The organism is Pedobacter foliorum, assembly GCF_013266735.1.
Classification (GTDB): Bacteria; Bacteroidota; Bacteroidia; order Sphingobacteriales; family Sphingobacteriaceae; genus Pedobacter; species Pedobacter foliorum.
Genome location: NZ_JABSNU010000015.1, coordinates 1 through 57,671, shown reverse-complemented (window position 1 = coordinate 57,671; position 57,671 = coordinate 1). Strand labels below are relative to the sequence as shown.

The window sequence follows — 57,671 nt, the reverse complement described above, 5'->3', positions numbered from 1 at the left end:
TTGATCTCGAATTTTAACAATTCGCCAACCATACTCTGAATCTGATGAATACGTGGGTCGCAGAATTCTACAACTTTACCGCAATCAATACAGATAATGTGATCATGTTGATGATAACCGTATGATTTTTCAAACTGAGCCATGTTTTTGCCAAACTGATGTTTGGTAACCAAATCACATGAAACCAATAACTCTAAAGTATTGTATACTGTAGCCCTACTAACACGGTATTTTTGGTTTTTCATATGGATATAGAGGGTCTCTACATCGAAATGATCATCTCTTGAATAAATTTCTTCTAAGATGGCAAAACGCTCCGGTGTTTTTCTCAGGCTTTTATTTTCGAGATAGGCTTCGAAAATCTTTCTTACCAACTCGCTGTTGTGGTTTGTAGACATAGTTTTTAAACTCCTTTCAAAGGTACCATTTTTTATATAAAACTCTATGATTTTTTAGCAATTTTAGGCATCAAAGCGTGTAACTCCCGTTACGCCTTTCACACGAAGCAGGTTTTCGATCAGGTTGTCTAAGTGCTCCTTATCATTTACAAAGATCATTATAGACCCGTCAAAAATACCATTATCGGTATCTACGGTGATAGAACGCATGTTTACCTTAAAATCATTAGAGATAACTTTTGTAATATTGTTAATTAACCCCACATCATCAATACCAATAATATGCAAACCGGTTAAGAATGTAAGCTCTTGTTGTTTATTCCATTTTGCTTTTACTACCCTGTATCCGTAGTTGGCCATTAATTGAGCTGCATTCGGACAATTTGTACGGTGTATTTTAATGCCTTCATTAACAGTTACAAAACCAAAAACATCGTCTCCAGGTATCGGATTGCAACAAGCAGCCAAAGTATAGTCTATTTTTTGCAAGTCTTCTCCAATCAACAAGGTGTCAGATCCAGGGCCTTTTATCTTGTTAAGTAGGGTCTCAATTTTTTGGTGATCATTTTTGTCAGCGCCTCTATTTTCAATCTCTTTCTCACTTGCCAGGTAATCTTTTAGGTCTTTTACCTCAATTTTACCATTTGCAACTGCTATAAAAAGCTCTTGAGTAGATTGTAGCTTAAAGAAATAGGTAAGCTTGTTTAGATTGTCGGTATTATAGGTGATTTTTAAAGATTTAAGCTTACGCTCTAAAGTTTCTTTACCTAAATCAGCTATTTTTCTTTTCTCTTCTTTTAGCGAAGATTTTATTTTAGACTTAGCCTTGGCTGTTACAACAATATTTAACCAATCTTCTTTCGGTGTTTGCTTGCTAGAGGTAATAATCTCTACCTGATCGCCATTTTGAAGCTTGTACGAAAGTGGTACAAGTTTATGATTCACCTTAGCACCAATACATTTGGCACCTACATCGGTGTGTATCTCAAAAGCAAAATCAAGTGCCGTTGCACCAAGTGGTAACTGTAACAAGGCACCTTTAGGAGTGAAAATAAAGATCTCATCAGAGAACAAATTCATCTTAAAATCGTCCAGAAAATCTAATGCATTCGCTTCAGGATTATTAAGCATCTCCCTAACCTTCATGATCCATTGATCCAGACCATTGTCGTTACTCGACTCTTTATATTTCCAGTGCGCAGCAAATCCTTTCTCTGCAATTTCATTCATTCGTTGAGTACGGATTTGCACTTCTACCCACTGACCTTTAGGTCCCATAACAGTAGTGTGTAATGATTCGTAACCATTTCCTTTTGGTGAAGAAACCCAGTCGCGCAACCTGTCAGGATTAGGGCGGTAAAGATCCGTTACAATAGAGTAGGCCTTCCAGCAATCTGCTTTCTCATGCTCTGGGGCACTGTCTAATATAATTCTGATGGCAAAAAGATCATAAACCTCCTCAAAAGGAATGTTTTTGCTCTTCATTTTATTCCAGATGGAATGGATAGATTTCGGTCTGCCGTAAATGTCTGCTGTTAAACCTTGTTCTGCCAAAATTTCATTAATCGGTTCAACAAACCTTTTTATGAATAAAGTTCGTTCAGCTTTTTTCTCATTTAACTGAGTTGCGATGTACTTATAAGTGTCCGGCTCAAGATATTTCATTGAAAGATCTTCCAACTCCGATTTAATGGCGTATAAACCCAATCTATGCGCAAGAGGAGCATAGAGGTAAATGGTTTCAGATGCGATTTTTAATTGCTTTTGCCTTGGCATAAAATCCATAGTCCGCATATTGTGCAGTCTATCAGCTAGTTTAATTAAAATTACCCTTACGTCATCGGCAAGCGTAAGCAGCATTTTTCTGAAATTCTCTGCCTGTAAAGAACTGTTGTAGTCAAATACGCCAGATATTTTAGTTAACCCATCAATAATTTTTGCTGTTTTCTTCCCAAACTCACGCTCAATATCTTCAAGAGTAATGTCTGTGTCTTCTACTACATCGTGAAGTAATGCACATACAATGGAGGTGGTTCCTAGTCCAATTTCTTCTGCTGCAATCTGAGCCACGGCAATAGGATGATAAATATATGGTTCTCCAGATTTTCTACGCATGTTTTTATGGCTTTCGAGGGCCATGTCAAATGCTTTTCTGATCTCCTTTTTATCTCCCCTTTGAAGTGTCGGCTTGCAGGCGCGTAACAGTGCCCTGTATCTTTTTAAGATCTCTTGCTTTTCTGCTTCTAAATCAATCACTAAAGCGTTTTTCATTCGTGTTTCTTTTTTCGGTGGTTATGAATTCTGCCAGCTACAGAGCTCATTTTTATTGCTTTTCTACTAGTTGTTGGTAATTAACGGCTGAGCTGGCTTGCTCAGTTGATTACGCTCCCTTTCATCAATATAAGTTTTTTATAAAGATGTAACTAATATGAGCAATAATTCTTCCAAATTTTAGTTTGTCATTATTTGGCAGGTATTGTATTATTTACGTAAAAAATATGGCTCTTTATCGTTAAAAGATTATATTAGAGTTGAAAATGAAAACTAAAATATAAATTAGCTTTACCTTTATAGGGGTATAAATTTATGAAATTTTATAGGTTATTTATTCTGTTAATTGTCATTATTAGCGCTGCCCAAGCCAAGGCGCAGGTTAATGGCGTTACTATAAAAATGCCTGTACTTGGAAAAAATGATACAATTCGTGTTGCGGGCACCAATGATAATGGTGAAATGATACCATGGATACCGCTTCAGGAGGTGGTTATTTATGGGGTAAGGATATTCAAAACCCCAGCCGAGCGTGCTGCCTATAGCAGATTAAGATATAATGTAATGAAGGTTATGCCTTATGCACTGTATGCTAAACAAAGATATGAGCAGTTGGAAAAGGATTTGGCCTTAACAACAGAGAAAAAAGAACAGAAAAAACTGGTTAAACAATGTGATAAAGAAATTAAAGACATGTTTAACAGAGAAATAAAAGAATTGACCATAACCCAGGGACAAATACTTACCAAACTGGTTGATCGCGAACTGGGCAGAACTACATACGATATTGTAAAAGAAACTAAAGGAGGATTTACTGCCTTTCTTTATCAATCTGTTGCAAGAGTAGTAGGACATAATTTAAAAAGTACATATAACCCACAGGAAGATAGAGATATCGAATCCATCATTGTTTCTTCCGGGTTTTATCAATAGAACCTATGGCTGATAATTCCAAAAGCATACACCAATTTAAAGCAAAACTGATTAATGGATCCGATAAAAATCTTTCCGATTATAAAGATAAAGTACTTCTGGTTGTAAATATTGCTTCAGGCTGTGGTTTTGCTCCTCAGTTGAAAGAATTACAGACACTAAGAGATGAGTATAAGGCTCAAGGTTTTGAGGTGCTCGCTTTTCCATCAAATGATTTTGGCAGACAAGAGCCCTTGGAAGGCAAAGAAATAGATACTTTTTGCGAGGTTAACCATGGTGTGCAGTTTCCTGTATTCGATAAAATCATGATTCGTGGAACCCATGCACATCCACTTTTTAAATTTCTGACTCAGAAATCGACCCCCAGATGGAATTTTCACAAGTATTTGATCAATAAAGACGGAGAGGTGGTAGATTATTTTTTTCCATTTACAACTCCGCTTTCATCTAAAATAAAAAAGAAAATACAGAAATTGCTTTAGGGCAATATTTTATAAACTAAATACATCATGAAGTTAGATATATTGGTGCTTGCCGTTCATCCCGACGACGCAGAATTAGGATGTTCAGGAACTATAGCCAAACACATCGCCCTAGGTAAAAAAGTAGGAATAGTTGATTTTACCAGAGGAGAATTAGGTACACGTGGTACAGCAGAAACACGGGATGAGGAAGCTGCCGATTCGGCAAAAATACTAGGTATACATGCCCGTGAGAATTTAAGATTTAAAGATGGATTCTTTAAAAATGATGAAGAGCATCAGATTGAAGTCATCAAAATGATCCGCAAGTATCAGCCTGAAATTATATTAACCAATGCTTTGCATGATAGGCATCCTGATCATGGCAGGGCTGGAGATTTGGCAAATGATGCTTGTTTCCTTTCAGGCCTACCAAAAATAAGTACCGAATTTGACGGAGTGCAGCAACAAGCCTGGCGCCCTAGATTGCAGCTTCAATACATTCAGGATCGCTATATCAAACCAGATGTTATTATAGATATTACCCCATTTATTGAAACTAAACTGGCCTCAATAAAAGCATTTAAAACTCAATTCTTTAATCCGGAATTGGATGGGCCTGATACTTATATTTCTTCTCCGGATTTCTTTGAAAGTGTAATTGGCAGATCGCGTGAGTTTGGTAAGTCTATAGGAACAACCTATGCCGAAGGTTTTACCTGTCGCAAACTTTTAGGAGTAAACAGCCTTTTTGATCTGATCTAATTAGTATATAATATTGGCCATACTCCAACAAAAGGAGTTAATTTCTGTTTTATCTGTAAACAGTTTAATATGGCCAATATATTTTCTTCCCTAAAGAACGCGTACACGCTTTTTAAAAGTGTCGATTTTAAGAAACTTGAAGAGCTTTCTAAGAAGGTAGATTTACCTAAGATTATGGATTCTGTATCTAATCTTGATGATACTCAATTACAGGGTCTCATGAAGATGATTGGAACACCTCATGAAAAAAGAGAATTGCCCCCTATTGAAGGCGATTTTTATCACTTAGGTGATGAAGCTTTAAAAGATGAGGACAGGGCGCTTCAGTTAAAAGTTAGGGCGTTTCTGGAACGGGAAGTAAAGCCTATCGTAAACAAATACTGGCTTAGAGCCGAATTTCCTTTTGAACTAATTCCTAAAATTGCCGAATTAAATATCTGTGGTTTAACCTATGAGGGATACGGATGCCCCAATAAATCTAACCTTATGGAAGGTATGCTTGCCATGGAAATGGCCAGGATAGACACTTCTATTTCTACATTTTTTGGAGTGCAGAGTGGTTTAGCTATGGGGTCAATATATCTGTTAGGTTCTGAGGCTCAAAAACAGGAATGGCTGCCAGATATGCAACAACTGAAATTAATTGGAGCATTTGGGTTAACTGAACCAGAAGTAGGCTCGGGTGTAGCAGGCGGACTTACCACTACGGCTAAGCGACAAGGAAGTAAATGGATCTTAAACGGACAAAAGAAATGGATTGGGAATTCAACTTTTTCAGATGTTACTATAATTTGGGCCAGAGATTTAGATGATAATGAAGTAAAAGGTTTTCTGGTTAGAAAAGGTACAAAGGGATTTTCCGTTGAGAAGATGCAGGATAAAATGGCGCTAAGGATTGTGCAAAACGGGTTGATAACGCTTACTAACTGCGAAGTTGATGAAGAAGATCGTTTACAAAATGCCAATTCATTTAAAGACACCGCAAAGGTACTGAAGATGACCAGGGCAGGAGTAGCATGGCAAGCTGTAGGTTGTGCCAGAGGTGCATACGAAAGTGCGCTTAGTTATACCAGAACCCGAAAACAATTTGGAAAGCCTATTGCATCCTATCAACTTATACAAAACCATTTGGTAGAAATGCTTTCTAATCTTACAGCAATGCAAACGCTTTGTTTCCGATTGTCTCAGTTACAAGATCAGAACTTGCTTACTGATGAGCATGCCTCATTAGCAAAAGTTTTCTGTTCAATGCGAACACGTGATGTTGTAAGTAGAGCTCGCGAGGTTATGGGTGGAAATGGCATCTTACTGGAGTACGATGTAGCTCGCTTTGTGGCCGATGCCGAAGCCATTTACTCTTACGAAGGTACTAAAGAGATTAATACCCTCATTGTTGGGCGTGCTATAACAGGTTTTTCTGCCTTTGTGTAATTATTTAAATGGAGCCTTTTGTAAACTTGGATAGCCCATTGCGGTCTTTTCGTAAAGCGCAATGCAGTATTTATTAAAACTGCTGTCAAAATTTACTTTACCGGCATACAATTTTTCCGGAATGGGTGTTCCTTCCAAAAAGTAATATACTTTGGTATTTCCTCCTTTATGATGGGGCTTAAAGTTGCCGTATGTAGTCATGTCGTTCCATAAGGTGTCTTTTACGGTAACAGAAAACACATATTGTATGGGGCCTGTATTGTTGTCGTTTCTATAATAACCGATTTCTTGAAACTCACCATCTATACCATCAAGCCCTGGCTGTGTAAACGTGTCTTTTAACATCGACCCAACTAAAACCAGGACAAGTACACCGAATAGGATCTTAAAATATTTTCTTTGCATTATAAAGCAGGTAAAATGGTTTCCATAATGCTTAAGCCCTCATCAATGTGTTTTTTCTCCATGCATAGTGCTGGTCTGAATCTTATGGTTTGATTTCCGCAACCTAAAAACATTACATTGTGCTCCATGCCTTTTTTGATAAATTCATCACGCATACTTTTGTTTGGGAAATCGAAAGCACAAAGTAAACCTTTGCCACGTACATTGCTGACTTTATCATGCTTTCCGGCAAGTGAATGGAGGCTTTCCTTTAAATATTGGCCAACAACTGCAGCGTTATCACACAGATTGTCTTCGGCAACGATTTGAAGGATTTGAGATGAACGTACCATATCTACTAAATTACCGCCCCATGTTGAGTTAATTCTTGAAGGAACTTTAAATACATTACTATCTATCTGATCTACCTTATTGCCTACTAAAATTCCACATACCTGCATCTTTTTGCCAAATGCAATAATATCTGGACGGGCTTTTTCACTGTAATTTTGGTGGCACCAGAATTTGCCGGTCAAACCAACTCCTGTTTGTACTTCATCGTAAATCAGAAAAGCATCATTTTCATCTGCCAGAGCTTTTAATTGTATTAAGAATTCTTCACGTAAATGATTGTCGCCACCTTCCGATTGAATTGGTTCAACTATGATTGCGCAGATATCATCTTTATGGTCAGCAAAAGCTTGTTTTATCTGAGCAATGGATGTTTCTTCAGTATCAATAGCCACTTTTAGGTTTTCGCCATCTAATGGGAATTTTACTACCGGAACTGAAACCCTTGGCCAGTCGAATTTAGCAAACCACTTGGTTTTATCTGGAAGCGTATTAGTTAAACTTAGTGTGTAGCCTGTTCTGCCATGGAAAGCTTTTTCGAAGTGAAGCACTTTAAAACCTCTTTCTTCTTTGTAACCTTTGGCAAAATTCTTTTGGACTTTCCAATCCATAGCCACTTTTATGGCGTTTTCAACCGCCAGTCCACCACCTGCTATAAAAAAAGCATGAGGTAAATAAGAAGGGATACCAATTTTAGAGAAAGTGTCAACAAATTGAGCATACTGCTGGGTATAAACATCAGAATTTGATGGGTTAGCTAATGCAGCCAGCAACAGATTTTTCTTGAAAGCCTCATCGTTTATCATTTTTGGATGATTGTATCCTAAAGGAACAGAAGCAAAGCAGGTGAAAAAATCAAGTAAAGAACGTTTGTATTTTGAGTCGTAAATATAAACACCCTCGCTTTTTTCCATATCATACGTTAGGTCGAACCCATCGGCTAAAATATGTTTACCTAAAGTTTCATTTACTTGCTCTGGAGCTACAGTTAGTTGATACATAATTTCTATGTTTTGGTATATATCAAATGTAATAAAAACCCCCAAATTAACAAATGCAGGCACTATTTGAACCCAATAAGGCAAAAACTAGGTTTAAACAGTTTAAACTTAGTTTTTGAACCAATTACCAAAATCGCTAAGTGTAAAAGGAGAATTGAAAAAAATAGAAAGGGAAAGAATTTAGGAGCTAATTGTAATTTTTAATTCTTTTGGATCGGAAATATTACACTAAGATTTGCCTTAATATCTTCATCTAAATTGGCTGAATTTCCATTATGTTCTAAAACACAATAAAGATTATTTATGTGATCGTGAATAACAAAGATCAGGGAGCTAAATTTTGAACAATATACCTGGTAGCCATTTATTACCTTATACTCTTCAAGGTGAGGTGGTTGTTTTGATCTACATTCGCCGTAAACCAATCGAAAGTTATTTACAAACATAAGCTACTTTTTAAATTTGAGAACTAGAGGTCGTAAAAAAAACAGTGATTGGAGTTAAGAACGCTACCAAATACGAGAGCCCCTTTTTCTTATAAACAATATACGTTTTTTATAGAACTCTTGGATTGTAAAAATGCAACTATATTATAAATTTTACATTCTAAACTATATCATTTAATCCCTTGCCGTCTAGAATTTGAGGTATACATTTTTCAACTCTCGACTCACGAGTTTTAACTTGCTTAGGTGCAGAAAAATGAAGAAGATATGCTCTTTGCCGTCCTGGGGTTAATGACTCAAATGCAACTTTCAAGGCAGGAATTTGATCTAGTTTATATTGAAATTCTTGAGCAACTGCAAATTCAGCAGGCTTTTTGAAATCTACTTTCAAACCCGCTTTTTCCACTTCTATAGCTTCATAAATATGGGCTTTCAAAATAGCTTGAAGTTCAATTATTTCTCGAATATTAGTAAAACGAATCTGGCGCGCTGATTGCACATTCTCTGATTGTTGGATTAAAATACCATCAGCATTGCTTAACAAGGCGCCTTTAAAAAACAAAAGTGCACAGTATTCATTAAACACATGTATTAAAACGATGTTACTTTTTTCAAACATATAACAAGGAGAGCCCCACTTCAGCTCTTCTGTAAGTCCGCAGTCAAGAACGATCAATCTCAAACGTTCTATTTCTTCTTGCCACTTTTTGGCTTTGCTAAAATAAAAGTCAACCTTAGGATTCATTTTATGCTTTAGTTATTTGTACAAATTTAAACCCTTAATGATCCACGGAACGCTCTTGCGGCATAGTAAGATTCTGCACCGTTGTGATACTTAAATACAGTACCATAGCGATAATCGCAAAAGATGGCGCCACCGAGTTTTCTAATGTCACCGGGTGTTTTTACCCAACTTGATGTCTTTGTATCAAATTTTCCAAATTGCTGTAACTCGCGATATTGTTCCTCAGTTAAAATTTCAATGCCCATGGCAGCAGCCACATCAAGAGCACTACTTTCTGGTTTATGTTCTTTTCTTGAATCCAGAGCCTGACGGTCGTAACATAGACTTCTGCGGCCTTTGGGGCTTTCTGCTGAGCAATCATAAAAAATATACTCGTTTGTTTGGCTATCATAGCCAACAACATCAGGCTCGCCTCCGGTTATTTCCATATCATCAAGCGACCAAAGTTTTTCAGGATTGGCTTCCAGTTTTGTTAGTACTTTAGCCCATTCAAGACCCTTATGACGAATCATGTTTTTCTCAAAACGGTTTTGTAAGGTTTTAAGTAGTTCTTCGCGTTGTTCTGCTGACAACTCTTTTTTATTTTTACTCATGTTGTCTTTATTTTAAAGGTTAGCTAAAGCGACTTTTCTATCTGCAGGTCTAAAATACCAAGATACAAAAGTCAGGACTAGTAATAATACCGGGCCAAAAAATTCTTTTGCGCCATCTCCAATGGCTACGTGAGAAAATACTGCTCCAGACATGGCAAAGAAAAATCCTGCATAAGCCCATTCTTTTAGTAGAGGGAATTTAGGAATAAGCACTGCTATAACTCCCAATATTTTCCAAATGCCCAATAAGGTTAGGAGATACGAAGGATAACCCAAATTGGTCATCATATCTGTTTCTTCTTTCATTTTCAATAATTGCACAATTCCGGTTGATAGCATTCCTAATGCAAGCCAGATGGTAGCAATCCAATAGATAATTTTATCTCTTTTTTTCATAATGAGTTATTTTAATTTGTTAACAATGTCTTGTAATCGGTTATGTGCCATATTGATGCCCTGTGCAAAGGGTAGTTTAAGTATTTGGTCTCTAAGCTCAACTGATTTGTACACCACATGCATAATGAGCTGACTAGTATCCTCAGTAAGCTTTTCGAATTGTAAGAACTCAAGCTGTACCGCAAATGGAGTATTCTCCATTTCAAATGTTCTGGTGATTTTCTGATTCGGAATAAACTCGTGGATTACCCCATTGGCCTTAAGCACCACATTTCCTTTAGAATCACTGGTCTCAAATTGATAGCCGCCATGCCTCTTGTTTTCAAGTTTAAGCACTTTTGTTCCCATCCATTGCTCTACTATTTCAGCTTCTTCGTAAGCTTTAAAAAGCAATTCCAAAGGCAAATCAAATGCTCTTGTTATTGTTATTTCTTGTTTGCCATCTTCGGCATGGATTTTTGTTTTCCGTTCCATTACATTCTATTTATTCGGTTTATAGTTTTTCATGATGTCTTCTAATTTATTAAATCGGTCATCCCACATTTCGCGGAACGGTTCAATGTAATCTGCTATTTCTTTCATCTTTTTAGGGTTTAGGTGATAGAAAATTTCTCTCCCATTTTGATCTTGTTTAAGCAATTCGCATTCGGTTAGTATTTGCAAATGCTTTGAAACTGTCGGTCTTGCTGTATCAAAATTTGCAGCTATGGCTCCTGCAGTCATTGCTTGCGAAGCAACCAATAGCAGTATAGCCCTTCTTGTCGGGTCTGCTATGGCTTGGAATACATCTCGTCTTAAATTCATTGTGTAGCTATTTGACTACTAATTTAAGTGTAGTTATTTAGCTACGCAAATGTTTCTGCACTTTTTTTAAAATAAAAAAGCGAAGCTTTAATTAATATGAAGAATTGTATCTTGGTCAATACATCAGAATAAGCAAGAATCAGTACATGAAAAAAGAGAATACTTCAAGAAGAAATTTTATTAAGAATGGTTTTGTTTTAGGAGGAGCAGCGGTATGTGTGCCAGAAGCTTTGTTTTCTGCCGATACTACAATGCAACAGGCACCTCTTGCTACAGAAAAGAATCTGGTATTTTTGTTTCAGGGAGATTCAATTACTGATGGAAACAGAGGCCGCAGTATGGATCCTAATCATATAATGGGGCATGGATATGCATTTTCAATTTCTAGCAGAATCGGAGCTGATTTCCCTGATCAGGGATTTACCTTTTATAACAGGGGGATAAGCGGAAACAAGGTTTCCGATCTTGCGGGTAGGTGGCAGGAAGATACATTGGCACTTAAACCTGATGTATTGAGCATTCTTGTAGGAATTAACGATGCCAGTGGAGCACTGAACAGCCCTGATAAAAACAGTAATCTACAACAGTTCGAAGAAACTTATAGGGAACTACTCAAAAAATCAAGGGCAATTAATCCGAAAATGATTCTAGTTTTGGGGATTCCGTTTGTATACCCTGTAGGTAATATTATAAACAAATGGGAGTTTTATAATTCGGATGTTGCTAAAAGAGGAGCTATCATTTCAAAACTTGCAAAAGAATTTGATGCTATTGTTGTAGACTATAAACCGGTCTTTGATCAAGCTATTAAAAAGATGCCTGCTGATTATTGGATTTGGGATGGTATCCATCCAACAGTATTTGGGCATGAACTAATGGCCAGACTTTGGATAACTAAAGTTAGCGAACGACTTAAATTTTTAAAATTCTATCCTAAAGGTCATTAATCACATTAGTAAACAAACTTGTCTTTCATCCCCCAGATTCCCAGTAAACCGCCGGTATGCAGGGCAATTATTTTGTCTTCTTTATTAAAGTAGTTGTTCACGTTCAAGTCATCAATTGCAAAGAACATTTTCGAAGTATATACCGGATCGATTAGCATACCCTCGGCAGCTACAAATTTTTTGATGTATTCAATTAAAGTAGGAGGGGTTTTGGCATATCCACCAAAATGATAATCCGTATGCATTACCAGTTGATCAACATTTCCGGTATGCTTATAAATTTCATCAGCAATGAAATCGCCACCTTTTAAAACAGGTACAACGTGGAGTTGAGTTTTTAGCTTACGCTGATGGATCCCTTTCAATAATCCGGCTGCGGTTGTTCCGGTTCCGGCTGCGCAAAACAAATGATCTATGTCCTGAGGTAGTTCGGCAATGATTTCTGCACAACCTCTTACGGCTTCGGCACCCGCGCCACCCTCATCAACAAAATAAGCTTGCGGATCAGATCCGAAATGGTTTTCAAATAGAAGTGTTTTGTTTTTGTAGTTTTCTCTGCTGGTAAAAATTAAATTCATCCCAAACAGTTTGCAAAGTAACAGCATTTCGTTGCTCACTTCTTCGCCTCGCACAAATGCGGTACTTTTTAGGCTTGCTCTGGCACAAGCAGATGCAGTTGCTACCAGGTGATTAGAAAATGCGCCACCAAAAGTAACAATGTGATTTTTATCTTTTTTCTGAACGTCCTTTAGTATGTATTTGAGTTTACGCCACTTATTTCCAGAAATATATGGGTCAATTAAATCATCTCTTTTTACCAATACATGGTTTCTGGTAGCGTGTTTTAATTGATGTATAGGACTATAAATATCTGTAAACATTGTACAAATATAAATACCCTTTATTTAAGCATTGCTAATTAATGCTTGAAATAGATCTTTTTAATTAAATAAGGAAAAAAGTTAAGAATTACTTTTAAATTTTGAGTAAAGTTTTTCATAAGCATCATTAATTTGGTACGGATCAAGCAGTGAACAAATAATAGGCCAATTTCTTTTCTAAATATATTGAAGCTAAAGATTAGTTTTGCAGAACGAAATCGCCGGAACCCTGAAACGTAATAATAACAGGATGCTGAATGTGCTTTTAATGATTAATTAACATAAATAAAACACAATTTTAATGGAAAACAACAATAGCGGGCAAGAATTAGAAGAGCAGGATCTGTACGAACATTTAAACATTGTTGTTGATAAAGGACAGTCTTTATTGCGCATTGATAAGTTTTTAATGCACAGGGTAGAAAACGCCTCCCGAAATCGCATCCAAAATGCAATAGACGCCGGAAACGTTTTAGTTAATCAAAAAACAATAAAACCAAGTTATAAGGTAAAGCCTGCCGATGAAATATCGGTTGTGTTTCCTCATCCACCTAGAGATACTGAAGTTTATCCTGAAGATATTCCTTTAGATATTGTTTATGAGGACAACGATCTTTTAGTGGTAAACAAGCCGGCAGGTATGGTAGTACATCCCGGATATAACAATTATACAGGTACGCTGGTAAACGCCCTTGCTTTCCATTTTGAGCAATTGCCACAATTGCCGGGTAATGAAGGTAGACCGGGTTTGGTACACCGTATTGATAAAGATACATCCGGTTTGCTACTGATTAGCAAGAACGAGATAACGATGACCAAGCTTGCCAAACAATTTTTTGATCACAGCATTACCCGTAAATATGTGGCTTTGGCCTGGGGCGATATAGAGCAGGATGGCACAGTTACGGGCTATATTGGTCGCAGTGCTAAAAACAGGATTGTGATGGATGTTTACGACGATGAAGAAAAAGGCAAGTGGTCTGTAACACATTATAGCGTTTTAGAGCGTTTAGGATATGTAACACTAATCAGTTGTCAGCTTGAAACCGGAAGAACACATCAAATCAGGGCACATATGCAACATATAGGGCATGCATTATTTAATGATGCAAACTATGGTGGCGATAAAATATTGAAAGGAACTACTTTTAATAAATACAAGCAGTTTGTACAAAACTGTTTCAATATTTTACCTCGTCAGGCATTACACGCACAAACTTTAGGTTTTATTCATCCAACTACTAAAAAGTATATGGAATTTGAAGCACCTTTGCCAACCGATTTCGATACAGCCCTAAATAAATGGAGAAACTATATCGTACAGCCTCAATAAATGCAGCAAGAATACATTTTACATAACGACGAATTTATATTAAAAAATCATCCAATTTTAAGTGCCGATAATCGCGGTTTTAGATATGGAGACGGCCTGTTTGAATCTATGCGAATGAACAGCGGCAAACTTAAATTTGCCGAATTGCATGCAGATAGGTTAAGCGCCGGAATGAAAGCTCTTAAAATTGAGGGAGGCAATTTGCTTGACGAATATTTTCTGAAACAAAAAACGGCTGAACTTTGTAAAAAGAATAAGCTTAAAGATAACGTTAGGTTCAGGTTGTCGGTTTATCGCGCAGGCGATGGGTTGTACACCCCAAACAGTAACAAATCCGGATATGTATTAGAAGCATCGCCATTAACTGAAAGCACTTATGAACTGAATAAAAAGGGACTAATTGTTGATGTTTTTGATGAATTGACAAAGTCTGTTGATAAGCTTTCGAATTTTAAAACCTGTAATTCATTACTTTATGTAATGGCAGGACTATATAAAAAACAGTACAATCTGGACGAAGCTTTTATTTTAAACCAAAATGGTTTTTTGTGCGAAAGTATCAGCTCAAATGTTTTTGTTGTCTATAATAAACAAATTTATACCCCGGCATTATCAGAAGGCTGCATTGCAGGAGTAATGAGAAATGTGGTAATGAATATTGCTAAAGCCAATGATATCCCGTTAATACAGGCGCAAATAAACCCTGAAGTATTAAAAGAAGCAGAAGAAGTTTTTATTACCAATGCAGTAGGAGGCATCCGCTGGGTAATGGGCTATGGCCGTAAACGTTATTTCAACGAAGTAACCCGACTACTTAGCGAGAAGCTAAATTCGCTTTAAAAACTATTGAGGGTATCCAAAAAGGTTTAATAACTATTTGATTTTGCTCATCGTCATTCTGAATTTATTTCAGAATCTCGTTTAAGCAGGTTTTGAATAGCATTTGTGAGGTTCTGAAATAAATTCAGAATGACGATCGTGCCTTTTTGGACAACCTTTTACTTGTTAGGATAGTTGTCTAGTATTTTCAATAGTTTTTTAGCTTCTTCAGGATAATCATCATTTAGATTTACCCTTTCGGCAGGATCTTCTGCCAGATTGAATAGTTCTATACCGCTTTCTTTGGTTCTTCTAAGCTTCCAATCTCCAACACGGGCTACTTCCGGAACGCCATAATGCACATAGTAAATCGGTTGATGCTGAAACACAGCATCTTTTTTGGTGAATAAAGTCGCTACAGATTCTCCATCAAGTTTAAGGCTGGCAGGCAGTTTAGTGCCACTCCATTCGGCCAGGGTAGGTAGTAAATCAACACTGGTAAAAACTTGTTTCTGAACCTGTGCTTGTGTATGCCCTTTCCAATATAAAATAAACGGAACCCTTGTGCCACCTTCGTAAGTAGTTGCTTTACTACCACGAAATACTCCGGCAAATCCGGCATGATTCTGTCGGGTTTTGCCATCGCCAGCCATCCTTTCCGGATAATTAGTCCATGGGCCGTTATCGCTGGTAAAAATGAAGATGGTGTTTTCCGCTAGACCTTGTTGCTCTAAAGTTTTCCAAATTTGATTTAAACCTCTGTCCATCTCATTAATAACATAACCAAGTTCACCGCCATGTTTTAAATCGCTGTTCTTTTTGTGGGCAGCAAAGTACACTGGCAAATGAGGCATGTTGTAAGCGAGGTATAAAAAGAAAGGAGCTCCCTTTTTTTGTTTTTTGATATACTTTACTGCTTCATTGTTGTATAATAAGGTCAGAGAGCTATCGGCTGGTTGGTAAATTTCGGGTTTATAGTTCCGATATAATTTAATAGTTGTATCAGTTTTTACGTAAGGGCTGCGGTAATCGTGACTGTATAATAACCCGTAATAGTTGTCAAACCCCTGTTCCATTGGCAAGTTGGCTTTTTGATCGCCCAGGTGCCATTTGCCAATCATGTTTGTTTTGTAGCCACCTGTTTTTAATATTTCTGCCAGTGTAAGTTCAGATGCAGGCAAGCCCTGCTTATCGCCCGGCGACAAAGGTGCGGGAATGTTATAACGGGTAGGGTAGCGACCTGTTAAGAATGCTGCGCGTGATGGAGAACAAGTTGGAGAAGCCAATGCAAAATTAGTTGCTTTAACCCCTTTGGCAGCCATCTGATCCAAAAAAGGAGTTTCAATAACCGGATTGCCATAACAGCCTAAATCGGCATAGCCCATATCGTCTGTTAATACAAATATGATGTTGGGCTTTTGCTGGGCAGATGCATATTGCAATGATGCAAACGTGAGGCTTGCAATGCTAAATAGGGTTTTTAAAAGAGTTGATTTTCGCATAATAAAACTACACCACTAGGCTACTGATAAAACAGGTAGGTAATGTAATAAAATAAATTGCTTAAATACAGAAAAAGCCGACCGTTGGGTCAGCTCTTTCTGCGTTTAAACCTTAGTCTTTACCGCTTAATCAGCATGTAAAGTATCTTTATGCTCTTCTGGTTTGTAAGAAGCCTCCAATTCGGCAAGTTTCTTTTTACCATAAGCTAATTTGGTAATCAATACAAATAGCACCGGAACAATAAAAATGGCCAGGATTGTTGCCGAAAGCATACCTGCCGCAACTGTCCAGCCGATTGTTTTCCTCGAAACAGCACCGGCACCATGAGAAATAATTAATGGTATAACACCAAGTATGAAGGCCAGCGATGTCATGATAATCGGACGTAAACGAAGTTTTACCGCCTCAATAGTTGCTGCAATCAGCTCCATGCCCCAATCCACACGTTCTTTTGCAAACTCGACAATCAGAATCGCGTTTTTTGCAGAAAGACCAATCAGTGTAATTAAACCTACCTGAGCGTAAATGTTATTATCAAGTTTTGGCAAGAATGTAAGTGCCAGAATCGCTCCAAACAAACCAAGTGGCACTGCCAAAAGGATTGAGAATGGAACAGACCAACTTTCATATAATGATGCCAATAATAGGAACACAAAGATGATAATTAATGCAAAGATTAATGTGGTACTGTTACCTGCTTCTTTTTCTTCCAAACTTAAGCCGGAGAAATTATAAGAATAATTTGCCGGTAAGGTTTGTGCTGCCACTTCTTCCATCGCTTTAAGGGCATCGCCAGAACTATAGCCCGGTTTTGCGGCGCCTGTTACCTCGATAGATCGGAATAGGTTATAGTGATTAATGATAGATGCTTTTTCTACTACATCATAACTAACTATTGAACTTAAGGGCACTGACGCGCCTGATGAGTTTTTAACGTATAGATTGTTCAGACTCTCAATACCTTTTCTAAAATTGGTGTCGGCCTGCGTTACTACACGGAAGTTTCTTCCGTATTTGGTAAAGTCGTTTACATAACTACTTCCAAGATATGCAGAAATGGTGCTGTAAACATTGCCTATTGAAACTCCCATTTTTTTAGCCTGATCACGATCAACATGGACTTGATAGTTTGGAGTTCTGGCGTTAAATAGGGTATAAGCCATTGCAATTTCAGGTCGTTGGTTAGCTGCCATAAGGAACTTCCCTACGTTTGCCTCAAATACTTTTATGTCGCCGGTTTGTTTTTCCTGAATCTGTAGGGAGAAACCACCGCTAATGCCCAATCCCGGGATGGGAGGTGGAGCAACTACAATAACGCTTCCTTCTTTATCGCCTCTAAATTCTTGAGATATATTGGCAATCGTTGTAGAAACATCACCTGGTCTTTCGCCCCAATCTTTTAACTGCACAAAGAATGTTGCAGCGTTAGATTTGAATGATCTGTTCAGGATGTTAATACCACCAATTGAAGTCACATTTTTTACTTCTGGATATTTTTTCAGAATAGTTTCTGTGATTTTTTTCACTAATGCATCAGTACGCACAGCAGAAGCTCCTTCGGGTAAAGTAACCCCCATCAAGAATACTCCGGCATCTTCATTAGGTATAAAACCTGATGGTTTCTTAGCAAATAAGCCAACGGTTCCTAGATAAAGACAGATTAGAATAATCACCATTAAAGGTGATTTTTTTAAACACCATTTTACCCCGTTTGAGTATGTGCTGGTTACTTTGGCAAACCAGGTGTTAAATTTATAGAAGAATCTGTTTAATCCTTTTGAATCTTTGTTTAGGTTCATTGGAGTAAGCAACAATGAACATAAAGCCGGTGTTAGCGATAAGGCAATAAACGCCGAGATTAATACTGAAACGGCAATAGTAATGGCAAATTGTTGATACAAGAGCCCAACCATACCGGGGATAAAACCTACCGGAATAAACACAGCTGCAAGTATTAGGGCGATGGCAATAACGGGAGCAGTAATGTCTTTCATTGCTCTGCGTGTTGCATCAGGTGCCGAAAGCCCATCGTGATCCATGTAATGCTGCACAGCCTCTACTACCACAATCGCATCATCCACCACAATACCAATGGCCAGTACAAAACCAAACATGGTAAGTACGTTGATAGAGAAACCAAACAGGGTAAAGAAGATGAATGTACCTATGATAGAAACCGGAATTGCAAGGACTGGGATTAGGGTAGCTCTCCAGCTTTGCAGGAAGAAAAATACCACCAAGGTTACCAGTATAAGCGCCTCAATAAGTGTGTGAACAACGGCGTTGATGGAAACCTTTACAACCGATACTGTTTCGTAAGCTACTACATAATCCAAGTCTTTAGGGAAGGATTTTTTTAACTCTGCCATAGCTTTATCTATTCCAGCGGCTGTTTGTACAGCATTACCACCAGGAGTTTGGTTGATGGCCATCATAGATGAAACTTTACCGTTTATCTTTGAATTGGTTGAATAAGCAAACTCTCCAAGTTCTACCCGGGCTACGTCTTTTAAGTAAACTGCAGAACCATCGGCTCCGGTTTTTACTACAATGTTTCTGAACTGCTCTTCAGTATTCAGGTCGCCATCAAGGATAACCGAGAATTCGAAAGTTTGATTGCTATTTTGCGGAGGGCCACCTACTGTACCACCCGGTATTCTTGAGTTCTGTTCTGCAATTGCCGCCGAAACATCTGCCGGAGTTAAGTTTAGCCTTGCCAGTTTACTTGCATCTAACCAGATACGCATACTAAATGGCTGACCAAATGTTTGCACATCTCCAACCCCTTTAATCCTTAGTAAAGCATCTTTTACATATAAGTTTACATAGTTCGAAAGGAATTTCTGATCGTATGTGCCATTTGGTGAGTAAAGTCCAAGCACCATCAAAATATCGTTGTTGGCTTTTTTAGTGGTTACACCCAAACGTGTTACAGCTTCGGGTAAAGATGGCTCTGCAATACCTACCCTGTTTTGAACATCGAGGGCAGCAATATCAATGTTTGTACCTACATCAAAAGTAACGGTTATCGATGAACGACCATCCGAAGTACTGTTTGATGACAGGTATTTCATGCCCGGTGTACCATTGATTTGGCTTTCTATTGGTGTAGTTACAGTTTGCTCTACAGTTTGTGCATCAGCACCTGTATAAGCCCCACTTACGGTAACTGTTGGAGGGGCTATATTTGGGTATTGACTGATCGGTAATGTGGTAATCACAATGGTACCAATCAGAACAATTAAAAGGGAAATCACGATAGACGTGATGGGGCGCCTTATGAATACTTCTGATATCATATCTCTAAATTCTTTAAGTCTATTTTTTAACTGCGCCTGCTGCTGGTTGTGCTCCTGGGGCTGCATCAGCCGGAGCGTCTGTTACTACAGCACCTGGTTTTACATTTTGTACACCATCAACCACAATTACTTCCCCTTGCTTTAGTCCGCTTTTTACTACTACACTTTTATCAAACTGTTTACCTAGTTTAATGATGCGTGGTTCAGCTTTACTACTGTCGCCAATTACAAATACGTTAAACTCACCCAGTTGCTCCGTAACAGCTTTGTATGGAATTACCAGTTGATGTTCCGATGATTTGTTTAATGCTTTTAAATTAACAGTCATACCTGCAAGCAATCTTCCTTCAGAATTTGGATAGCTGATTCTTACTTTGATAGTTCCTGTTTGAGGATCAACAGCGCGATCTATAGCGGTAATATGACCTTGACCATTATAAATGCTGCCATCTTGTAATTGAACGTTGAACAGAGAATCTTTTTCTGCTTTTGCATCTTTTTGTAAACGCATAAAACGAGGGATTTCTGATTGGTTCACAGCAATGTCTACAGCTATTGGATTGTTACTCGAAACTGTATTTAACAAAGTTGTACCTGGGGATGCTAGAGCACCCAATTTAACCTGAGAGATGCCTATAGTTCCTGTTAAGGGTGATACAATGATTGAGCGTTGTAAATCGTTGGCAGCTGATGATAACTGCGCCTGTGCTGCGGCTACCTGTGATTCGGCATTTGCCAGATCAGTTAAAGCGTAATCAACACGTTGCTTGGCAACAGCATCTTGTTCTGCAAGTCGTGTATAACGGTCTGCATCTTTTTTTGCTTTATCGCGGTTAGCTTTTGCCACTGCAACGTTTGCTTGGGCAGAAGTGTGTGCCGCAAGGTATTTTGTGCGGTCAATTTCATAAAGCTTTTGTCCTTTAGTTACTTTCTGTCCATCCTTTATATAGATTGCGGTGATATAACCACCTACCTGCGGACGTAGTTCAACTTCGTTTAAAGCCACTACCACTCCAGGGTAAGAATCTGTAGTGATTACTTCCTGATCGGTTACAGTTGCTTTAGTTACCTGTGTTGGGGGAGGTGGGCCTTGCTGCATACCAGCATTTTTATTGCCACCACAAGAGGCTAATGTAACAGTTCCAAGTATTACGAAGCCGAGTTTTATGTAGTTTGTAGTATTCATTTGAGTTCTTATTAATTTACGATGATAGTTCCTAATGCTTGTTGTACGTCTAGTTTAGAAGAAAGCAGGCTATATAATGAGTTTAAATAATTGAGTTGGGCAGTGCGCAAATCTGTTTCTGAGGTCATCAGATCCAGGTAGGTTTTAATGCCTTCATCGTATTGAAGTTTAATTGTATTGTACACCTGTCTGGAGATATCGACATTAGATTTTGCTGTTTTCCAGTCGTTCAGATTTGCCTTATAAGTAGCCATCGCCTGTTCATACTGTGTATTGATGCGACTTTTTGTGTTTAATAAGTCGAGGTCAATTCTCTTTTCCTGTAATTGAGATTTTCTGAGCTCCTGGATTCTTTTTGTTCCCTGAAAAATTGGAACACTTAGCTTTAAGCCAAACACAGAACTTGGAAACGACTTGTCATAAAGGTTGCTGAAATCATTATTTAAGTAATTTGAACTATAATTTATAAAACCCGAAATAGATGGCAAATAGCTCCATTTGTTATAACTGGTATTTAAATGTTGTAATTGCTTTTGGGTTTGTAGAAGGCGATATTCCACTCTGTTCTCATAAGCCTGTTTAGCGTTAGTATCTAAAACAATACCTTGCTCCATGCTGTCAGATTTTAAGTTAAGGCTAAAGTCTTTATCTGTACTGTAGCCAATGATTTCTTTCAGGTAGGCATATTTATATTTAAGTAGCTCTTCAGTTCTCTTTTTGTCTGCTTTAGAGTTGCTTAAACTAATCTGCGCACGTTGAAAATCTGTTTTGTCTACCAAACCCTGTTCGTACTGAGCAGAGGCATCTTTTGCTTGTTTTTCTAACCGGGCGATGTTTTCGTTGATAATGTTTAACTGCTCTCCGCTGGTAAGGATGTCGAAATAGGCTTTACTAACATCAACAACTGTATTGATTTTAGTATTTTCTGTACTCTGTTTGTACTGTTGTCTATAGTATTTAGAAGCCTTTGATGCCTGGATAAGACCAGCATTTAGAAATTGCTGATCAGCTTGTAAAGTAACCGCAGAGGTTTGTTTTGTACCAAAAGTAATATAGCTGGTTTCGCCATTTGTAGTAAGTGCATTAACCTGTTGCTTAAGGTTATTGTTATAATTTGCATTTGCACTAATTTGCGGGAACCATCCAGAAAGCGCAGACTTGATATCGCGTTCACCAATCTCCTCATCGATTAGAGATTGCTTCACTCCGGGTCTGTTATTTAGCGCATAATCTATCACTTCCTGAAGTGTAGCATTGCTGAGCTGTTTATCATTGTTTCCCGTTTGCGCCGTCAATTCTTTGGGCAGCAAGACAGGTAAACCGATAAGAAGCATTACGAGTAGTTTATGAATTTTCATATTTAAATGTGGAATTGAGTGTAGTTAAAGCCATTATATATATTATTGTCTTTTAATTCCGTCCCAAACAATCTGCACAACTTCCGTAATGTCATCTTCAGAGTATATCATTTGCTCTGATAATCTGAAGTTTGCAGCCGCAACTAACGTGCCTCTTATTGTTGGTCCTAGTAATCTTGGATCAATATTTTTAAAATATCCTCCATCTATCCCGGATTCAAAGAAGCTGATTATTTTTTCTTTAAATAAAATGCTGTCTTTTTCCGGGAAATTCTTTGCGAATGGAGAGTTTACATATTGCTCAAGGAAAACCATTGCAGGTTCATTTTGTATGTAAAAATTGTACTGGTTGTGCATGAGTTTAAAGAAACGATCCTTGTATGGAGTTGATTGGTCGTAACCTTCCATTAAAGCCTCTGTCAGTTGATCTCTAGTTCTGATGTAAAGTTCTATGATGAGGGTTTCTTTTGAATCAAAATAATGATAAATGGTTCCTGCTGCCACCTTTGCATGTTTTGCAATCTGGCTCATAGGTGTACCATGAAATCCGTACTCTTTAATGAGTAGTAGTGTGCTATTTAAAATAGCATCGCGTTTGCTGTTGTAAGTTTCCAATTGAACGTTCATTCGGTCGCAAAGAAGAGAATTAATTAATAGATATCTATTGATATAAAGGGAATGTTACATACAAATGATTTATTAGTGATATTATAGAAATGTCGCATTTTCGTGTAATTTTACTTCAGTTATTGTAACTAATTATTAAAATTTAACTAACGCTTTATGAAAATATTCTTCAGTTTCTTTCTTTCTATTTTTGTCTGTTTTTCTTGCCAATCGCAAACTCAAAAGATTGAGTTAAAGTTAACTAAGGGGCAGTCTTATACTCAAAAAACTGTAGCCAAATCTGTAATTAAGCAAAAAGTTAATGATCAGGAAATAAGTATTAACATGACTATTACAGGCCAAATGAAATATTTGGTTACAGATTATGCCTCCGGCATATACAGCATGGATGTAAGTTACGAAAATTTATCTATGAAAATGGTACATCCGGGCGGGACATCTGTTTTTGATTCTGAAAGTACTGATGAAACAGATATCATGTCGTCGGTTTTCCGTATGATGAAAAATAAACCGTTTCAAATAAAAATGACGCAAAGCGGTAAGATAGCTGAGGTTAAGAATGTAGAGGTGTTATATGCTGGTGCTTTTGATAAGTTTCCTCAACTAACAGCCGAACAAAAAGAGCAAATTCGTACTCAGATTATGCAATCATACGGCGATAAGGCTTTTAAAGGGAATTTAGAAATGTTATCGGCAGTATTTCCGGATCGTGCCGTTGCCAAAGGCGACACCTGGAATATCAAAACACAACTGGAAGCAGGTATGTCGGCAACTTTAGATGGGGTATATAAACTTGATGAAATTACAGCTACAGAGTTCGTGATTAGTGGTGCATCTCTTTTTACAACAAAAAATAATGAGGCCGATACAGCAACCACTGTACTGCCATTTGAGTATAATATGGCTGGTACGATGAATTCGGTTATGCGAATCGATAAAAAAACAGGTTGGTTAATTGAAGGGAAAATTAGTCAGAACATTAGGGGGACAATGAGTATCAAAGCGAGTGAAAAGATGCCCGAAGGGATGACCGTTCCTATGGAAATGACGAGTGATATGGTGTTTACTGATAAATAATAATTTGGTTTTTCTAGGTAAAGAATCTATCTTACCGGAACATAATAAATTATCGCTTTTTTAATGCTCTCATTCATGATTAATTACTTAATTTCCTCTAAAGGAGATACTCGTTTTGCTAATAACGGAATCTACAAATCATTCTTAGCTCTTTTATTTACTGTCTTTATTTTCTCTTGTAAAAAAGATAAACAAGAGACTGTCGATAATAAATCTCTTGAACCCCAACAGCTAATTAACAACATCACATCTAAATTGTCAGGGGCTGACAGCATTACCAATTTTATGCAGGTGTTAAAAAATATTTCACTAAGTAAAGAGGAGGTATCGGAAGGCATTACGGTTTTTGCACCTTTAAATGAGGATGTAGCGATCACTTCAGCTATGGTTAAAGATCATATTATTAAAGGATCATTTAATCATTATGAGTTGTATAATAAGCGAATCTTTAATACTTTGAGTGGAAAAGAATTAAAGATTAGTCGTTCGGCAGATACCATTTGGATAAATGGTGTTCAGGTTGGAGGTAAACAGATTGTGTATAACGATAATGAGGCTGTGCATACGATAAAATCATCACTTACTTCTACAACTACTAAAGATGAATTGCATACCACAACCATTGAAGTTACTGTTTGGGATGGTACTAAATGGAGCATTGCAAGCCCTAAAGGTGAAGTGATTTCAGGAGCAACAGTAAACCTTTATGCTACACAGAAGGATTATACAGATGGTGCTATTGCTTACAGTAGTAAAACAAATGCCTCTGGTAAAGCTACCTTAAAGAGACTTGCTTCAGGAAGGTATTATATTGAAGCCTTTTATGGTAACAAAACGAATACATTTAGAAGCTCTGCAGAGCCATATTTAGGTTTTTATATGGGATATGCTATATCTGGAATTTTTCAATCAGATGCAGAAGTAAATGCTGCGTCAAAACAGAGTAATGCTGCTCCAGGGAATTTTAAGTGGGTTGATCTTAACAATGATGGTATAGTTGATAGCAGAGATTATTATGGTTTGCCGTACGAAAGTACCGTAACTATTAGCGCGCTGACAAGAAAAACGGAGATTAGCATTGGTTTTTTAAACAATAAGAAGCCTTAAAAAAAGTTAGGAATATTTTTATATTCGTGAAAACCAAATATAAAATATTTAGCAAATTATATGAACCGCAGAAAATTTATCAACCTTGGCGCTCTTGCAGGAGCTGTTACTGTTGCGCCAACAACTTATGTACTCGGTGAAACAGGATTATTAAAAGACAAAAAAGAAAAGCGTTATCAAAAAGGCGCAAGTCCTTGGCCAGTTTGCCTTGATACTGCAACAATAAGACCTGCGTCACTAAAAGATAAAGTAAAAATAGCTGCTAAAGCCGGTTATGATGCAATTGAACCTTGGGATGGAGAATTGCAAGAGTTCGAAGCAAAGGGTGGTAATTTAAAAGATCTTGGTAAAGAAATAAAAGATCTTGGGCTGTTTGTACCGAGTGTAATTGGTTTATGGAACTCATTACCTCCTACACAAGAGCTGTTCGACAAATCTTTGGTAGATACACGCAATCGAATGCGCATGGCAGCAGCCATCGGTGCTCAACATATCCAAACCATCCCAGATACAGCAGGGGAGAATTTTAACCAGAAATGGGTAGCCAATAGATATAAAGATATTATTGAAATTGGACTAAAGGAATTTAACATTCATCCGGCTCTTGTATTTGTAAAATACCAACCCGTAAAAACATTGGGACAGGCTATGGGTATTGCATTAGATAGCAATCATCCTAAGGCGATGGTCATCCCTGATACTTACCATATGTATATTTCTGAGGGTGGTTTTGAAGGATTGAAGCTAATAAATGGTGATGCTATTGCTATTTTCCAATTTTCGGATGTACCTTCTTCTCCGGCAGCAGTAGCTGACCTGGGAGATAAGGATCGCGTTTTTCCTGGTGATGGCATCTTACCACTTCCACAGATCTTCAGAGACCTTAAAGCAACAGGTTATAAAGGTTGCATTTCTCTTGAACTTTATAATCCTGAGTATTATAAGCAAGATTTGCAAAAGGTAGCAGAAACAGGGCTAAGAAAAACATTAGAAGTACTTAAAAAAGCAGGGGTTTAAAAACCCCTTTTTTATTTTTACTAATTTGGAAAATATGTTAAATCTATGTTTTTCAGTAGAAAAAAAACGCACATTTGCCTGTAGTTTTAAAGGGGGATAGGTATGCTACAAATTATAATATCGAGTATTGGCTGGCTTGGCGTGATTTTATGTACGTTAGGCTATTTATTATTAAGCGTAAAAGTTGTAACTCCTGATTCGCTCAGTTTTCAGCTACTCAATATTGTAGGCGGACTGTGTTTAGTTACCACAGCTTTGGAAACTAACGATTTACCAAACGCTATGGCTAACCTACTTTGGATGTTCATTGGACTATATGCTTTAGGGCGACGGTTAAGAACTCAGAATGCTATCAGAAAAAACCGTAGCGTCAACTCCTAAAATCTGATACGCCTTACTCTTGTAATAGTCAAGTCGTTCTGCATAGGCCTTTTTGTCGCTTTCTAAAGAAAGATAGAAATAAGCACCATCAACCAATACAAAAATTAAATCAGCAGCTGCTTTAGCATCCTCAACTTTTATGAGATCTTTTTGATTGCATTGTTCTATCATTGATGTAAGGGCAAAGCGTAATGAGTCCAATATGGTCTTATATTTTGCTTTTATCTTTTTTTCTCTGAATGCTAAAGCATAAAAGGTATAAAACAAGCCATCGTCAAAGAGTAAATTCCACTTTTTAGAGAAAAGCATTTCGATTGTTTTCTTCAAATCAGAAAGGGTAACCTGATCCTTGTTTTTAATGGTATATATTAAAAGATACCTTTCAAGTATATAATCTATAAGGCCGTAAGTAAGGTCTTCCTTAGTCTCGAAGTAATGAATAATGAGGCTTGGATTAATATCCATTACTTTGGCAATCTTAGCTATCGAAGTATTTTCGTAGCCTTCAGTTTTAGCAACCTTATAAAATATCTTTATAATTTCTAGTTGTCTCGCCTCTTTGAGGCTCTTTCTTCCCATGGTAAAATTTATTCAGCCAAACTACTTAAAAGTAATTCTATTTCGCAAATTTATTTTTATAGATTGAATGTATGTTCAATTAATTTATTAATTTAGTTCTAACCTGCTGTTAACATTGCGAATGGATATTTGCGGCGCTCGAACAGTAATTAAATACCAAACCAAACAAATTAATTTTATTTCAATTATGAAAAAAAAGCTACTACTGATTTGCTTCATGCTTTTTGCAGCAAAGAGTTTTGCCCAGGACATTACCGTGAGAGGTGAGGTTTTGGATGCCGAAACTAAAGGGCCTATTCCGTCGGTTAACGTTAGTGTTAAGGGTACAAAACTTGGTACTGCTACAAACACGAATGGAATTTACACCCTAACAAATGTAAAACCCAATGCAACTCTTGTGTTTACCTACATTGGATACAAGCCACAGGAAATTAATCTAAATGGAAAAACCCAATTAAATGTAACGCTAGCTCCTGATTTGAGCGACCTTCAAGAGGTAGTAGTAGTGGGGTTTGGAACAAAGAAGAAAATTAATATTGCCGGAGCAATAGATCAGATTTCAGGTAAGCAATTGGAATCACGACCAGTTTCAAATGTTATGCAAGGACTGCAAGGTATTAGTCCTGGTTTAAACATAACTTATGGAGGTGGTGCTCCCGGTACCGTACCCGTAATAAACATCAGAGGGTATACTTCCATAAACGGTGGCTCACCTCTTATTGTAATTGATGGTATTCCAGCTGCTAGTAATGATGATATGTTAAGGTTAACTCCTTCTGACATTTCATCATTTACAGTATTAAGGGATGCTGCGTCTGCTGCTATTTATGGTGCAAGAGCCGCTTTTGGAGTAATCCTTATCACTACTAAAAAGGGTGTTGCAGGAAGTACTAGGATAAGTTATAATGCATTAACAACCTGGGGGAGACCAACGGTTCTTCCAAAGCCGGTAACTGATCCATATATTTATTCCAGAGTTTTGGAGACTTCTACTGACAATACTCCATGGGATTACGTAAATTATTCTGATGAGTACTATAAGTGGGCCAAAGAGAGGTCGGATAATCCTTCACTTCCAGATACACGTATTGATCCAACTGATCCAAATAAAAACAGATGGGCATATATGGGGGATAACAACTGGTATGATTATTTCTTTAACAAGGCTAGTTTATCTCAAAATCATACATTGACTTTTTCAGGTGGAGCTCAGGTAAATAACTCCCCATTAACTTATTATTTGTCTGCCGACTATACGAAAGAAAATGGTTTGAATAAGCTTGCTCCTGATTTTTGGGATCGTTACGGTTTAAGATCAAGAGTAGGTTTTGCTCCTTTATCATGGTTGAAAATAGATAACAATCTTAATATTTACCAAACCAAAAAAGCACTTCCAAATGCCAGTATTACCGATCTTTATTACTTGCAACCAACCGACGTAGCTACGAATCCTGATGGAACATGGGCAAACACTGGAGCAGGTAGACTCGCTGCAAGACTGGTTGATGGAGGGAATAATCTTGAAACAATGTTTGGCTTCCAAAATATCACAGGCGCAACCGCTTCGTTTTTAAATGGTGATCTTCAGGTAAATGGTGATGCTTCATTTAAAAGAGAGTTATGGAAGTATCATAATGATTCGAAGAAGTTTAAGATAGGTTTCGGACCAACTGATATCCGAGAAGAGGGGGGTAATGGTTATGTAAGTGAGAGCAATGGCTATTTATATAACAATGCTTTTAACTTATATACTACTTATAAAAAGACCATAGGTGATCACTTTTTTAGTGCAATGGTTGGTTATAATTCTGAGAACTATAGTTATTCTACTGTTGATGCTCAGAGAGACTTACTTATGTCTTCATCTGTGCCTTATCTTAAATTAACTACAGGGGAAATAACACTAGGAACAAAGTATAATGCGTATGCTAGTACTAGTGCTTTCAGTAGGTTAAACTACACTTATAAAGATCGCTATATCTTAGAGGCTACAGGAAGATATGATGGATCTTCGAGATTTCCTGTTAGTCATAGATGGGGATTTTTCCCTTCGGCTTCTTTGGCTTGGATTGCTAGTGGCGAAGACTTTTTTAAACCTTTGGCTCCAGTTTTATCAACATTTAAACTACGTACCTCTTATGGGGACTTAGGAAATCAGGCTGCAGATTCTAATCCATATTTACGTGATTTTGGGTATATCCAAACGTTACCAACTGGAACTTCACCATATTTAATCGGCGATTCAAGGAAAGTCGTTATTACCGGAGCACCAAGATTGTATGTTGATCCAAACACCTACACATGGGAGCGCGTTTCTACGCTTAACATGGGTACGGATTTAGGTTTTTTTAATGATAAGCTATCATTTACTTTTGATTATTTCATTCGCAATACAACAGGTATGCTGGTTGCCGGTCAGGAATTACCTGGTGTACTAGGTACTGACGTGCCAAAACAAAATGCTGCTGACCTTAGGACAAAGGGATGGGAGTTATCAGTTTCTTATAGAGATAGGTTCGATTTAGGATCTAAGCCATTTAGCTTTGAAACGAAATTTTTTGTTTCTGATTCCCGCTCTAAGATTACAAAATTCAAGAACGATCAAAACTTATTATCTAACTACCGTGTAGGACAGACTATAGGAGAGATTTGGGGACTGCAAAATGATGGTTTGTTCCAGAGTAAAGCTGAAATCGATGCACTTGATCAATCTAGCATAATTCCATGGGGTGCACTTGATATTATTCAGGGCTGGCCTAAATACAAGGATCTGGATGGCAACAAAAAAATAGAGAGAGGATTAAGTTCTAATGATCCGAAAGATCTTAAAATTATTGGTAATAGTACGGATAGATACAGTGTTGGGGCTAATCTAAACATGGATTGGAACGGATTTGATCTTTCTGTATTCCTTCAAGGTGTATTAAAAAGAGATTTTTATCCTCATCATTATTTGTTCTGGGGGCCTTATCAGCAGCCTTATGCTAACGTTTATCCTTGGAATCTTGATTTTTATAGGGCTACAGGAGATTCTCCTGAACAAAGAGCAAAACACTCAGCTTCTTATATAGCTGCAGGGTTAGCTGACGCAAATACCAATTCTTATTACCCGGTTATGCAATCGTGGCTAGCAGATGCTAATTACGGTTCAGGTTTAGATATTCCACAAACTAAATATTTGCTAAATGGTGCTTATTTAAGAATAAAAAATGTTTCACTTGGTTACACTTTGCCTGCTAAGTTTACTAATCGTTTTAAAGTTAATCGTCTTCGTGTATTTGTTACCGGAGAGAATCTTTATGAATTCTCTGCCATTAAAAAGTACATAGATCCTGAAGCAGTAAATCAAGGGTCTAGTGCATGGGCATATCCATATCAAAGAAGATATGCAGTTGGTTTAAATCTAGATTTTTAATAATTAGGGAGTTAACAAACATTTAAAAAACAGTTATGAAAAAGAATATATACATCCTGTTTGCAACAATTGCAGTTTTAATCACTGCATGCAAAAAAGGTAACCTGGATCGTTTTCCTCAAACGGAGATAGCGCCAAATCTTTTCTTTAATACAGAAGAAGACCTTGCTTTATATGTTAACGGATTACTCTTAATGCCTGACAGAGGGAGCTATTTGAATGATCAAAGTAGCGATAACGTAGCAACTACAGCAGCTGTAGAAGTAAAGAATATAATGGCAGGCAATGCTAATGCACAGAATATAACCGGAGGATGGAATTGGAAAAGGTTGCGAGATATCAATTATTTCTTAGAAAACTATAATAAAGCAAAGGTTACCAGTGAAGTGAAAAATCATTACATCGGTTTGGCAAAGTACTACCGTGCACAGTTTTATCTGGATAAGGTACAGCGTTTTTCTAATGTGCCTTGGTATTCTGGTACACTGAATCCAGATGATAAAGAATTGTTTAAGCCTAGTGATCCTCGTGCGTTGGTAATGGATAGTGTAATGGCTGATCTTGATTTTGCCTATAATCATGTGAGAGAAGCCGTGCCTGCAGGAACTCCAGGGAAATGGGCCGTTGCCGTATTTTATTCGCGAGCAGCTCTTTATGAAGGGACTTATCGCAAATACCATACAGAGCTTAATTTAAAAGCAACCGCAAATGCCTTTCTTGAAACTACTGTTAAGATAACAGGGGAGGTAATGGCTTCTAAAAAATTCTCAATCTTTAATAAAAATCTACCTGATCAGGATTATGCAACTTTGTTTTCAAGTCAGGATTTGACTTCAAACCCTGAAGTGATTTTGGTTAATATATTCGATTTAGCTAAAAAAACAAGCCAAAACGTAAATGGTGTCGTATTTGGTGACTATGAACAAGCACCTGCAAGAGACCTTATTCAAGCCTATTTAATGAAAGATGGCAGTCGCTTTACCGCAGTGCCAAATTATGATAAACTTGGGTTTGTAAAGGAGTTTGAAAATAGAGATCCACGTTTGGCTCAAACAATGGCTTATCCAGGCTGGATTAGGGTGCCTGATGCGAAACCTTACATCCAAAGACTAAATAAAAATTTTACAGGTTATCACCAATTAAAAGGATACGTAAACAGTACTGATCAAACAATTTTAAACAGTGTTGATTTCCCTGTTTATCGTTATGCAGAAGTATTGTTAAATTACGCTGAAGCGTTAGCTGAGTTAGGTACATTAAACCAATCGCAGTTAGATGAATCTGTTAACCTGATTAGAAAAAGAGCGGGTATACCTAACCTTAATTTAGCTCAGGCAAATGCATCTCCCGATCCTTTATTGCAACAACAATTTAATAATGTTGAATCAAACCAAGGAGTGATTTTCGAGATAAGAAGAGAACGCAGGGTTGAGTTTGCTTTTGAAAATACAAGATATGATGATTTGATGAGATGGAACGCCGGGAAGCTATTGACTAAAAGCCCTGAGGGGATGTACTTTGCCGGATTAGGGAAATATGACTTAACGGGAGATGGCGTTGAAGATATTATTTTAATCGATAAATCTCAGACTATTCCTGATGAAGACCATAAAGAAAAGAATTCATTAGGCGTAGTACTTAACTATTACCGTACCGGAGAGATAGGTTCAGATGCCACTGTGTTTTTGAAAAATGGTACTTCAGGTGGTGCTATTGTAACTGAATCAGCTATTCGTAAGTTTGAGGAGCCTAAATACTATTATCGCCCAATTCCTCAACAACAAGTAGTATTGAACAATAACCTAAAACAAGTATTTGGCTGGTAGTAACCAATAAGCCTATTTAGAAATAAACACAGATGACGACATTAAAAAGAAGATCTTTACTAAAGGCAGCAGGTTTAGCTGTTGGCGCCGTAGCAACCAGTGGCCTGACTGCCTTTGCTTCTACTCCTGAAAAAAAGGAAAAGAAAAAACTAGCACTTTCTGTAGCGCATATAACCGATGTACACATTGGAGAAGGTGAAAATGCCCCTGAACGATTTAAAAAATGTTTAAAGCATATCATTACTAAGCACAAGCCAGATTTCTTCCTGAATGGTGGTGATTCTATTGGTGATGCATCGTATGACAATGTTGTATACGATCAGGTAATTAAGCAGTGGAGTATTTGGGATGATTGCCTGAAAACACTGGATAAATACGAAGTGCATAGTTGCATTGGTAACCACGATTCATGGTGGAAAGCTCCATCTAAGGAGCATGAAATGTATGGGAAAAACTATGTGGTTAAGCGCCTGAAAATCCCCAACAGATACTACAGTTTTTCAAAAAAGAACTGGCATTTCATAGTGCTTGACGGAAACAATGGTAATATCTCATTAGACCCAGAACAATACAGCTGGTTGGAGAAAGAACTGGAGCAATTACCGGCATCTACACCCACATTGCTAATGTCGCATTATCCAATTTTAGGAACCACTCAGGTTCTTGTAGGCGGCGGCCACTCTGACTGTAAGAAGCTAAAAGACCTGTTTCACAAGCATCGCGATAAAGTGAGAGTTTGCTTAAGCGGACATAATCACTTATCAGATAATACCCATTATAATGATGTTTTGTATTGCTGTAATGGCGCTATGAGTGGTTTTTGGTGGGGTAAGGGAGATGCAGAATCTGCAGGTCCTGGCTATTACTTAGAAACTCCTCCGGGCTATGCAATGCTGAGCTTGTATGAGGATGGTACAGTTGAAAACGAATATTATCCACACACTTTTTAACAAATTATGAGAATCCCATTCCTTTTTACAGTCTGCTTTTTCTTGTCGGTAGCGGTTAATGCACAGAAGAGACAACAAAAGGTGGTTTACATTATTGCCGATGGTATTCCGGCTGATGTAATTGAAAACCAAAACCTGCCTAACTTTAAGAAGATTATACAGGCAGGATCTTATTCCAGAATGTATGTTGGTGGTGGGAAAGGTACTTACAGTGAAACGCCTACTATATCTGCAGTTGGATATAATAGTTTGCTTACCGGCACTTGGGTAAATAAGCACAACGTACCGGATAATGATATTAAAGCACCTAATTATAATTATCAAAATATATTCAGGTTGTTTAAAGCTCAATATCCGAATAAGAAAACTGCTATTTTCTCTAGCTGGACAGATAACAGAACCAAATTACTTGGGCATAATTTACCGGAAGCAGGAAACCTAAAGGTCGATTACTCTTTTGATGGCTATGAACTGGATACAGTTCGTTTTAAGCACGATAAAAAGGCAGATTATATGCACCGCATCGATGAGCAGGTAATCGCTGATGCATCGAACACCATTCATGATAAAGCACCTGATCTTTCATGGATTTATTTGGAGTATACCGATGATATGGGGCACGCGCATGGCGATAGTCCTGAGTTCTATAATGCTGTGGGTATGCTGGATAAACAGGTAGGTAAAGTTTGGGAAGCAATAAGCTATCGTCAGAAAAACTTTAAAGAAGACTGGCTAATTGTTATTACTACAGATCACGGACGCGATGAAAAAAGCGGTCGTGGACATGGTGGCCAATCTGATAGACAAAGGTCTACCTGGATGGTAAGCAATTATAGAAACCTAAATACTTATGGTCAATACTTTGATCTTGGTGTGGTAGATATTATGCCTTCAATAGCTCGTTACCTGGATGTAAAACTTCCTGATAGCGTAGCACAAGAAGTAGACGGCACCTCATTTATAGGCCCGGTATCTGTTACAGCTCTTAAAACAATTTATACTCAGAATCATATTGACATTAGCTGGAAAGCCTTACAGAAAACGGGAAAGGTTAAAATCTGGTTGGCTACAACAAATGATTTCAAAACAGGAGGAAAAGATACTTATCATCTTTTAGGAGAAGTGGATCTTAGTCAGCAACACTTTTTTGCTAACGTTAAAGATTACCCTTCAGAGTTTTACAAGGTAGTTATTCAGGCTAAGGATAATACACTGAACAAATGGGTAATCCCTGTTCAGGCAAAATAGGATATCTGTATTGTTAAGTTGTACAGGTAAACTGTGCTAAAAAGGAGGGTGGTCATGATCACCCTCCTTTTTTTTAAAATTTTCGTAATGCTGAATTTATTTCAGAATCTCGCACTAGCAAGGTTTTCTTTCTCTTGAGAGATACTGAAATAAATTCAGCATTACGATCGATTAAGCAAAATTGCCATTATTTAGTATAGTTGTTATTGTACATACTTAACCTGTATGCTATTTATTTGTCTTATAAACCGCGCTTTTTTCTTCTCACCCTCTATAATAATCTTGAAAGGCCCTTCACTTTCAGGAAGTAAACTTCCGTCCTTTCTAGTGGCAAGCAAGATCTTTTTTTGTGAAAACTCTGGGTCAGCCTCAGCTAATGAAAAAACTACGCGATAACCATCATTAGCGCTTATGAGTAGAAACTTAGCCGCATTTTTACCTCTTAATTCAGCTCCCAAGGTAACGCCGGCCAGCCTAAGAATAGTAGCGAGTTCTACACCTGAATAGCTATGCTCTTTTTCATCACGGTCTGTGGCTTTAAGTTCCATTTTAACCATTTTCTCCAAATCTTTTGTGGTTAATGTAAGTGACGTTTTTACTTCACCTGTTACGCTTAATGAACTAGACTTGGTAGTCTGAGTTTGAGCAAATAAATGAAGTGTGCTTATTAAAAGAAGCGCCAAAAGGATAATGCTTTTATATCTTTTCATTTGAATAGGCTTTAAGTTTGTATTGATTTTGAGTAATTAAAGGTTATTAAAGGCTAGACTTACAAAGTAATTTCTCCCTGCTTCGGGGAACCCTTCGCTTATGGTGTAATTCTTATCTAGTATGTTGTTTACGCCTCCTTCTAGTGCTACTGACTTGTAGATTTTAATATGAGTGCCAATATTAGCTATTGCAAATTCTCCTGATTTGGTGCCATAGCTAGTACTATATCTTGAAGAATTGTACTCGCAGTTTGCCTGTATTGATGCGTAGTTTGAGCACTGGTAATTGGCCGAGACCATTATTTTATGTTCAGGGGCATCTGTGAATTTAATAGCTTTGTTACTTAGGTTGCTGCGGTGTAAATAGCTGTGTTGAGCTGCAATCTGTAAATCCTTTGTAACGGAGTACCTGGCGGATAGCTCGGAGCCATAAAATTCCGCTTTCCCTGTATTTTGCAATTGGTATATATTGGGCTGTACATTATTAACCTGCTGGATGGCATCCGAGATTTTACTGTAGAAAAGATTGGCTTCAACCTCAAGTTTGCCATTGTAAATGGCCGAATAACCGGTTTCATAATGTGTTGCAGTTTCTGATTTAAGGTCGGGATTGGGGATTGCAGCGCCCATTCGGTAAGAGTAACGGTCTTTGATTGTAGCAAAGCGGGATTTGCGTGCTACAGATATATTAAGTTTGCTTATAGCACTTAGTTGATAAACTGCACCAAGCTGTGCGTTTAATGCGTAATTCTCGTTTTCTGGCAGGTCGGTAATCTCCTTTGTGGTCGAGTTGTAATTCTGTGCCTGCATACTGTGACGCAGATTTAGACTAATACCTGGCAATAAGCTTAGTTTTTTGGTAAGACTGTAGGTGTCTTCAATACCTGCGGAAACTGTATAATCTCGGAATTTACGTACAGGTTCGCCGACATTATTTTCCTTATGACGATCAGTTTTAAGGTGTAGAGACGCTTTAAGTTCATGCTGTGCACTTATGTTATTTCCGTATTCAACTGATCCGCCAAATGTATCATCTTTATATAAACTCTGAAAGGAAGAGGGTTTCTTTTGTGTAGTGTAAGTGTTGTCGTCAAATGCGCTTAGTAGATTGCTGAACTTATCGTAAAATAGACGTGTTTTTAGAAAACTGTTGCTTGTAATTCCTGTGTTGGAAATGAAATACAGACTTTCCTTATTCCAGTATGGCCACTGCCAGAAACGGGCCTTTTGCAAAGGATCGTTGCCTACGTAAGGCGGATTCCCTTTTTCTCCCTGCTGGTTTACATAACTTATTGCGTATTCATTGTTTGCGCTAGGAGTAAAGCCAAACTTCAGGGTGTATTTTGAGTCTTCGCGAAAGGCATTGTCTCGTGTCCCTCCGTCTTCATATTGTTTTGCGGTATAATCACCAGGTAACGGGTATCCTTTTTGTTTAAGTTGAGATGCGCTTCCCTGTAAATAGAATTTGCCAAAATTGGAGCCTGCATTAAGATTTAGGCGATGTCCTTTGTTGCTTAGCCAACCTGTACGGGCATCAATTTCAAAAAGTTTTTCGGGTTTTCTGGATATGATATTGATTGCGCCACCCATAGTGTTGGCGCCATAAGTAACTGACGAAAAACCTTTGGCTACATTGATCTGTGATACATCAAATGTTGTGAATCTGGCAAGGTCAACATATCCATCATACGGAACATATATTGGTATGCCGTCAATGAAAACGGGGACTTGTCTCAGGTCAAAACCTCGGATAAGGACTACCGATTCATTTCTCGCGCCTACAGAGGTAAGATTTACACCCGGTAAGAGATTTAGGGCATGAGATACGTCTAATTTGTTAAAGGATTCAATTTGGGAACTGCTTATTGTGTTCGAATGGCCGTTCTTTTTGCCATTAATATTGACTTCGCCAAGTTTGAAAATCCGCTTGGTTATAGCTGAAGTGTCTGGTGTTTTAGTGTTAGTTTGTTGTGCTGAGGCGTAAAGAAATGTGAAACTTAATAGGAATGATGAATAAAATTTTCGCATAATGATTGTTTTTAGGTTTTATGCTCATTTTATTTGGTTTTATTGCTGTAAATATATTGTTATTTGTTAGAAAAGCATAGAATAGTATGATGTAAATCATATTGTTCTATGCGTTTTTGTTTTAATGCTGTTTGTTTGGTTTGTTTTTGGTTTTAGTTCGGTTTTTACGATGTTTTGCATTTGTTTAGCTATTGGTCATGAGTTTGTTTGATAAGAGGATGACTTTTCTCATTGAGCTTTCGTTAACAAATTAGAATTGTTATTATTGCTTATGGATTCATCAGAGGTATTATTAATAAAGCAAGCAAGGTTAGATTCAAATAACTGCATTGCAAAAAAGGACGTGGATGGAGTATCTAAATACTGGCTGGACGATTTTGTACAGATCGCCGGAGATGGTAGCCATACCATTGGTAAAGCCGAAATCGCGGCTGATTGGAAATATATGTTCTCTAAAAGCAGTCCATTGTTTGAACGTATTCCTGAAACGATTGTTATTAGTAAAAGTGGTGATCTGGCATGGGAAAACGGCAAATGGAATTATAAAAATGCCCCATATCATGGTAATTATGCTGCAATGTGGCGTAAAGTAAAAGGCAAATGGCTTACACAAAGCGAACTCTATGTTTCATTAAACTAATCTGGTCATATGGAAATTAATGCTCAGCCTTTGCAAGAACAAAAAACAACCTCAAAAAGTAAAAAAATCTGGACATGTGTTCTTCTAGCAGTTATAATAACATGTTGTTATTGGGGTGTGTTTTTGTCGATAGATAGTGCAAAGGCGTTAACAATTCCAGGAATATTTAGCCTTGTGTTTTTGCAGGGGATGTGGTTTGAATTTAAAGGTAAGCCTAGGTGGAATCGAGGAATTAATGGAGGGATACTGTTTGTCTTAACGCTCACTTTAGTTTTTGGAGTTGCTCAATTGCGTACGCTGTATAAAGAACAACAGTTAAAAAAATATGGAGTAATTAGCTACGCCAAGGTTGTAGAAGTTTATAAGCAAAAGAGATTGAAAGGTGGGCCTGTGTTTTTGGCGGCAATTGAATATAAGATAAAAGGGAAAGATCACTATCAGTCCATTGATAATAAAAAACAATTATACGGAGTAAATGACACATTGAAAATCGTCTATTCCTCTCGAAATCCGGATATTTTAGACGTTAAACAACATAAGAAATGGAATTCTAATACCGGAAGAATTGCCAGCAATGCCTACGAAAATATGGCGGGTAATGCTCAGGTTAAAGAAGACTTTTTAAATATACCGCCCCAGTTTAGGGGAGGCATGAGTGGCTTTGCTACTTACTTAAGGGATAATTTGGTGTATCCACGACAGGCAAGAGCAAAAAAAACAGAAGGAAAGGTTTATGTCTCATTTGTTGTACAAGGTGATGGGACAATTACAGATGTAAAAGCAGAACGTGGAATAGGAGACGGCTGTGATGAAGCCGCAGTTGAAGTAATTAAAAACTCTCCGCCATGGCTACCCGGAGTACAAAATGGTAAGCCTGTACGTGTAAAGTATAATATTCCAATCACTTTTACCCTTTAAAACCATTGATTAACGTATTTTGTTAACTTACACCACATAACCTAAAAGATATGAAGATAGCAGTATTCAGCACTTACCGATATGACGAAGAATTTTTAAACCGATTTAATACTGGTCACGAGTTATCTTTTTTTACTGTTGCTTTAACTGAGGAAACAGTTAAACTGGCAGAAGGATTTGATGCAATATGTATTTTTGTGAATGATCGTGTTGGTTCTGATATTATAAAAACCTTACATAAAGGGGGAGTAAAACTGATTGTTTTGCGTTGTGCCGGCTTTAATAATGTGGCAATTGAAACCGCAAACGAATTGGATATTCCTGTGTTAAGAGTGCCTGCTTATTCGCCAGAGGCAGTAGCGGAGCATGCATTGGCATTAATTCTTACGCTAAATCGTAAAACACATAAAGCCTACAATCGTGTTCGAGAGGGTAATTTTTCTTTAGAGAAATTAATGGGTTTTAATTTACACGGACACAAAGTAGCTGTAATAGGTACAGGAAATATAGGTAAAGCATTTTGTAAAATCTTAAAAGGCTTTGGTTGTTTAATTAGTGCCTATGATCCTTATCCATCTATAGAACTTCAGGAAATCGGCGTGAAATATGGCACTCTGCAAGAAACACTAAACGGTGCAGATATAGTGGCTCTTCATTGTCCGCTTACTGAAACAACCAAGCATTTGATCAACGAAGAAACGCTTAAGCTTTTTAAAGAAGGAGCAATGCTGATCAATACAAGTAGAGGAGCGTTGGTTGATACCAAAGCAGTTATTGAAGCTTTAAAAACCGGGCAACTTGGGTATTTAGGACTCGATGTATATGAACAGGAAAGTGCCTTGTTTTTTCATGATCACTCAGAAAATGTTATACTGGACGATCTTATTACCCGACTCATCTCTTTCCCCAATGTGTTAATTACTTCTCATCAAGGCTTTTTTACTAAAGAAGCAATGGAAGAAATAGCCCAAATTACATTTAAGAATGTAGATGCATTTGTGAACGGAGAAGAATTGGTAAATAGGGTAAAATAGAGGTTTTACAAACGCATACCTCTTAAAAATTCATCAACCTGCATCCTTTTTTTACCTTCATACTGAAGATCGGTAAATTTGATAAAGCCATCTTTAGCCGCAAACTTTAAGTAAGTTTTACCGTCAGATAAAAAGCTTCCCGGAGAAATACCTGGTTCTTTTTCTTCAAGCTCTGCCTTAAAAACTTTAAGTGTTTTGTCGTTGAGTTTAGTAAAAGCGGTAGGGTATGGGCTTAATCCACGAATCAGGTTGTATATTTTATGAGCCGACTGATTCCAGTCAATTAAACAATGCTCTTTAAATATCTTTGGTGCGTGTTTTAGTTCGTCGCTTTGGGGCTGAGGCTGCTCTGTGTAATTCCCTTCGTCAATTGCAGTTACTGTTTTAACAAGCAAACCAGCACCCACGTTCATTAGCTTATCGTGTAAATCTCCGGCAGTTTCATCATCAGAGATCTTTACACTTTCAGAGAATATAACATCACCTGTGTCTATTTCATGTTTCAAAAAGAAGGTAGTAACACCACTTTCTTTTTCTCCATTAATGATGGCATGATTTATTGGGGCTGCTCCACGGTATTGTGGCAGTAAGGATGCATGTAGGTTAATAGTGCCTTTTGCAGGCATATCCCATACCATTTCAGGCAACATCCTAAAGGCAACTACAACCTGTAGATCGGCATTTAAGGCTTTTAATTCTTCAATAAACAATGGGTCTTTTAGTTTTAGGGGTTGCAATACTTTTAGCCCTTTAGAAGCTGCATATTGCTTAACTGCACTTTCCTGAAGCTTTTGCCCACGACCAGCTGGCTTATCTGCGGCGGTTACAACACCAACAACATCAAATCCAGCTTCTACTAAAGCATTTAAAGAAGCAACTGCAAAATCGGGCGTACCCATAAAAACTATTCTCATTACCCAGTGTTTTAGGTGGCAAAATAACTAAAAAAATAGCGCATATTTTTATACTAATGACAGGTAAGATTCGTCATCCTGAATTTATTTCACTGTTGTCCGGTTAAAATCTAAACACACCATTAAATCATTTAAATTAAGCTAAAAACAGTGTTTTTTTTGTCTTTTGAAAAAGCAAGCCCTCTGTTTTTCCCATTTTTAAAATTCCTATTTAAATCCGGCTGTCCGGAGAAAATTAGATTATAATTCGTGTTTTAGCATTCTTAACTCTTTATAGCTGCAATATTCAGGAAAATAATATTTCAGAAGCCAAATATTGCAGCCATTTGTAAGTCGGCTGTCCGGTTAAAATTTATTATAAAACTTTCTCCGGACAACAGTGAATTTATTTCAGGATCTCGCACTAGCTAGGCTTCCTTTTTCTTGAGTGGTCCTGATACCGGCCTTCGCCGGTATGACGAATTCAGGATGACGAGGAGTATAATTCAACATGACAAGGCGTGTAATCCATTAAACTTACGGGTACAACAAGTACTTTTTGCGCATTGTTTTGTAATTACTCAATCCAGGCTCCCAACTAGCTCTTATTTCTTCTTCAGATTTACCGGCAATAATTTGACCTCTGAAACTAGAAACTCCAATAAGTCTCTCAATGGTGCCCATTTGATTACTCAATTTAGAATTAAAGAAATCTGCCTTATTTGGCGAAGCCTTATACAATTCAATAATCCATCCCAGGTTAATCTGTTTGGTTTTCCTAAACTCATCTACATCATAATCTCTAAGGTCTAAACCATAACAAACCTGATTCATAAATAATGGAGATTCAGACATTCCTTTAATGCTTTTTGGAGTAAATGAAAAATTGTACTTGCCCTTTAAAAAAGGAGAACCAACAATTGTAAACGGAAATAGAGTACCACGACCATGATTTAAATAAGTACCCTCAAACAAGCAGGTAGTTGGATATAGTAAAATAGATTGTGCGGTATTTAAGTTTGGCGATGGTTTTACGGGAAGCTCATAAGGCGTGTCGTGAGTATAATTAGCTACTTTAATCACCTTAATTTTGCATTTCAGCTTATTATCCAACCAACCCTCACCGTTTAGCATTTGTGCGTATTCGCCAACAGTTAGCCCATGTACAACAGGAATAGGTTTTAAACCTATACCCGATTTGTGTTGAGGTTCCAATATCGGGCCATCTATATAAAACCCATTAGGATTCGGTCTATCCAAAATCAATACCTCTTTTTTATTAGCGGCACAGGCTTCCATTACATGTTGTAGTGTATTGATGTAAGTATAAAAACGAACGCCAACATCCTGGATGTCAAATATCATAACATCAATGTCTGCTAAATCCGCAGTAGTAGGGGCCGAATGTTTACCATATAGTGAAACCACTTTGATACCTGTTTTTGTATCGATTTCATCATTAACACTAGTACCATTGCTGGCATTACCTCTAAAGCCATGTTCTGGGCCAAATATCTTTACTACCTTTACACCAAGCGCAAGTAAGCTGTCAACTGTTGTTTCTTTTCCAATAATAGAGGTTGGGTTTACAACCATCCCTACGCGTTTCCCTTTCAAATAAGGTACATATAATTCTGTTTGCTCAGCACCGGTACGTAATTCTTCTGTTTTAGGTTTATCTATGTTTTCGGCCTTTACCTTGTATGGATTTGGCACAGCAGGATTAAATGCAATTTTGGTAGATGATCCACAGGCCTGAAGAGAAACAGCTAATAGCGCGGAACTTAAAATATGTATAACGTATGACTTCATTTGGTAACCTTTTTTAATATGCCTTAGTGATGTTTTGTAGATAAAAGAGACAAGAAGTCTACATGGATAAAGTTAACATTTTAAGCGCATTTTCAGGTTATTTGATCAATCTAAAACTATGGGGAATTTATAAATAATTTATTATTTTAGAGACTAACCAAATAATGAAGACAATGGGGATATTTGAAGTATTTATCATAATCATTTCGCTTGTGATGTTATATCAAGGCTATAGACTTGGTGAAAAACGAAGTGTTGGAGGGATTGGTGGGGTATTAATTGTTTTACTATTTAGTGTGTTTGGGTTAGCATTTGTATATTTTTCACCGAATAAGAATGATCCCGATCAAGTTGAAAATGCCAAAAATTTCCGAGAGGCTCTTGTTTTTATTGGGTTGCTAATCCTGTTTTTAGTTTTATTTGTAATAGTGGTTTATAATGTTCAGCACTAAAGTATTGGGTCAGGTATAATTTATTTTCGTTATCTTGCTAATAATTAGATGCAACTGTATGGGTGTCATTTTTGAAATACTTTTCGTTATCTTCCAAGTCGTTGCTGGTAGTAGCAATAAGGAATCAAAAGCAGATAAGTATTTTGCTGTGGGATTCTTTGTGGTATTGTTATTAGTTGTTGTTCTGATTTTGAGGTATAATCCTGAACCTCAGGATACTAGTGTTGATGGGTTTCATTTTTTCTAACACTTTAAGAATTTATGTATTTGGATACTGTTTTATTCACCAGGTAGATTAATGAAATAAAAATTGCATTTTTACAACCAATTTATTGCAAGAGGTTGAATACAGAATATTTCATAGCAGGGCGTATAGCCATAAAATCTGAGCGCACATTCTCAAAACTAATAGTTCGTATTGCTATAGCAGGAGTAATGCTCAGTCTTGCCGTAATGATGCTTTCTGTTGCAATAATTAAAGGATTTAAAACCGAGATACAGGAAAAAGTAAGAGGGTATATTGGTGACGTTAGGATCTTTAAGTTCGATCTTAACAACTCATTTGAGCTCTCACCTTTTGTTCCCGAACCAGAAACCATAGCCAAACTTAAAAGTAACCCTGAGGTCGAATATTTTCAGCCTTATGCCACAAAACCAGCCATCATTTCGGCTAACGATGAAGTTGAAGGGATAAACTTTAAAGGTATCGACAAAACCTTTAACTGGGATTACATACGCAAACACCTGGTAAGTGGTACAGTACTAAATTTCGCTGATAGCACTAAAGCCATGCAGCAGATTATGATCTCTCAATTCACTGCCAACCGTTTAAAGCTAAAAACTGGCGATGATTTCATCATGCACTTTGTACAAGATCCTCCACGTAAACGCAAGTTTAAAATAGTAGGTATTTATAACATCGGAGTTGAAGAGATAGACAAGGGCTTTGTTATTGGCGATCTTAACCTGATACGTCGTTTAAACAACTGGAAACCTAATGAAATAGGAGGGATAGAGATCAGAATTAAAAACTTCTCAAAGCTTAGAACTGTTTCAACAAACATCTATACAGAGTTAGAAACAAAGTTGAAATCCGAATCCGTACAAGAGTATTTCCCGGCAATTTTCACCTGGCTATCCCTTTTAGATGTAAACACAAAGATTATCCTTGCACTAATGATGGTGGTAGGAGTAATCAATATGATTACCGCTTTACTAATCATGATACTAGAACGTACCAATATGATTGGTATGCTTAAAACTTTCGGTATGACCGATTTCAGTGTTATGAAGATTTTCCTTTACAATGCGCTCTACCTGGTAGGAATTGGTGTTGTGCTAGGCAATGTTTTAGGTCTGGGTTTAGCTTTTCTGCAAACCCACACCCATATCTTTAAGTTAGATCAAACGTCTTATTACCTGGCGTATGTACCAATTGAAATAAAATTTATAGATGTGTTAATATTAAACATCTGTACCATTGTAATCTGTTTTGTGGTACTCATTCTGCCATCATTGTTGGTAAGCAGAATAAGTCCGTTAAAAGCAATCAGGTTTAAGTAGAAGCTAAGCTAGTTTTATAGGGCTGCCTGTCCATGAAGTCTCATTGGCCAATTTCTCCCCTTTCATCACTATTGAAAGCGGTTCTAGTTTTACATCATCACCAATTTCACTGTCATATAGAATAATTGACCGTGCGCCAATTGAACATCTGGCCCCAATTTTAACTGAACCCACTTTCATTACACGATCTTCAAACAAGTGGGTCTGAGGCCCGCAATCTTCATTAAGCGCGGTATCATCTCCAATACTAACCATGTCATGTTCAGTAATATCCGTGGTGTTTAGCCATACCCTTTTACCAAATTTAGCGCCGAATAAGCTTAAAACCATTGGTAAAAAAGGAGTACCTTTCATAAACTCAAGAAAGAAAGGAACTGCAAGCGCTTCATAAGTAGTAGTATTTGCTTCACTTCTCCAAACCTTATGTGTCCACATCGGATTTTGCTCTTTTTTGAATTTTCCAACAGTCACCCATTTAAGCAACAAAGTAACAAGCAATGCCGGAGCACCCATATAAAAAAGATAATAGAATGGCAGTTTAGGCATTTCTTTAAGTATCTGAACCAGATCGCGATCCTTAACCAGATCATGACAATAAGCAACAAACAAAACGCTGCAACAAATGATCACCGTTTCAGGTAATATAATACGGATTCCTTCAATAATATACCTGGAAATTTTTCTCCCTAACGAAGGGTTGGTAGTTAGCGATGCCGGATAATTGCCACTATCCTGTCTTTTTGGAAGAGAAATGGCAGGCGAGCCGAACCAGTCTTTAGCAGCAGTAGGATCATTCATTTGATCCGCAGTAGGTGGTGTAGATAAAACACCTATCAACATATCATCTCCAAGTCGATAACCCTGAGGGATTAAAGCGCTGTTACCTACAAAGCTTCTATTGCCAATATGTGTGGTATCTAAAATTAGCTGCTGACCACGTACATCTTCCTCGCCCAGCGTAACTGCATCAGCAATAAAAGATTCATCACCAATCTCAAGCATAGTATGGGTTACGTTACTGGCTGTCGAAATCTCTGTGTTTTTGCCAATCTTAGCCCCAAGTAGTCTAAAAAATGCCGAGACATAAACCGAGGCAAACAAAGGATGTAAAACAATAAGCGATGTAGAAATAAGCTGATCAGAAAGCCATTTACGTACATAGATAGCACCATGAACAGGGTAAGTGCCCGGTTTTATATTGCGAAGTAAAAGTCTTGACAATACAATAGTTTCCAACGCATAAATTATAATATACAGAAGGGTAAGTAAAGGGATATGGATGAAATAACTGAAATTATAGTCAGGCGAATTTGTATCCATATAATTCAATATTTCAATAATCGGTATCAGCGGTGCTAAAATAACCACAGGAAAAATGATCAAAAGAAAAGTGTAAAGTAAGCCAAACGACTTGCTCTTTAACCGCGAAACTTTTAGTGGTTGAGGCAATTCTTCAGGCAATTTCTTATCAACCAGTTCAGCCGGACTTCCTTTCCAAACCTCGCCAACGTTGATGGTTTGTCCACCCTGTAAATGACTCAAGTCCTGAAGTTCTCCCCATGCTTTAACAATAGCTCCGCCTGATATTACAGAACCACTACCGATATAGGCATGATCTTCAATTTTAATCTTTCTCAGTTTAAGTAAGCCATCCTCAACCCATACATTGTTTAAAACAACACCCGAACTGATGCTCACATCACTTCCTACCTCTAAAAGGTCTTCTGCGCCAACAGTTATTGAACTTATTTGTGCATCAGGAGCCATTTTCATCCCCATTAACCTAAGGTAAAAAGGATATAACGGTGTGCCGTTCATAAACTGTAAAGGAACCAGGCGCTGCATGCTTTGAACCACCCAATACCTAAAATAGTAGCCTCCCCATAAAGGATGATCACCTTCTTTCATTCTACCAAGCAAAAGCCACTTGGCAACAATGCTTAACAATGAAAATGCAGGCGCAATAAAACAGAACAAAATAAGGGCTGTAATTATTGCATATATCGTATCACCTTTGTCGGTATCGCTTTTAGCAACCTCATAGTAATATCCAAGGTATGGCACAAAAATCTGCGCAGCAAACAATCCATAGATAACCAGCAACGAGAAACCCTGTGCAATACCACATATCCAGTATTTTATTGAAGAGATTTTGCGAAACGGAGCCCGTTCTTTATGGACATTCTTCTCTGCTTTTTCCTCTGCCAGTTCCCATGTTTTTATCAGATTTTTAATGGGTCTGTTTGTATAAATATCCTTTAAAGAAGCCTGCTTAATACCACCTTCCTTTCTTAACCAGGATGAAAAAGAAGCCGCAAGCAACGAATGCCCGCCCAGGTCCATAAAGAAATCTGCATCTTCAGTAATTTCCCTGCCCGGAAACAAGTGCTTTAAGCCTGCCATTATTCGTGTAGATAATGGGTCACTTAGGTTCACCTCAATTTGCTCTTCCTCCTTCATCTCCATCAGCACTTGCGGTACAGGAAGCTCTTTCCTGTTTATTTTGCCACTTGGCAGGCGAGGCATTTTATCCAGCACCATAATAGCCAGTGGAACCATATACGGAGGGAGTACTTTGGCAAGCTCCATTCTGGATGATTGCTCATCAAAACTATCACCCTGCTTTAGTGTAACGTACCCAACAAGTTGATCCTGTCCAGTTGCATCTTTCTTTAAAGCTACTGCTGCTGCAGATACCTGTGTTAAGCTGTTTAATTTTACCTCAATCTCTCCAAGTTCAATGCGATAGCCTCTTAATTTTACCTGATCATCCAGGCGGCCACGAAAATCAACATTGCCATTGGCATGCATTATTACTGCATCACCCGTTAAATAAATCCTGTCGCCAGGTATTTCTGTTAGCGTATCAGGCTTATTCAGAAATTTTTCAGCAGTAAGATCGGGTCTGTTTAAATAGCCATTGCAAACACCCGGCCCCGAAATAATAAGCTGACCCTGTTCTCCAAAAGGAACAACCTCATAATTATCATTTACTACGGCCAGATTATAATTAGGCAATGGATTTCCAATTGTTATCGGATCTCCGGGCCTTAATGCAATTATTGTAGCCGTTACAGTTGTTTCAGTAGGGCCATAACTATTAAAAAAAGCATTGTATCCGGGCTTGCTCCACCTGTTTAACACTTGTGTGGTACAAGCTTCACCTCCGGCATTTATTAATCGAATGGTAGGAATATCATCATCAATAACCGCTAAAAGACTGGGGACCGCATGAAACACGGTAATCTTTTCTCTTCTCAGAATCTCACTTAGTTCATCAATAGATTTAGCAGTTGTAGCATCGGCCGACCATAGAGTAGCACCTACAGAAAAGCTAATCCATGTTTCTTCGCACCACATGTCAAAAGAAACCGAAAAGCCTTGATATACAATGTCATCAGCAACAATGTTCAATACACTTTGTTCGGATCTGATAAAGTGGCAAATTTGTCTGTGACTAATTGGAATTCCCTTTGGTTTACCTGTACTACCCGAAGTGTAAAGTACATAGGCAATATCGTCAGGCAGGGCAACAATAGGGAATTGAATATGTTGTTGATCTTCTTTAAATGATGGAATTGAGAACACCGGACAATGGATTTCTTCTAGTGAATCACTAAAACAAGCCGAAGCACTAGCCTCCTCCATTACAATATGAACCCTTTCGGCAGGCATTTCTCTATCTAAAGGAACATAGGCGGCTCCAGACTTTGCAATACCAAGTATGGCTGCATGTAAATCAAGACTCCTTGGCCACCATAAACCAACACAGTGGCCATGGCCAATTCCTTTCGATTGTAAATAAGCTGCAATAGAATCACTCCACTGGTCTAGTTGGCTATAAGTTAATGACTGCTCATTAAAAATTATAGCAGTTTTACTACTAAAGCTTAGTACCGAGGATCTAAAAATCTCTCCAATAGTTTCTTCTTTAAGAAACTCCACATGCTTACTCCCTAGACTAATGCTCTTTAAACTCATTAAGATTGTAAAATTTAGATATACCTAAATAACCAAAAAAAAGTGGTAAAAAGTAGTTTGTTTACTGCCAACCCTGCCTTTTTTTCAATTCCGTAATATGAGCAAGATGATGACGGCAATGCCAATCATACAAACCTGTATTTTCGTTGATCTTTATACTTCTGCCATGTTCAGGATGTATAAAATCTCTTTCTAATTCTTCTGTGGTAAGGGAATTTAGTAAGAACACCCACCGCTGATGAAGCCCCTCTAATAGCTTTAAACTAGATTCAACTGGCATCATCCTGCTGTCAGCAAGTTCCGCCCATCTTTCTTCATAGTAAGCTTTAATAACCGGGCTATCCTCGGTTAAGGCCCATTTAAGTCTGATCTGACTATTCATATGGCTGTCTGCACAATGATGAACCACCTGTCTAATCGTCCAGCCTCCTAAACGGTAAGGAGTGTCCAGCTGTGTATCAGTTAAATGAGCAACCTCTTTCCTTAACGCCTCCGGAAACGAAGCAATAGTGGCAACATACCCATCCAATAAGGCTTTGGTAATCAGATCAGGTTTATTGAATTGTCCAATAGGGTAGCGTAATTTCTCTAATTCAGTTGTAGTCATATTAGCGCTTTTTTATATTATTCACTATTACCTGTAAACTTAACAAATCTGTCCACAGCTTTATTAACAACATCTGATTTTGCTTTGCTTAACTCTCTAAACGGATAAGTCTCAACAATTACAGATTTACCTTTTATAGTCCTTTTCCACGTGCCCTCAATAATGCCATCAACAATAATCATCCTGTCGAACACCGGATTATTCCTTTTAAATTCGTTGGTTATCTTTATTGGATTAAATATCGCAGTGCGATCAATGTATCCCATGCCATACTCATCGTAATCAGGCATTAGAAAGCTCTTTTGTGTCTTCTTAGTAGAGGGAGCACCAAAAGAAGCTACCATATCCAATGTTTCGCGAGATAGCCAATATTCATTACCCTCAAATGATTCCTGAGTAAATACAGTCGCATCCAACATAGAAGCACACCTTTTTGCATCTGTAATTATTAACCCCGACCAAACCGAGAAATCCTTAAGTGTAGCCGGCCCTCTACTTGTAAAATACCGAGTAGCCAATAATAGAAGGGCTTCATCTTTATCAATTGATGTATCACCAGAAGCCCTTTCATCAAACAAAGCATAAGTAAATTGTTTGCCATCGCGCTTACCACTACAAACCACACAATCCATTTCTGCATTCATCATTACCTGACCCATTTGTCTGCCATTTAAACTGATTCCATTGTGTAGCAACAACTCATTTAAAGCAACGCGAGTAAGGTGATGGCCACCCGCTAAAGCCTTACCAATTATGTCGTTACACTTTTTGTAAATCGTGCTGTTCAACTCAAGTTCCCTGTCGTAATAAGCCATAGCTTTACGAATCCTTGGCGCAGTTAGTTCAATCAGCCATCTAATATCTTCGGGAGTAACAAAGTGCCATGTTGGGCGCAATAGGTGAGTTCTTAATATTAAACCATCATTAAAAGCTTTCTCTACATCGGCATCAGTTACACCGTTTAAACGTAACCCAATTGCCCATTTAGACATTGCGTATTCCTGTGCTTGCATAGCCACCATGCAGCTTACAATTTCCTGAGGAGTACTAAATGAGGTTTGAGCAATCTGCTGATTAAAGAGCCTGTAATTAATAATATCAGAAACAGTCATAGGCGCGCTAGTTCTCGCAGACCAATAAATTAGACTGCCCTAAACGCTGACAACCTCTGCTTGCAGGTACCGCAACCATACCAACAGGCAGGTAATTTACCGAAGCAATAGTTTTAGGTACATAAATTACCACTTCAGTTCTGGTATAAGAATGAGGAAGATATTTTATGTAATAACCATCAGGATGCAAGCCCCATATTCCACGAGGAAAATCTGTATTTGGAACAGCATTTCCTGCAAGCATAGCCAATTGTTCTATCTGATCATACGATGAATTGGCCTGATAAAGCAAACCTCTCATCTTGTTCTCAATTTCTACAATGGTTTTGGCTGGCTCTGGCAGGTTGTTCGTTATTTTTAGCATTGCTTCGCTTGATAAATAATCCATTATACTACTGCTTAAGGCCGACAAGTCGTTTTTGTTAAGCAATTTGGCAGCTGCCAATTGAAGATCAGGGGACAGCTTACTGAAGTTAGTTTTCGCTATTATTGCCCATAAAAGCAACTGAACCTTATGTTGATCAATATCAGGGTGTTGTTCCCAGTTTGCGATAAGTGTTCTGGCAATCGTTTCTTTCGGGCCAGCAAGTGGTGCAAACAAATATCCATCACCATTACCAGGGCCATGAGTTCCGGCCTTTAAGCAAAAGCTTTTAAAAGTTCCGGTATAAAAACCAGGTTTTAAAGTAAAACCCAGTGCAGAGGTATAATTGGAAGTTAAATCGCAAAGTTTCTTTTTAACTGAGTCTGCACCAAAATCTACAGGCATTGTTTCAGTCTTGTTGCAGTCGTCAAAGTTCGTAGTTATCGGATCACTCTGAAGTAACTTAAGTTGTTTGTTATTAAGCATACTACCTGCAGCGTTATTTAATGCTTCTTTTAATTTTCCGAATTGTGCATTGGCATTAACACAATAAACCAGCAACAATAAGATGAGGATAGGAGAGGTCTTTTTCATAGGGCTTTAATTTAAAACAGATGGTAAATCTGCTAACAAATTTACTATAGTTTTTGAATAGAAGGTTGTTTTTTTAAAACAAGATTCTGCTAGTCAATTAAATATGGTATTGCCCAATTTACCCAAACATATCCTTTGCATAATCAGCCAGAAGCCAGTTAAAAACTTCCGGCTGATCTATATGAACCAAATGACTTGCACCGGGTAATTTAAAAATCAAACCCTTCCATAAATTTAACGATGCATCATCCAAATAATCTGGATCAACAATCAATTCATCTTTACCAAAAACAAGCAGAACAGGTTTGTGAATAGACTTAACCAACGCAATCTCATCACTATATTGCTGTTTACCAATGCTATCAGCCAGGGTAGATCTTAAAGGAACCTTGACCCTGTAGTAATCCGATATAAAATCATTCACATCATCTTCTTCTGTCGACAGCATTACCTGAGATGCATATTGACTAACTTCATTTAAAGAGGATTGTGCTGAAAATACCACATGTACATTGGTATTAGGCATTACAAAGCTATTTACAGTATAAGCCCCTCCAAGGATACAACTACCCCCTAAAACAATCCCGGCAGGATGTAAATCAAAAGCCAGTGCTTCGGCCAAAATATTAGTCCCAAGTGAAATACCCGCTAGTATATAAGGCTTATCACCTGCAAGTTCTTTAATTGCATTGGCCATAATTAAGCCGAAACTTGCCAGATTATAATCTTGCTCCTCATTAGAGGAAGCTCCCGAATCGCCATGAGCAGGTAAATCAATAGCAATCAACCTGTAAGCATTTAATAGGTCACTAGATAGTTGTTTTTTCCACGAAAGAGAGGAAACAGAATTACCATGAATAAAGAAAATAGTTTCTTTGGCATCGCTGTTTACCTCAAAATACACGAGTTCAATTCTATTTATGGTTATTGTCTTTTTCTCCATGGCATTAAATATTAGGTCGATAAGTACTATTTATCAGGGTTCACCTTTCATTAAAAATTTAATCAATGCTGCGGGACTTTTTAACTGCAGTTTCTGCATTACGTTTTTTCGATGAGTCTCTATCGTGAAAATACTTAAGAATAGCTTTTCGGCCATTTGATGATTACTAAGCCCATCTTTAATAAGCTCTACAATTTCAATTTCTCGCTTGGTAAGGTTAAAAGGCCTTAAAAAGGCGTCAGAATTATTAAAAGTATTTTCGGCCCTAGGCAGGCGATAAGGGAAACAAGTTTTGCCACTCATAACCAGCGAGATGGTCTTCATTAATTCACTTTTATTACTGTTTTTTAGTAGGTAGCCATTAGCCCCATATTGCTTTGCCCTTTCAATCAGATGATCCTCATGATAAGTTGAGAGCATAATTACTTTTATTGCCGAAAAAGTCTGTTTAATCTGGTGAACAGCATCTAAACCATTCATCAGCGGCATGTTAATATCCAATAACACCAAGTCTGGCTGTTGCTGGATAATTAAACTTATCAATTCCTTCCCATTATTGGCTATAGCAATAACCTCAATACCAGGTTCTTCCCTCAATAGCAATTGTAAACCATTAATGAACAAAGTATGATCATCGGCAATAATTATTTTAGTTGTTTCCATTTTCCTGTATGTAAGGTATTTGGATTATGATGGTTGTCCCTTCAGGCCCCGTATCAATGTTAATTTTCCCATTCAGATAATCTGCTCTAGTGCGGATGCTTTTTATGCCAATGCCGTCCTTGCACTTTGCAAGATCAAAACCATGGCCATCATCCTCAACTATAATTTCCAGATGGGTATCATTATAAATCAATTGTAAGTCGGCCTCCGTTGCGGCTGCATGTTTAGTAATGTTATTGGCCAACTCCAAAACAATACGATAAATCATCAATTCCTGCTGTTTACTGAAATGATTGTTAGCTCCGGAACAATAGAAATTGTAATGAGTTTTTTCATCAGTATTGAGGCGCAAAAAATACCTTTCCAACAATTCGGGAAGTGTAGTGTTTTCAAATTCAGGGGGCATCAAATTATGCGCTATATTTCTGGCACTTTTGCTTGTCGTATCAACCAGATAATTTAATAAAACTACCTTCTCGTCTTGCTGATCCAACCTTTGCAAAGCCATTTTCATAGCGGCAAGATTACCTCCAAGCTCATCGTGCAAATCGCGAGCTATCCGTTGCTGTTCAGATTGCTGACTCTGCAATAATCGTTGTCCCGAATTAAATTGCTCATTTGCTAACGAAATAGAAAGTTCATAATGATTGGTTTTATAATAATTAAAACTGTAGATCAATGCAAAAGAAAGGATCACTATCTCGACACCAAACCCCACCAGCAAATAGTTAAAAGGAACAAAGTTGTGTATGGTAATGTTTAACGATTGAAGTATATAAAGCGTAGAAGCCAAAACAACACTTATTATTGCAAAACCATACAAGTATGCCGGTTTAAACTTATCCATTACCCTCCTGAAAATGCAATAAATAGAAAGCAGCCAGCCAGCCGTAACACAAAGCAAACCGTAATAATAGATGCCAACTCTCATAGTGATATCTCTACCAAAAACATAACCAAGGGGGATAAGGATAAATAGTGAGGCAATAGCCAACGTACATATCCGTGCAAGTGTAAAAAGCTTTGGGTGACTTGTTTTTAATTGCAAAAAGGAGCTCATAAACAACATCATAAAAAACACAATCCCAACCGCATAAATACTTGATGCAATGCTTGCCCAGGCTGGCCAATCGGGGTAAAGCCATTCGTAGTCAAGATCCCCATCTGCTAAAAAGAATAGACAACAGCAAAACACATATAGGCTATGATACAGATAAACATAATCCTTACTCCAAAGGAAACTTACAATACTAAAAAGGGAAACAAACATCATTAAGCCAAAGAAAAACGCGTACTGAAAGTATGCTGAAAACTCTGTCTGTTGCCGAAATGATCTTTTTACCAATCGTACCGGAGCATTTAAACCATCACCCCGTTTATCTAGCCTAAAAAGAATAGTTGCCTGCTCACCGGCCTTTAATACAACAGGAAAGTAATAGTGCCTGTCCTTAATCAATCGCGTAAAAAAGCCATATTGCTTACCCGTAATATGCTTTTTTAAAACCTTGCCATCGGGCAACGATACCAGGTAATACTCAACATGATAAATACCTGAATTAGCAATCCCAGCTTCCAGTTCAACATTAGTACCGGATGCTTTAATAGGAATTGCAAGCCAGTAAACGTTTTTAACCAATGGCCTATAAAACTCATTGTCGGGGGTAGGAGTGGCAGTAAACTTACCCGCTTTAAAATTTTTAATAGTTTCATTAACCGTTAATGCTTTCTGATTTTCCATCATCGAAAACACCCAGCCGTTTAAGTCATAACTATTTTGCTCGTCTAATATTAATTGGGCATAGCTTGTTTGTGCCGACAATAGCCAGAATATCATTAAAAACAATCTAAAACGAAGCTTTGCCATTAATTAAAGTTAAGTGTTTTTAAAGAGTAGATATATACCAATTTGTTTGTATTTAATTGTTGGTTAAAATACAAACTGGTGGGTATTGTTTGGTAGTCAGCAGCTTAGGAAATTTGGTTATCTTAAACTATACACTCCATGAAAACTAAAGGCAAACCCACCTGGCTTAGTTATATGCAGACAACTAAGAGCGAGTTTCGCGAATGTGAAAAATACGAGCCCACCGATTTTAAAGGGTTTATTAATGCCAATTCCATTGTACACTCTTGTTTTAGTCATAGTATTCCGATGATCTATTTATTGGATTATAGGAGCTGTCTTTATACCAATGTATCGGGTTGTTTTGCAGGGTATAAACCAGATTGCTTTCTAAAAGAAGGGCTCAACCATACTTTAAATATTTACCAAAAGGAACATTTGCACCTTTTTAACAATCAAATATTCCCCGACAGATTAGAGATCTTAAAAGGCATTCCTGCAGAGGAGCATTCCAACTATATTTTTTCTCATAATCTTTGTATTCGAAATATCAATGGAGGCTATGATCACTTTTTGCAACGCAACTGCTTCATGTCCGACAAAGCCGGTAATCCTTTAGTTAGTATGGGGGTTATTTTAAATATAAACCATTACCATTATGATAACTCTGTTGTTCAAACCGTAAATAAAATAGACAAAGAAGGACAAATTGAAGAAGGTGCTTTTTATAAAAAGGTCTATTATTTACATGAAGAGGACAGGATGTTTTCTAAACGCGAAAGGGAAGTGCTATTATGGATGGCTGATGGATTAAGCAGTAAAATGATTGCGGATAAACTCTTTGTTAGTGAACATACTATTATTAACCATCGTAGAAATATGCAGGATAAAACCCATATGCCCAATGCAATTGCACTGGTTAGTTTTGCTATAAAAAGTGGGGTTATTTAATCCTGAACTTGCCATCCGTCATCCTGAATTTATTTCAGGACCCCTCAAGAACAAAGAAACCTTGCTAGTGCGAGGTCCTGAAATAAATTCAGGATGACGGTGGAAACCCAATTAATCATGCGGTTTCTGCAAAGCGGGCGATAGCATTTGATCCCGAACTTTAGCCACAATCGCATCAAAGTTTATTGATTCCGAAACCAGATCAGTATCATAAGCCACCCTTCCCTGACCTTCTGCAATAAACACTGATCCCCCATGCTGATTATCAATGTTTAAAATTCCCATATTTAAATTCTTAATGGTGTTGCCTTCCTTTACACCTGATAATAAAATTGCAAAGTAGGCATAGCTGCTACCGTAAGTAGACTTCACTTTGCCATACACCGTAAAATTATTTCCTGATCCGGAAATCGCAGTTGTAACACTGGTGTCGGCCTGGTTTAAAAGATGCTTGCCAACTAGTTTTATCCCAAAATCTGTAGTACTTTGATCAAAGAATTTAACATATCCATCTGTAAAACTCATTCCTGGCACATCACCCACAATATTACTTTCCTTTAATTTAAAAGGTTTAGCAATATATGCCCCCTGAATATCTGGAGGTGTTGTGCCTTTGTTAATATCTAAACCTAATTTGGTCAAAGTGTCAACATACTTCTGCGGAAGAATATCGGAGATTTTTTTAGTTAAAATTTCCTCTGGTGTTGGGTCTATATCTTTGGTTTTTTTACAAGATACAAGCGAGCCAAAAATGACGATGCAGAATGCGATTAGTAAATTTTTCATGATTTATGCTGTTTTAGTTTATAGTTAGAACGATGCTACAATTCCGCCCTGATATGTTTTAAACTCCTGTGCAATTACCGTTAGGCCAAAGCCTTTGAATATGAAATAATCTAAGCCCAAACGCCAGGTAAAGTCGAAATGTGTTACCGTTTTACTCTCACCTGTGCCGAGATAAGAGCCATCAAATTGTGCACTGCTACCTCCGTAACCAGCATTAGCAAATACAAATAAGCCCTTATCCTGAGCCTCATAATTGCCTGTTAATCTATTTATAGGGGCATAAAGACTCAGGTAAATAAGTCCGGATTGCGAATTTTTAATGTAATCTTCTTTAGGGAAATGGTACTGGAATCCAACACCCAAATTCATGAGGTTCTTAACGATCCTAAATTCCCCATCAAAGCCCAAACTAAGTGGAGACTGTAGACCCGCATATAAACGGGTTGGCTTGTAGTTAACTCTTTCATCGCCATTGTTAATAACAGTATCGGCTTTAACAAATGGCGCATTAGAAGTCATATTCTGTGCATTTGAAAGAAATGCATTAAGCATCAGTATCATTGATAGATACAGGCTTTTTTGTAGTAGAGCTTTCATGGGTTTATAATTTAGTTTTACGTTTAAAGTTTTAGTAAAACTATGGTTAAGTAAAGCGGTAAAAAATGGCGACTTCTTGTCATTTTTTACCGCTATTCTCATGAAAACAGTGTGAAATGCTCTTTTAGGCAGCAGAGTGACAGGTTGTTGTTGTTGTATCTAATACGAAACTGTCGCTTTTTGTCTATAAGTACATGAGGATTTTTATAGGATAGTCGCTAAAAATAATTTAGAAATCACTGAGAAATCATTACAAAACAGCTAGGTTGCTTTATGTTTGGTTTATGGTTGCGTTATGGTTGATATATGCTAGGGGTAATTCAATCATAACGCAACCATAAACCAACCATAAGGCAAGCATAGTTTAACCCAATAATTTCCTAGTGATTTCTTAGCGATTTTCTAGTTGTTTTCTAGTGTGTCCTATACTGAGATTAGTTTACAGTAAAAAAGCTAATACTGATTAGTGTTTACTTTTGTTTTTGATTTTACTGACTGTAGCTTACAATGATAATTTTGCTTAATCGATCGTCATCCTGAATTTATTTCACTGTTGTCCGGTTAAAATCTAAACACACCATTAAATCATTTAAATTAAGCTAAAAACAGTGTTTTTTTTGTCTTTTGAAAAAGCAAGCCCTCTGTTTT

The 57,671-nt window shown here is 37.6% G+C and carries 50 protein-coding genes (1 of these 50 running past the window's edge); 21 read left to right on the top strand and 29 right to left on the bottom strand.

Annotated elements, in window-relative coordinates; genetic code table 11:
* Together HQN83_RS21740 and HQN83_RS21735 are read right to left on the bottom strand one after the other, a co-directional pair.
* Positions 1-398, bottom strand: partial view of a Fur family transcriptional regulator gene (locus HQN83_RS21740; RefSeq protein WP_173093313.1) — the 5' portion only. Its footprint begins 94 nt before the window's first position; 398 of the gene's 492 nt are visible here — the first part of the coding sequence; it begins with the start codon at positions 396-398; its stop codon lies off the left edge, out of view.
* A 63-nt stretch (positions 399-461) separates the two neighbouring features.
* The gene (locus HQN83_RS21735) at positions 462-2,669 is read right to left on the bottom strand and encodes a RelA/SpoT family protein (RefSeq protein ID WP_173093311.1); all 2,208 of its coding nucleotides are present in this window, start codon (positions 2,667-2,669) and stop codon (positions 462-464) included.
* 315 nt (positions 2,670-2,984) lie between these two features.
* Between HQN83_RS21735 and HQN83_RS21730 the strand changes: the two genes are divergently transcribed.
* The 4 genes from HQN83_RS21730 to HQN83_RS21715 all read left to right on the top strand — a co-directional run bounded on the left by HQN83_RS21730 (position 2,985) and on the right by HQN83_RS21715 (position 6,259).
* The gene (locus HQN83_RS21730) at positions 2,985-3,602 is read left to right on the top strand and encodes a DUF4294 domain-containing protein (RefSeq protein ID WP_173093309.1); all 618 of its coding nucleotides are present in this window, start codon (positions 2,985-2,987) and stop codon (positions 3,600-3,602) included.
* A 5-nt stretch (positions 3,603-3,607) separates the two neighbouring features.
* Positions 3,608-4,084: a glutathione peroxidase gene (locus tag HQN83_RS21725; RefSeq protein ID WP_173093307.1), complete on the top strand. Its 477-nt coding sequence runs from the start codon at positions 3,608-3,610 to the stop codon at positions 4,082-4,084.
* Between the two features lie 27 nt (positions 4,085-4,111).
* The gene (bshB1, locus tag HQN83_RS21720; RefSeq protein ID WP_173093305.1) at positions 4,112-4,828 is read left to right on the top strand and encodes a bacillithiol biosynthesis deacetylase BshB1; all 717 of its coding nucleotides are present in this window, start codon (positions 4,112-4,114) and stop codon (positions 4,826-4,828) included.
* Between the two features lie 69 nt (positions 4,829-4,897).
* Entirely contained in the window at positions 4,898-6,259 is a 1,362-nt protein-coding gene (locus HQN83_RS21715) for an acyl-CoA dehydrogenase family protein (protein ID WP_173093303.1), read from the top strand.
* Here HQN83_RS21715 and HQN83_RS21710 read toward each other — a convergent pair whose 3' ends face one another.
* From HQN83_RS21710 to HQN83_RS21680, 7 genes are all read right to left on the bottom strand, one after another.
* The gene (locus tag HQN83_RS21710; protein ID WP_173093301.1) at positions 6,260-6,664 is read right to left on the bottom strand and encodes a hypothetical protein; all 405 of its coding nucleotides are present in this window, start codon (positions 6,662-6,664) and stop codon (positions 6,260-6,262) included.
* Positions 6,664-7,995: an L-lysine 6-transaminase gene (gene lat / locus HQN83_RS21705; RefSeq protein ID WP_173093299.1), complete on the bottom strand. Its 1,332-nt coding sequence runs from the start codon at positions 7,993-7,995 to the stop codon at positions 6,664-6,666. Before lat ends, HQN83_RS21710 begins: the two co-directional genes overlap by 1 nt.
* Positions 7,996-8,601: 606 nt before the next feature.
* Positions 8,602-9,186, bottom strand: coding sequence for a YdeI/OmpD-associated family protein (locus HQN83_RS21700; protein ID WP_173093297.1), 585 nt, complete (start codon positions 9,184-9,186; stop codon positions 8,602-8,604).
* 26 nt (positions 9,187-9,212) lie between these two features.
* Entirely contained in the window at positions 9,213-9,779 is a 567-nt protein-coding gene (locus tag HQN83_RS21695; RefSeq protein ID WP_173093295.1) for a DUF4256 domain-containing protein, read from the bottom strand.
* Positions 9,780-9,791: 12 nt separating this feature from the next.
* Positions 9,792-10,175: a DoxX family protein gene (locus HQN83_RS21690; protein WP_173093293.1), complete on the bottom strand. Its 384-nt coding sequence runs from the start codon at positions 10,173-10,175 to the stop codon at positions 9,792-9,794.
* A 6-nt stretch (positions 10,176-10,181) separates the two neighbouring features.
* Positions 10,182-10,649, bottom strand: coding sequence for an SRPBCC family protein (locus HQN83_RS21685; protein ID WP_173093291.1), 468 nt, complete (start codon positions 10,647-10,649; stop codon positions 10,182-10,184).
* A 6-nt stretch (positions 10,650-10,655) separates the two neighbouring features.
* Positions 10,656-10,979, bottom strand: coding sequence for an ArsR/SmtB family transcription factor (locus HQN83_RS21680; protein ID WP_173093289.1), 324 nt, complete (start codon positions 10,977-10,979; stop codon positions 10,656-10,658).
* 146 nt (positions 10,980-11,125) lie between these two features.
* Here HQN83_RS21680 and HQN83_RS21675 point away from each other — a divergent pair, with 146 nt between their 5' ends.
* Positions 11,126-11,926: an SGNH/GDSL hydrolase family protein gene (locus tag HQN83_RS21675; RefSeq protein ID WP_173093287.1), complete on the top strand. Its 801-nt coding sequence runs from the start codon at positions 11,126-11,128 to the stop codon at positions 11,924-11,926.
* 5 nt (positions 11,927-11,931) lie between these two features.
* Here the strand turns inward: HQN83_RS21675 and HQN83_RS21670 are convergent, their stop codons facing one another.
* Positions 11,932-12,807 carry a 1-aminocyclopropane-1-carboxylate deaminase/D-cysteine desulfhydrase gene (locus tag HQN83_RS21670; protein ID WP_173093285.1) on the bottom strand — a complete coding sequence of 292 codons (876 nt, stop codon included), beginning with the start codon at positions 12,805-12,807 and terminating at the stop codon, positions 11,932-11,934.
* 301 nt (positions 12,808-13,108) lie between these two features.
* Here HQN83_RS21670 and HQN83_RS21665 point away from each other — a divergent pair, with 301 nt between their 5' ends.
* Both HQN83_RS21665 and HQN83_RS21660 read left to right on the top strand, forming a co-directional pair.
* Positions 13,109-14,140 carry an RluA family pseudouridine synthase gene (locus HQN83_RS21665; RefSeq protein ID WP_173093283.1) on the top strand — a complete coding sequence of 344 codons (1,032 nt, stop codon included), beginning with the start codon at positions 13,109-13,111 and terminating at the stop codon, positions 14,138-14,140.
* Positions 14,141-14,980, top strand: a complete 840-nt coding sequence (locus HQN83_RS21660) for an aminotransferase class IV (RefSeq protein ID WP_173093281.1) — start codon at positions 14,141-14,143, stop codon at positions 14,978-14,980. It begins immediately after the preceding gene.
* Positions 14,981-15,138: 158 nt separating this feature from the next.
* Here HQN83_RS21660 and HQN83_RS21655 read toward each other — a convergent pair whose 3' ends face one another.
* The 5 genes from HQN83_RS21655 to HQN83_RS21635 all read right to left on the bottom strand — a co-directional run bounded on the left by HQN83_RS21655 (position 15,139) and on the right by HQN83_RS21635 (position 22,932).
* Complete coding sequence (locus HQN83_RS21655) at positions 15,139-16,461, bottom strand: sulfatase-like hydrolase/transferase (protein ID WP_173093279.1); 1,323 nt, start codon at positions 16,459-16,461, stop codon at positions 15,139-15,141.
* A gap of 126 nt (positions 16,462-16,587) precedes the next feature.
* Positions 16,588-19,761, bottom strand: coding sequence for an efflux RND transporter permease subunit (locus HQN83_RS21650; protein ID WP_173093277.1), 3,174 nt, complete (start codon positions 19,759-19,761; stop codon positions 16,588-16,590).
* Between the two features lie 19 nt (positions 19,762-19,780).
* The gene (locus tag HQN83_RS21645; RefSeq protein WP_173093275.1) at positions 19,781-20,947 is read right to left on the bottom strand and encodes an efflux RND transporter periplasmic adaptor subunit; all 1,167 of its coding nucleotides are present in this window, start codon (positions 20,945-20,947) and stop codon (positions 19,781-19,783) included.
* Positions 20,948-20,958: 11 nt separating this feature from the next.
* Positions 20,959-22,305: a TolC family protein gene (locus HQN83_RS21640; RefSeq protein WP_173093273.1), complete on the bottom strand. Its 1,347-nt coding sequence runs from the start codon at positions 22,303-22,305 to the stop codon at positions 20,959-20,961.
* Positions 22,306-22,347: 42 nt separating this feature from the next.
* The gene (locus HQN83_RS21635) at positions 22,348-22,932 is read right to left on the bottom strand and encodes a TetR/AcrR family transcriptional regulator (RefSeq protein ID WP_173093271.1); all 585 of its coding nucleotides are present in this window, start codon (positions 22,930-22,932) and stop codon (positions 22,348-22,350) included.
* A gap of 156 nt (positions 22,933-23,088) precedes the next feature.
* Between HQN83_RS21635 and HQN83_RS21630 the strand changes: the two genes are divergently transcribed.
* The 4 genes from HQN83_RS21630 (at position 23,089) to HQN83_RS25555 (ending at position 26,514) form a co-directional block, all read left to right on the top strand.
* Positions 23,089-24,009 (top strand): DUF6263 family protein, encoded by a 921-nt coding sequence (locus HQN83_RS21630; RefSeq protein WP_173093269.1) that lies wholly within the window; start codon positions 23,089-23,091, stop codon positions 24,007-24,009.
* A 75-nt stretch (positions 24,010-24,084) separates the two neighbouring features.
* Entirely contained in the window at positions 24,085-25,116 is a 1,032-nt protein-coding gene (locus HQN83_RS21625) for a fasciclin domain-containing protein (RefSeq protein ID WP_173093268.1), read from the top strand.
* A 60-nt stretch (positions 25,117-25,176) separates the two neighbouring features.
* Positions 25,177-26,133, top strand: a complete 957-nt coding sequence (locus tag HQN83_RS21620; RefSeq protein WP_173093267.1) for a sugar phosphate isomerase/epimerase family protein — start codon at positions 25,177-25,179, stop codon at positions 26,131-26,133.
* Positions 26,134-26,235: 102 nt separating this feature from the next.
* Positions 26,236-26,514: a CBU_0592 family membrane protein gene (locus HQN83_RS25555; protein ID WP_449592161.1), complete on the top strand. Its 279-nt coding sequence runs from the start codon at positions 26,236-26,238 to the stop codon at positions 26,512-26,514.
* Here HQN83_RS25555 and HQN83_RS21615 read toward each other — a convergent pair.
* Positions 26,467-27,093 carry a TetR family transcriptional regulator gene (locus tag HQN83_RS21615; protein ID WP_173093266.1) on the bottom strand — a complete coding sequence of 209 codons (627 nt, stop codon included), beginning with the start codon at positions 27,091-27,093 and terminating at the stop codon, positions 26,467-26,469. The two genes, HQN83_RS25555 and HQN83_RS21615, sit on opposite strands and share 48 nt — an antisense overlap.
* A 187-nt stretch (positions 27,094-27,280) precedes the next feature.
* Here HQN83_RS21615 and HQN83_RS21610 point away from each other — a divergent pair, with 187 nt between their 5' ends.
* From HQN83_RS21610 to HQN83_RS21595, 4 genes are read left to right on the top strand one after another with little or no spacing between them, the layout of a single operon-like run.
* Positions 27,281-30,508, top strand: coding sequence for a SusC/RagA family TonB-linked outer membrane protein (locus HQN83_RS21610; RefSeq protein WP_173093265.1), 3,228 nt, complete (start codon positions 27,281-27,283; stop codon positions 30,506-30,508).
* 35 nt (positions 30,509-30,543) lie between these two features.
* Positions 30,544-32,334, top strand: a complete 1,791-nt coding sequence (locus HQN83_RS21605) for a RagB/SusD family nutrient uptake outer membrane protein (RefSeq protein ID WP_173093264.1) — start codon at positions 30,544-30,546, stop codon at positions 32,332-32,334.
* A 32-nt stretch (positions 32,335-32,366) separates the two neighbouring features.
* Entirely contained in the window at positions 32,367-33,284 is a 918-nt protein-coding gene (locus tag HQN83_RS21600; protein WP_173093263.1) for a metallophosphoesterase family protein, read from the top strand.
* Positions 33,285-33,290: 6 nt separating this feature from the next.
* Complete coding sequence (locus HQN83_RS21595; RefSeq protein WP_173093260.1) at positions 33,291-34,532, top strand: alkaline phosphatase family protein; 1,242 nt, start codon at positions 33,291-33,293, stop codon at positions 34,530-34,532.
* A 203-nt stretch (positions 34,533-34,735) separates the two neighbouring features.
* Here the strand turns inward: HQN83_RS21595 and HQN83_RS21590 are convergent, their stop codons facing one another.
* Together HQN83_RS21590 and HQN83_RS21585 are read right to left on the bottom strand one after the other, a co-directional pair.
* The gene (locus HQN83_RS21590; RefSeq protein ID WP_173093258.1) at positions 34,736-35,242 is read right to left on the bottom strand and encodes a molybdopterin-dependent oxidoreductase; all 507 of its coding nucleotides are present in this window, start codon (positions 35,240-35,242) and stop codon (positions 34,736-34,738) included.
* A gap of 36 nt (positions 35,243-35,278) precedes the next feature.
* Positions 35,279-37,270, bottom strand: a complete 1,992-nt coding sequence (locus HQN83_RS21585) for a TonB-dependent receptor plug domain-containing protein (RefSeq protein WP_173093256.1) — start codon at positions 37,268-37,270, stop codon at positions 35,279-35,281.
* A gap of 271 nt (positions 37,271-37,541) precedes the next feature.
* Between HQN83_RS21585 and HQN83_RS21580 the strand changes: the two genes are divergently transcribed.
* The 3 genes from HQN83_RS21580 to HQN83_RS21570 are packed head-to-tail and all read left to right on the top strand — an operon-like array spanning position 37,542 to position 39,862.
* A complete protein-coding gene (locus HQN83_RS21580) occupies positions 37,542-37,910 on the top strand; it encodes a YybH family protein (protein WP_173093254.1) in 369 nt (122 codons plus the stop codon).
* Positions 37,911-37,919: 9 nt separating this feature from the next.
* Positions 37,920-38,828, top strand: a complete 909-nt coding sequence (locus tag HQN83_RS25225) for an energy transducer TonB (RefSeq protein ID WP_217277448.1) — start codon at positions 37,920-37,922, stop codon at positions 38,826-38,828.
* A gap of 50 nt (positions 38,829-38,878) precedes the next feature.
* A complete protein-coding gene (locus HQN83_RS21570; protein WP_173093252.1) occupies positions 38,879-39,862 on the top strand; it encodes a 2-hydroxyacid dehydrogenase in 984 nt (327 codons plus the stop codon).
* Between the two features lie 5 nt (positions 39,863-39,867).
* On the opposite strand, the gene fmt is transcribed toward HQN83_RS21570, so the two are convergent.
* Both fmt and HQN83_RS21560 read right to left on the bottom strand, forming a co-directional pair.
* Entirely contained in the window at positions 39,868-40,776 is a 909-nt protein-coding gene (gene fmt, locus HQN83_RS21565; protein WP_173093250.1) for a methionyl-tRNA formyltransferase, read from the bottom strand.
* Positions 40,777-41,292: 516 nt separating this feature from the next.
* A complete protein-coding gene (locus HQN83_RS21560; RefSeq protein WP_173093248.1) occupies positions 41,293-42,567 on the bottom strand; it encodes an exo-beta-N-acetylmuramidase NamZ family protein in 1,275 nt (424 codons plus the stop codon).
* 164 nt (positions 42,568-42,731) lie between these two features.
* Here HQN83_RS21560 and HQN83_RS21555 point away from each other — a divergent pair, with 164 nt between their 5' ends.
* Positions 42,732-43,019 (top strand): hypothetical protein, encoded by a 288-nt coding sequence (locus tag HQN83_RS21555; protein WP_173093246.1) that lies wholly within the window; start codon positions 42,732-42,734, stop codon positions 43,017-43,019.
* Positions 43,020-43,361: 342 nt separating this feature from the next.
* The gene (locus tag HQN83_RS21550) at positions 43,362-44,582 is read left to right on the top strand and encodes an ABC transporter permease (protein WP_173093244.1); all 1,221 of its coding nucleotides are present in this window, start codon (positions 43,362-43,364) and stop codon (positions 44,580-44,582) included.
* Positions 44,583-44,585: 3 nt separating this feature from the next.
* Here HQN83_RS21550 and HQN83_RS21545 read toward each other — a convergent pair whose 3' ends face one another.
* The 7 genes from HQN83_RS21545 to HQN83_RS21515 all read right to left on the bottom strand — a co-directional run bounded on the left by HQN83_RS21545 (position 44,586) and on the right by HQN83_RS21515 (position 54,710).
* Complete coding sequence (locus HQN83_RS21545) at positions 44,586-48,563, bottom strand: Pls/PosA family non-ribosomal peptide synthetase (protein WP_173093242.1); 3,978 nt, start codon at positions 48,561-48,563, stop codon at positions 44,586-44,588.
* Between the two features lie 61 nt (positions 48,564-48,624).
* Positions 48,625-49,170, bottom strand: a complete 546-nt coding sequence (locus HQN83_RS21540) for a YfiT family bacillithiol transferase (RefSeq protein ID WP_173093240.1) — start codon at positions 49,168-49,170, stop codon at positions 48,625-48,627.
* Positions 49,171-49,187: 17 nt separating this feature from the next.
* A complete protein-coding gene (locus HQN83_RS21535) occupies positions 49,188-50,282 on the bottom strand; it encodes a winged helix DNA-binding domain-containing protein (protein WP_173093238.1) in 1,095 nt (364 codons plus the stop codon).
* A 7-nt stretch (positions 50,283-50,289) separates the two neighbouring features.
* On the bottom strand, positions 50,290-51,240 hold the full coding sequence (locus HQN83_RS21530) for a hypothetical protein (RefSeq protein ID WP_173093236.1): 951 nt from the start codon (positions 51,238-51,240) through the stop codon (positions 50,290-50,292).
* Positions 51,241-51,358: 118 nt separating this feature from the next.
* The gene (locus HQN83_RS21525) at positions 51,359-52,183 is read right to left on the bottom strand and encodes an alpha/beta fold hydrolase (protein ID WP_173093234.1); all 825 of its coding nucleotides are present in this window, start codon (positions 52,181-52,183) and stop codon (positions 51,359-51,361) included.
* Between the two features lie 33 nt (positions 52,184-52,216).
* Positions 52,217-52,846, bottom strand: coding sequence for a response regulator (locus HQN83_RS21520; RefSeq protein WP_173093232.1), 630 nt, complete (start codon positions 52,844-52,846; stop codon positions 52,217-52,219).
* A complete protein-coding gene (locus HQN83_RS21515) occupies positions 52,833-54,710 on the bottom strand; it encodes a sensor histidine kinase (RefSeq protein ID WP_173093230.1) in 1,878 nt (625 codons plus the stop codon). Before HQN83_RS21515 ends, HQN83_RS21520 begins: the two co-directional genes overlap by 14 nt.
* 138 nt (positions 54,711-54,848) lie before the next feature.
* On the opposite strand from HQN83_RS21515, the gene HQN83_RS25460 reads away from it, so the two are divergent.
* A complete protein-coding gene (locus HQN83_RS25460) occupies positions 54,849-55,640 on the top strand; it encodes a response regulator transcription factor (RefSeq protein ID WP_173093228.1) in 792 nt (263 codons plus the stop codon).
* A gap of 111 nt (positions 55,641-55,751) precedes the next feature.
* On the opposite strand, the gene HQN83_RS21505 is transcribed toward HQN83_RS25460, so the two are convergent.
* Positions 55,752-56,426, bottom strand: coding sequence for a hypothetical protein (locus HQN83_RS21505; RefSeq protein ID WP_173093226.1), 675 nt, complete (start codon positions 56,424-56,426; stop codon positions 55,752-55,754).
* A gap of 24 nt (positions 56,427-56,450) precedes the next feature.
* Positions 56,451-57,023 (bottom strand): hypothetical protein, encoded by a 573-nt coding sequence (locus HQN83_RS21500; RefSeq protein WP_173093224.1) that lies wholly within the window; start codon positions 57,021-57,023, stop codon positions 56,451-56,453.
* Positions 57,024-57,671 lie beyond the last annotated feature (648 nt).

What these genes read in the sequence shown, in the direction of transcription:
- HQN83_RS21735 (WP_173093311.1), bottom strand. Translation starts at nt 2,669, where the DNA reads ATGAAAAACGCTTTAGTGATTGATTTAGAAGCAGAAAAGCAAGAGATC.
- HQN83_RS21730 (WP_173093309.1), top strand. Translation starts at nt 2,985, where the DNA reads ATGAAATTTTATAGGTTATTTATTCTGTTAATTGTCATTATTAGCGCT.
- HQN83_RS21725 (WP_173093307.1), top strand. Translation starts at nt 3,608, where the DNA reads ATGGCTGATAATTCCAAAAGCATACACCAATTTAAAGCAAAACTGATT.
- bshB1 (WP_173093305.1), top strand. Translation starts at nt 4,112, where the DNA reads ATGAAGTTAGATATATTGGTGCTTGCCGTTCATCCCGACGACGCAGAA.
- HQN83_RS21715 (WP_173093303.1), top strand. Translation starts at nt 4,898, where the DNA reads ATGGCCAATATATTTTCTTCCCTAAAGAACGCGTACACGCTTTTTAAA.
- HQN83_RS21710 (WP_173093301.1), bottom strand. Translation starts at nt 6,664, where the DNA reads ATGCAAAGAAAATATTTTAAGATCCTATTCGGTGTACTTGTCCTGGTT.
- lat (WP_173093299.1), bottom strand. Translation starts at nt 7,995, where the DNA reads ATGTATCAACTAACTGTAGCTCCAGAGCAAGTAAATGAAACTTTAGGT.
- HQN83_RS21700 (WP_173093297.1), bottom strand. Translation starts at nt 9,186, where the DNA reads ATGAATCCTAAGGTTGACTTTTATTTTAGCAAAGCCAAAAAGTGGCAA.
- HQN83_RS21695 (WP_173093295.1), bottom strand. Translation starts at nt 9,779, where the DNA reads ATGAGTAAAAATAAAAAAGAGTTGTCAGCAGAACAACGCGAAGAACTA.
- HQN83_RS21690 (WP_173093293.1), bottom strand. Translation starts at nt 10,175, where the DNA reads ATGAAAAAAAGAGATAAAATTATCTATTGGATTGCTACCATCTGGCTT.
- HQN83_RS21685 (WP_173093291.1), bottom strand. Translation starts at nt 10,649, where the DNA reads ATGGAACGGAAAACAAAAATCCATGCCGAAGATGGCAAACAAGAAATA.
- HQN83_RS21680 (WP_173093289.1), bottom strand. Translation starts at nt 10,979, where the DNA reads ATGAATTTAAGACGAGATGTATTCCAAGCCATAGCAGACCCGACAAGA.
- HQN83_RS21675 (WP_173093287.1), top strand. Translation starts at nt 11,126, where the DNA reads ATGAAAAAAGAGAATACTTCAAGAAGAAATTTTATTAAGAATGGTTTT.
- HQN83_RS21670 (WP_173093285.1), bottom strand. Translation starts at nt 12,807, where the DNA reads ATGTTTACAGATATTTATAGTCCTATACATCAATTAAAACACGCTACC.
- HQN83_RS21665 (WP_173093283.1), top strand. Translation starts at nt 13,109, where the DNA reads ATGGAAAACAACAATAGCGGGCAAGAATTAGAAGAGCAGGATCTGTAC.
- HQN83_RS21660 (WP_173093281.1), top strand. Translation starts at nt 14,141, where the DNA reads ATGCAGCAAGAATACATTTTACATAACGACGAATTTATATTAAAAAAT.
- HQN83_RS21655 (WP_173093279.1), bottom strand. Translation starts at nt 16,461, where the DNA reads ATGCGAAAATCAACTCTTTTAAAAACCCTATTTAGCATTGCAAGCCTC.
- HQN83_RS21650 (WP_173093277.1), bottom strand. Translation starts at nt 19,761, where the DNA reads ATGATATCAGAAGTATTCATAAGGCGCCCCATCACGTCTATCGTGATT.
- HQN83_RS21645 (WP_173093275.1), bottom strand. Translation starts at nt 20,947, where the DNA reads ATGAATACTACAAACTACATAAAACTCGGCTTCGTAATACTTGGAACT.
- HQN83_RS21640 (WP_173093273.1), bottom strand. Translation starts at nt 22,305, where the DNA reads ATGAAAATTCATAAACTACTCGTAATGCTTCTTATCGGTTTACCTGTC.
- HQN83_RS21635 (WP_173093271.1), bottom strand. Translation starts at nt 22,932, where the DNA reads ATGAACGTTCAATTGGAAACTTACAACAGCAAACGCGATGCTATTTTA.
- HQN83_RS21630 (WP_173093269.1), top strand. Translation starts at nt 23,089, where the DNA reads ATGAAAATATTCTTCAGTTTCTTTCTTTCTATTTTTGTCTGTTTTTCT.
- HQN83_RS21625 (WP_173093268.1), top strand. Translation starts at nt 24,085, where the DNA reads ATGATTAATTACTTAATTTCCTCTAAAGGAGATACTCGTTTTGCTAAT.
- HQN83_RS21620 (WP_173093267.1), top strand. Translation starts at nt 25,177, where the DNA reads ATGAACCGCAGAAAATTTATCAACCTTGGCGCTCTTGCAGGAGCTGTT.
- HQN83_RS25555 (WP_449592161.1), top strand. Translation starts at nt 26,236, where the DNA reads ATGCTACAAATTATAATATCGAGTATTGGCTGGCTTGGCGTGATTTTA.
- HQN83_RS21615 (WP_173093266.1), bottom strand. Translation starts at nt 27,093, where the DNA reads ATGGGAAGAAAGAGCCTCAAAGAGGCGAGACAACTAGAAATTATAAAG.
- HQN83_RS21610 (WP_173093265.1), top strand. Translation starts at nt 27,281, where the DNA reads ATGAAAAAAAAGCTACTACTGATTTGCTTCATGCTTTTTGCAGCAAAG.
- HQN83_RS21605 (WP_173093264.1), top strand. Translation starts at nt 30,544, where the DNA reads ATGAAAAAGAATATATACATCCTGTTTGCAACAATTGCAGTTTTAATC.
- HQN83_RS21600 (WP_173093263.1), top strand. Translation starts at nt 32,367, where the DNA reads ATGACGACATTAAAAAGAAGATCTTTACTAAAGGCAGCAGGTTTAGCT.
- HQN83_RS21595 (WP_173093260.1), top strand. Translation starts at nt 33,291, where the DNA reads ATGAGAATCCCATTCCTTTTTACAGTCTGCTTTTTCTTGTCGGTAGCG.
- HQN83_RS21590 (WP_173093258.1), bottom strand. Translation starts at nt 35,242, where the DNA reads ATGAAAAGATATAAAAGCATTATCCTTTTGGCGCTTCTTTTAATAAGC.
- HQN83_RS21585 (WP_173093256.1), bottom strand. Translation starts at nt 37,270, where the DNA reads ATGCGAAAATTTTATTCATCATTCCTATTAAGTTTCACATTTCTTTAC.
- HQN83_RS21580 (WP_173093254.1), top strand. Translation starts at nt 37,542, where the DNA reads ATGGATTCATCAGAGGTATTATTAATAAAGCAAGCAAGGTTAGATTCA.
- HQN83_RS25225 (WP_217277448.1), top strand. Translation starts at nt 37,920, where the DNA reads ATGGAAATTAATGCTCAGCCTTTGCAAGAACAAAAAACAACCTCAAAA.
- HQN83_RS21570 (WP_173093252.1), top strand. Translation starts at nt 38,879, where the DNA reads ATGAAGATAGCAGTATTCAGCACTTACCGATATGACGAAGAATTTTTA.
- fmt (WP_173093250.1), bottom strand. Translation starts at nt 40,776, where the DNA reads ATGAGAATAGTTTTTATGGGTACGCCCGATTTTGCAGTTGCTTCTTTA.
- HQN83_RS21560 (WP_173093248.1), bottom strand. Translation starts at nt 42,567, where the DNA reads ATGAAGTCATACGTTATACATATTTTAAGTTCCGCGCTATTAGCTGTT.
- HQN83_RS21555 (WP_173093246.1), top strand. Translation starts at nt 42,732, where the DNA reads ATGAAGACAATGGGGATATTTGAAGTATTTATCATAATCATTTCGCTT.
- HQN83_RS21545 (WP_173093242.1), bottom strand. Translation starts at nt 48,563, where the DNA reads ATGAGTTTAAAGAGCATTAGTCTAGGGAGTAAGCATGTGGAGTTTCTT.
- HQN83_RS21540 (WP_173093240.1), bottom strand. Translation starts at nt 49,170, where the DNA reads ATGACTACAACTGAATTAGAGAAATTACGCTACCCTATTGGACAATTC.
- HQN83_RS21535 (WP_173093238.1), bottom strand. Translation starts at nt 50,282, where the DNA reads ATGACTGTTTCTGATATTATTAATTACAGGCTCTTTAATCAGCAGATT.
- HQN83_RS21530 (WP_173093236.1), bottom strand. Translation starts at nt 51,240, where the DNA reads ATGAAAAAGACCTCTCCTATCCTCATCTTATTGTTGCTGGTTTATTGT.
- HQN83_RS21525 (WP_173093234.1), bottom strand. Translation starts at nt 52,183, where the DNA reads ATGGAGAAAAAGACAATAACCATAAATAGAATTGAACTCGTGTATTTT.
- HQN83_RS21520 (WP_173093232.1), bottom strand. Translation starts at nt 52,846, where the DNA reads ATGGAAACAACTAAAATAATTATTGCCGATGATCATACTTTGTTCATT.
- HQN83_RS21515 (WP_173093230.1), bottom strand. Translation starts at nt 54,710, where the DNA reads ATGGCAAAGCTTCGTTTTAGATTGTTTTTAATGATATTCTGGCTATTG.
- HQN83_RS25460 (WP_173093228.1), top strand. Translation starts at nt 54,849, where the DNA reads ATGAAAACTAAAGGCAAACCCACCTGGCTTAGTTATATGCAGACAACT.
- HQN83_RS21505 (WP_173093226.1), bottom strand. Translation starts at nt 56,426, where the DNA reads ATGAAAAATTTACTAATCGCATTCTGCATCGTCATTTTTGGCTCGCTT.
- HQN83_RS21500 (WP_173093224.1), bottom strand. Translation starts at nt 57,023, where the DNA reads ATGAAAGCTCTACTACAAAAAAGCCTGTATCTATCAATGATACTGATG.